The sequence below is a fragment of the Mycolicibacterium arcueilense genome (assembly GCF_058536225.1).
On record NZ_JBZTYL010000037.1, the window covers coordinates 57,672 to 113,462 of the forward strand.

Sequence of the window (55,791 nt, forward strand, 5' to 3'; positions counted from 1 at the left end):
GCGCGCCTCAGCCGAAGCGGCGCTGCGGCGCCGGTACGGGATCACCGACCTGGCACCGGATGCGGTGCTACCGGTGATCGGCACCAAGGAGCTGATCGCCTGGCTGCCGACGCTGCTGGCAATCGGCCCCGGCGATGCCGTCGTGGTCCCCGAGCTGGCCTACCCGACTTACGAGGTGGGTGCCCTGCTGGCCGGGGCGCAGGTGCTGCGCGCTGACTCACTGACCCAGCTGGGTCCGCAGCGTCCCGCGCTGATCTACCTGAACTCACCGAGCAATCCCACCGGGAAGGTGCTCCCGCTGGACCACCTGCGCAAGGTGGTGAACTGGGCCCGCGATCGCGGCGTGCTCATCGCTTCTGACGAGTGCTACCTGGGCCTGAGCTGGGAAGCCGAGCCGCTCAGTGTCCTGCACCCGTCGGTCTGCGACGGTGACCACACCGGTCTGCTCGCGGTGCACTCGCTGTCCAAGACCTCCTCGCTGGCCGGCTACCGTGCCGGGTTCGTCGCCGGTGACCCGGCTGTCGTCGCCGAACTGCTCGCGGTCCGCAAGCACGCCGGGATGATGGTGCCGACGGCGGTGCAGGCCGCGATGGTCGCCGCCCTCGACGACGACGAGCACGAAGCCCTGCAACGCGAGCGGTACGCGCAACGCCGAGCGGTGCTGCTGCCGGCACTGCAGGCGGCCGGATTCACCATCGAACATTCCGAGGCCGGCCTGTACCTGTGGGCCACCCGCGGCGAACCCTGCCGCGACACCGTCAAGTGGCTGGCCGAGCGCGGCATCCTGGTGGCGCCGGGCGAGTTCTACGGACCGGCCGGAGCGCAGTACGTGCGGGTCGCGCTGACCGCGACCGACGAGCGCATCGCCGCTGCCGTCGCACGCCTCGCCTAACCGCCGAGCAGTCCCAGCGACATCGCCTTGGTGACGGCCGCCGTGCGGTCGGACACCGCGAGTTTGTGGAACGCCCGCAGCAGATGCGTCTTCACGGTGGCCTCGCTGATGTGCAGGGCGCGGCCGATATCGGCGTTGGTGGCGCCGGTGGCCACCAGGGCCAGCACCTCGGCCTCCCGCACCGACAGTGTCACCGCCGGCGCCCGGACCGCGTTCACCAATCGGTCGGCGACGCCGGGGGCCAACACGGTCTTGCCGCGCGCCGCGTCGCGCACCGCACTGGCCAACTCGGCGCGCGACGCGTCCTTCAGGAGATAGCCTGTCGCGCCCGCCTCGACGGCGCGAAGGATGTCGGTGTCGCTTTCGTAGGTGGTGACCACGACGATGTGGACGGACGGATCGGCGGCCAGAATCTGGGCAGTGGCGGTGACGCCGTCGACTCCGGGCATCCGCAGATCCATCAGGATGACATCGGGGCGCAGTGCGCCGGCCAGCGCGATCGCCTCGGCCCCGGAACCGGCCTCACCGATCACCGCCAGGTCGTCCTCGGCGTCGATCATGCCGCGCAGCCCCTCTCGGACCACCGGATGGTCGTCGACCAGCAGGACTTTTGTCACGTTGCCGGTCATGCCGGCACCGCCACGATCACCCGCACGCCGCCACCGTCGGGCACCGACAAGGTCATGGTGCCGCCGACCTGATCCAGCCGGGCCTGCATACCGCGCAGGCCGAAACCGTCGACGTGGTCGGGCTGCAGACCGATACCGTTGTCGGACAGGGAAAGTCGTACCCCGTGCGGTACGGGCTCAAGGTGGACCCGGAGTTCACTGGCCTGCGAATGCCGGCGCACGTTCGTCATCGCCTCCTGCGCGCTGCGCAACAACACCACATCGGCGGCCACGCCGAGCGGGGGCAGGTCGTCGTCGATGTGGATGTCGACGGCGATGCCGGTCTCGGCGGCCAGTCGCTCGCACTGGCGGCGCAGGGCGGCAGGCAGCGAGCCCTCCTCCAACGCGGCCGGGGTCAGCCTGGTGACCATCGTGCGGGCCTCGGCCAGGTTGTCGCGCGCGGTGTTGCGGATCAACTCCACATGCCGGGCGGCGGCGGCCGGATCGGCGTCACTCTCGGCCTGCACCGCCTGGGCGAGCGCCACGATGCTGGTGAATCCTTGGGCCAGGGTGTCATGGATCTCGCGGGCCAACCGCTCCCGTTCAGCGGCCACCCCGGCCTCCCGTGACAGGCGGCCGGCTTCGGCCCGGCTGGCCGCCAACTCGGCGACCGTCTCCGCCAACCTCTGTCGCTGGCGCATCGTGGTCATGATGGTGGTACCGATGATCGGGGCGGCTACCGCGCCGACGAGGGTCACCGCCGCCACCGGCGGCAGGCTCGGCCATCCCAGCCCGTGGATGGCCACGGCGAGGCCCAACGGTGCCAGGGTTACCAGGAAGGTCAGCGTCAACGCCGCCGTCAGCGGCAACGTGGCGAAGATCAGCGGGAAGAGCGCCGGAATTGCCGCGACGGCCGGCGCCGCGGCCAGCAGCGCGAGCAGCCAGAGGCCGATCATCACTGCCAGGAACGCCGCCGTCCGTGCGCTCACCGGCCCGGCGATCGGATCCGCATCGTGAATCACGCTGCGCCCGAACGCCAGAACGATGACGACCATCGCGGCGAGTGCGCCGCACGCCACACCTACGTTGCCGCCGAGGGTGTGTCGCAGCAACACCACCGCGACGATCGCCGCGACGCACAACCCGCAGACGTAGGTCTCCCACATCCAATGCCAGTCCGACGGCTCCCGCAGGACTGCTGTGGTGGACGGACCGGTTTCGGTCATCTGCCGATGTTAACGGCCGCCGGCGCCTTCGGTGGCCACCCAGTTTCCGTGGAATCCGTGCGGAACCCTGACCGGAATGTGCACGGTGGCAACGGGTGCCAGACTCTGCCCGTCGAGCAACACCAGATCGCTGCGGTTCTCGGCCCGGTCGTAGACGAATCCCATCACCACGCCGTCGTTCTCGTCGGCGTCCGGTCCGGACGGGACGAAGACGAACTCGCCGGGTTCGCGCCCGGGCCCGAAGTCGATTCGGTCAGTCGTGCCCTCACGCAGGTCGTGGCGCAGGATGGCGCTCGCTGCCGCGTCCGGTTCCGGTGGCAGGCTGACGGTGTAGCCGTACCGGTGCTGCCGCCCGACCGTGCGCTCGTCGATGCGGGGGAATTCCTGGGTCTCGTCGTGGAGCCGCTGCTCGCGCACTGTGCCGGTGCGAAGGTCAACGGTCCAGCGGTCCAACGTGATCGAGTCGGTGAACAGCCGGTCCCCGGTGGTGAACACCGCCGGATGGCGGACGACGTCGAGCACGATCTGCTCGCCGTCGGGTCCGGTCTGGTCGAACCCGTTGAGCGTGTGGAACACGTAGCACGGCGGTATGTCGAACCACCGGATGTCGGCCGCCGATCCCTCGCGGGGCATCACCCCGACACGGGCACCGTGCTCCGGTGACCACCGATACGGCATCGCCGTTGTCGGTAGCGCGGCGCGTTCGGATCCGCGCATCGCGGCGCGCAGGACGAAGTCCGGTGCCGCATGCCGGGCCGCAAATCCGGTCAGCAACCGTGCAGCAGCGCGCGCCGGGGCGCTCTTGACCATCGTCGTAAGATCGAGCAGCACCGGCAGGTCGTAGAGCACCACATACTTCTCGGTCAGGGTGAAGTCGTGCATCATCGTCTGTGCGCGTAAGGCGATGTCGACGGTGCGCCGGACCCTGCCGTCCACCCCGGTGACGGTGTAGCTGACCAGGTTGCCACGGAACGGGTTGTACGAGACGGCATGCAGTTCACCGGTTTTCGGATCGTGTTTGGGGTGTGCGGTGAACCCGCCGAACAGAGTGCCGCAGAAGTCGGACGGACCTACCGTGTCGAGCTCGTCGGTGAGTTCGTAGGGCCGCACCCCGGCCTCCGTGACCACCAACGTCCGGCCGGCGTGGCCGATGATGTTGGTGTTCGACGGGAAGTCGAAACCACCGGCGTGCGCGCCACCGGCCCATTTTTCGCCGAGTTCGCGCGCCACCGAACTCGACCGGACCCACCGGTTCCGGTACCAGGTCGCGCTGCCGTCACGCAGCCGGATCCCGTGCGCCATGCCGTCGCCCAGAAACCAGTGGTGGTGCCGCGGGTTGGGGGCCCGCAGCGGGTTGGGGCCGGTGCGCAGATAGCGCCCGTCGAGATAGTCCGGAATGGTCCCCGTGACCGTCAGGTCGGTGACGGTGACCTCGTCATGTACCGGGGCGTAGTTCCCGCTCAGATACGGATGCTCGGATTCCTGCTGAACCGCTTGGGTCGTCATAACCCCACGGTGCCCCACCAGGCGTGTACACGCGACGACTTCACGGCTGATTCGGCTGTCAACCGAACGATGGACAGGCAGTTGTCGATCAGCTTGGCGGGCGAGCCATGGAGCATTCGGTGAGCTGTTGAGATTTCCCGAGAGACTGTAAACCGCCGTGGTAGTACAGCAGCATGTCGTGGTACTTCGGCAGCGTGCGGTCGCGAACCCACATGTTCTCCGTCGGAGTGTTGGACTGGCTACCGGACCTATAAACACCGTCCTTGATGAACTCGATCTCGACCTCGAGCTCGTCGGCAAGTGCCTGTACTTCTTGGTGATTGGCGATCGCCCCGTCGTCCCACTTGATGGTCTCGTTGAACCGTGGGCGGACCTGCGATTCGCACCGCTGCTTAGCCGCAGCGTAGAGGTCGGTTTGCTCCTGCTTGGCGCGCGCTTCGTTCTTGTCACTGAAGTGCTGCCCGATGCAGGCGATGCCCACCACCACCGCGACGACGGCGCCGATGATCCGCCCCACCCCGTTGACCGCGACGTAGGTGTCCGACGGCTCGGTTCGGTCGCGGAACTTCCATCCTTCGTCGAGATAGAAGGCGAGCTTCGGACGCACCGCGAAGAACACCAGCACGGCTGCCAGAAGAAAAGACAGGATGCCCAGCGCCAGCATGATGACCCCCCGTCGAAACCCGTCGCGTCAAACCTCAGGTGTCATTCTGGGGGATGAGCCCCGTGGTCGAGCGCACCAATTTCGACAGACCTCATGCTGTGGCCCGCAGGCTCAACGCGAGCAGCAGCCGGACATCGGCGTCGTTGAGGGAGGCCGCGATCAGCTGCTCCACGCGGCGGATCCGGTAGCGGACAGTGTTGGGGTGTACGTGCAGATGCTGCGCGGCCGCGGCCACGTCGCCGAAGCAGTCCAGATACACACCGAGGGTTTCCGCGAGCACCGGTTCGTCGGCCCGCAGCATCCGCACCCGCGGATCGATCAGCCGCTCATCGGCGGCGATGGCGGTGACGATCTCGTCGAGTAACACCGTGGTACGCGCCTCGGCCAGCGAGGTGACCGCCGCCAGCGTTCCGGGATGGCGTTGGGCCGTGTCGAGCACCCGGTCGACATCGGTGCGGGCCGCCGCCGCGCCGGTCAACCCGGCCACCGGGCTGGCGATCACCGCGTGCAGCTCCAGTCCCAACTCACTGCGCAACGATGCCACGGTCCCACGCACCCACGACGTTACCGCCTTACCCGTGCTGGGGAACAACACATAGACCCGCGGTCCCACCGAGGCCATCTGCGCGTCATGGCGAAAAGCGCTGGCGCTCAACGCCAGAACATCAGCCAGTCGGCTCGCCTGATTGCCACCGGCGCAGCTGTCGAAGCCGATCACCGCAGCCCGGCCGTCAACGGCCACACCGAGTTCCCGGGCGATCAACTCCACCTCGACGGGGGCCTCCGCCTCGCCCAAACCCAGCAGTTCCTGTACCCGCACGGCATGGGTGGAGGGTGCGGCAGCCAGGCGCGCCATGATCCGCGCGGCCAGCACTGCGGCGCCGCGCATCACCTCCTCGGCGTCCTCGGCCAGCGGGCGACTGCCCTGCTGCACCCAGATGGTGCCGACGAACGCGGCGGCCCGGCGCTCGTCGACGGCGGGCGCGAAGATGCCGATCGCCAGCCTGGGTCGCAGCCCGAGCTCGGGGCGCTCGGCCACCCGCACCGCCTCCGGTCGGGAACGCAACGCATCGAAGATGCCCCACTGGGCGATCCACGCCAGATGCTCCGGTGGACCCGCCCGGCCGAGAATCGACAGGCGACGCAACTCGTCGGCTTCGTCGCTGGACGCGGAATAGGCCAACACGTGTGACTGGGCGTCCTCGATGCTGACCATGCCGTGCGTGCGTTCGGCCACCGACTGGGCCAGGCCGAACAGGTCGGTACCCGAATCGTGCAGTGCGCCGTCACCATGGTGCTCGAAGACATGGTTGACCAATCGGTACAGCCGCTCCCAGCGGGCTCGCGGATCTACGGCAACCACCGCGGTGCCTGCGGCCACCGCCCGTTCGATGACCGCATCGGACGGCTTTTTGATGAAGATCGCCGCGGGCGGCCGGCGTGCGGTCTGCTGCTCGACCCAACCCAGCGCGTCGGCCTCGGACACGCCGAGCAGGAAGAACACGTCCGCGGCGCCTGCGGACGGGGCCAGGCCCAGGCGCACGTCGTCGGAATCGATGAGCGCGGCCGAGGCCACTGCCAGATCCAGGCCCCGGGGCGCCTGAACCAGTCTGACCAGGGTGGCATCCAGCGCCAACAACAGTTGGCCCAGGCTGACGCCGGTGGTGGGCATGTTGTCCGATTCTACTTATCTTGGCGGTGAGGCTTGGCGAAACAGACAAGTGTTGCGTGGGTCACGTCGGGGATTCTGGACTCATGGATGCCATCACCGACGTGCCCTCGCCGGCCAACGAGCCGGTTCACGACTACGCACCGGGCTCGGGGGAACGCGCCCGGCTCGCCACTGCGCTCGGCGAACTCACCGGCGCCCCGATCGACCTGCCGCACGTGATCGGCGGCAAACACACCATGGGCGGCGGTGCACGCATTGATGTCGTGCAACCGCATCGCCACCGCGCGACGCTGGGCACCCTGACCAACGCCGAACACGCCGACGCCAGTGCCGCCATCGAGGCCGCGCTGGCCGCCAAGGCCGATTGGGCCCGGATGCCGTTCGACGAGCGCGCCGCGGTGTTCCTGCGGGCGGCCGATCTGCTGTCCGGACCGTGGCGCGAGAAGATCGCCGCCGCCACCATGCTCGGCCAGTCCAAGACCGCCTACCAGGCCGAGATCGACGCGCCCTGTGAGCTGATCGACTTCTGGCGGTTCAACGTCGAGTTCGCCCGTCAGATCCTGGCCCAACAGCCCATCAGCAGCCCCGGCGTCTGGAACCGCACCGACCACCGGCCACTCGAGGGCTTCGTCTACGCCATCACCCCCTTCAACTTCACCGCGATCGCAGGCAACCTGCCCACCGCACCCGCCCTGATGGGCAACACCGTGGTGTGGAAACCCTCGCCCACCCAGACCTTCGCGGCCTACCTGACGATGCAGCTGCTCGAGGCCGCCGGACTGCCGCCCGGAGTGATCAACCTGGTGACCGGCGACGGGATCGCGGTTTCCGATGTGGCCCTGGCGGATCCGCGACTGGCCGGCATCCACTTCACCGGATCGACCGCCACGTTCCAGCACCTGTGGCGTGAGGTTGGTGCGAACATCGGCAACTACCACACCTATCCGCGACTGGTCGGCGAGACCGGCGGCAAGGACTTCGTCGTCGCACATTCCTCGGCCCGCCCGGATGTGCTGCGCACCGCGCTGATCCGCGGTGCTTTCGACTACCAGGGACAGAAGTGCTCGGCAGCCTCCCGGGCCTTCATCCCGCGCTCGGTATGGCACCGGATGGGCGACGACTTCCTCTCGGCCACATCGGACCTCAAGTACGGCGACGTCACCGACCTGGCCAACTACGGCGGTGCCGTGATCGACGAACGCGCCTACGCCAAGAACGTCGCGGCGATCGAGCGGGCCAAGGGTGCGGCGGGCGTCACCATCGCCGCGGGCGGTGAATATGACGACAGTGAAGGCTATTTCGTGCGGCCCACGGTTCTGCTCTCCGATGACCCGACCGACGAGGCCTTCTCCACGGAGTACTTCGGCCCCATCCTGGCGGTCCACGTCTACCCAGACGCGGAGTACGAGCGCATGCTCGACGTCGTCGACACCGGTGCCCGCTACGCGCTGACCGGCGCGGTGATCGCCGACGATCGCAGTGCGGTGCTGACCGCCGCCGACCGGCTCCGGAACGCGGCGGGCAACTTCTACGTCAACGACAAGCCGACCGGCGCGGTCGTCGGCCAGCAGCCCTTCGGCGGATCGCGGGCCTCGGGCACCAACGACAAGGCGGGCTCCGCGCTGAACCTGTTGCGCTGGACCTCGGCCCGCTCCATCAAGGAGACGTTCGTGCCGCCCACCAACCACACCTACCCCCACATGGAGGTCTGACATGGGCGTCTTCCAGCGGGTCGCCCGCCCGGCGATCCTGGCCGCGTCGCACTCGCCGCGGCTGCGCCACACGGCTGAACGCCTCCCGATCACCCGCAAGGTGGTGGACCGCTTTGTGGCGGGGGAGACCGTGCCCGAGGCGCTCGACACTGTTGGTGCACTGCGGGATTCGGGCCGGTTCGTCACCGTCGACTACCTCGGCGAGGACACGACGAGCAGCGACGACGCCGAACGCACCGTGCAGGCCTACCTGACTCTGCTCGACGGGCTGGCGCGACGCGGCGACATCGACGCCGCCGTGCGACCGCTGGAGGTGTCACTCAAACTCTCGGCGCTCGGTCAGGCGCTGCCGCGCGACGGCGAGAAGATCGCCTACGAGAACGCGCACACCATCTGTGCCAAGGCCCGCGCGGTGGGAGCCTGGGTCACCGTGGATGCCGAGGACCACACCACGACCGACTCGACCCTGTCCATCGTGCGTGATCTGCGCACCGAATTCGACTGGCTGGGAACGGTTCTGCAGGCCTATCTGCACCGGACCGAGGCGGACTGCCGTGAGTTCGCCGCATCCGGAGCCCGGATCAGGCTGTGCAAGGGTGCCTACGACGAGCCCGCCACGGTTGCCTACCGCGACGCACAGGAGGTCACCGACTCCTACCTGCGCTGCCTGCGGGTTCTGATGGCCGGATCGGGCTACCCGATGGTGGCCTCACACGACCCGGAGATCATCGACGCGGTACCCGGCCTTGTCGATGAATTCAGCCGGGGTGTGGACGGTTTCGAGTACCAGATGCTCTACAACATCCGTGACGCCGAACAACGCCGGCTTGCCGACGCGGGCAACCACGTCAGGGTGTACGTACCGTTCGGCAACGAGTGGTACGGCTATTTCGTACGGCGACTGGCGGAGCGCCCGGCCAACCTGACATTCTTCCTGCGGGCACTGGCCGAGCGCCACTGAGCCAGGACCTCAGCTGGGACTCAGGTCGTAGGCGACCTTGAACTTGTCGAGCAGGTACGGTCCCGACACCACCGGTTCATACCGCGCCGGGTTGTCCACGGTCGCACATGTGGGGATGCACTCGATCACGGCGTCGAAGTTGGGCTGGTGGAAGAACGGGAGGCTGAACCGTTCGGCGGTGGGTGCTCCGGTGCCAACTACCCGGTGCACCGTGCTGACCCACCGGTCGTTGGTCCACCGCGCCAACAGGTCGCCGATGTTGATGACGAACGAGCCCGGTACCACCGGCACATCAAGCCAGTCGCCGCGATCGCCCCGAACCTGTAGCCCACTCTGGGATTCGTCTTGCAGCAGGATCGTGAGGTTGCCCCAGTCGCTGTGTTGGCTGAGCCGGATATGGCCGGCCGGCTGCTCATCGGCCGGGTAGTAGTTGGCCATCAGATTGGAGTTGTGCCGATCGATCAGCGTGTCGAACCAGTCTTCGCGCAGGCCCAGCGCCAAGGCGAACAGCCGAGACAACTCGGTCGCAAGCGACGCCATCTCGTCGTAATAGCGTTGGTAGGCCGCGCGGAATCCCGGTACCTCTGGCCATCGTTCGGCGACCGCCACGCGTTCATCGGTCCATCCGGGCCCGTCGAACCCCTCCGGATTGCCCAGCGGGAAGTACACGAATTTCTCAACCTGGTCCGGTGATTCGCGCTCGGCCATCGGGTCGGCTCCGTCGTTGGTCGCCGCGAGGTTGCCCGCGCTGCTGAACCCGCGGGCCAGCGGGTCGGCAGGATCGGCCCCGACCTGTTCCTTGAGGGCCCGTGGCAGCGAGAAGAATTCGCGCAACGCGCGGTTGACGTCCTCGATCACTACATCGGGCACCCCATGGCCGACGAGCAGCAGAAAACCGCTGCTTTCACAGCATCGGCCGATGGCGTCGGCGACTGCTTGGCGTTGACGCTGGTCGCCGTTTCGGGCGCTGCTGATGTCGATCAACGGGACGAAGCCGTCGCGCAGGACAACTTGGTCGACTATCACCTCTGGTTGGCTCACGCGCTCGACGGTAGAACCTCAACCTAAGTTGATGTCAACGCTGAATTTCCCTCTCGCGCAACAGCAGAAAAGTCAAAGCCGCCAGGCTCTGGGCGTCGGTGATCGCGCCGGCCCGGATCATGTCGTTCAGCTCTGCTCGGGAGAACCACGCGCTGTGCATGTCCTGCTCCTCATGCTCGCGTTCGTGATCGCCCGCGGTGAGGCCGGTCGCCAGGAACACCCAGCCGCGCTGGCTGCTCATTCCCGCCGCCACATCGAGTTGGCCGAGTCGTTCCATGGTCTCGGCGCGCAGACCGGTCTCCTCACGGAGCTCGCGGTGGGCGAGCGCGGTGGCCTCCAGATGCTGATTCTCTGGCGCTGTGCCCTGAGGGAACTCCCAGCGTCGCAACCCCAACGGATAGCGGAACTGCTCGACGAGGTGAAACCGATCGCCGTCGGGGTCGTACGGAATCACGAGGGCGTAGGTCTGCTTGTCCACGACGGCGTAGATGCCGGTGCTGCCGTCACACCGGACGACGTCGTCTTCGCGCAGCGTCAACCAGTTGTTCCGGTACACCTCGCGCGTCGCGGTCCGGCGGATGGCGGCCGTCAGACCGATGCGTAGCCGATCCGGCGGGATGTCGCCGGCGCTCTCGATGTCGTCGGCGAGGGTGGCGGCGAAGTCGACGAGGTGGGCCACGTCGATGTCGTAGGGCGCGGGCTGGTCGACGAGGGCGAGCCGCGCCGACGCACGTCTCAAGAGCGCAGCGGCACCGGTGCGGTTGCCGCGCTGCACATGCGTGATGCCCACAGCCAGTTGCGCCAGGCCCTGCCAGAGCGCACGTTCGTGGTCCGGGCCGTTCTTCCACGCCGCTTCGAGCACTTCGTGGGCGCTGAACGCCTGACCACGGTCGAGCAGATCCTGGGCGTAGGCGAGAGTTTCGGCCGGCGCGAGCTCCAGGTCATCGGGAATGCGTGCGACGCCGTCACTGCCGTACGGCAACGGTCGGCCGAGTGCGTCACGCGGGCGGGTGCTGCGCGGCCGCCCGGAGTCGTCGCGGTCGCGTCCAGCTGCTGTGCCCATACCACCCGACGGTAGCCTCACAAGGGTGTTGCTGGCCTCCTTGAACCCCGCAGCTGTCGCCGCGGGCGCCGAACTTGACGATGCCGTTTCCATCGATGGGGCCGTGCTGAGCCGCAGCGACCTCGTCGGCGCCGCCACTTCGGTGGCCGAGCGCGTCGCTGTCGCCCGCCGCGTCGCCGTCCTGGCGACCCCGACCCCGACGACGGTCCTCGCCATCATCGGGTGCCTGATTGCCGGCGTGCCGGTGGTCCCGGTACCCGCCGACGTCGGCACGGCCGAGCGGCGGCACATCCTCGCCGACTCGGGCGCCCAGGCCTGGCTGGGGGAGCGGCCCGACGAGACTGAGGGATTGCCGCACATCCCGGTGCGGCTGCACGCCCGGTCCTGGCACCGCTATCCCGAGCCGGCAGCTGATTCGACCGCGATCATCATGTACACCTCGGGAACCACCGGAGCGCCCAAGGGCGTGCCGATCAGTCGTCAGGCCATCGCCGACGACATCGACGCGCTGGCCGAGGCGTGGCAGTGGACCGCCGCCGACACCCTGGTGCACGGGCTGCCGCTGTTCCATGTGCACGGGCTGGTGCTGGGCCTGCTCGGCTCGCTGCGGATCGGAAACCGCTTTGTACACACCGGGAAACCGACGCCGGCCGCGTATGCGGAGGCGCAGGGCACGCTGTACTTCGGGGTGCCGACGGTGTGGTCGCGGGTGGTCAAGCACCTCGACTCTGCCCTGGCGCTGTCCACGGCACGGCTACTGGTCTCCGGTAGTGCGCCGCTGCCGGTGCCCGTGTTCGACGAGTTGGTGCGGCTGACCGGGCACGCTCCCGTGGAGCGCTACGGCAGCACCGAATCGCTGATCACGCTGAGCACCCGGGTGGACGGTGAACGCAGGCCCGGCTGGGTCGGGTTGCCGCTGGCCGGTGTCCAGACCCGGCTGGTCGACGACGACGGTGCACCGGTGCCCCACGATGGTGAAACCATCGGACGGCTACAGATCAAGGGCCCCATGGTGTTCGACGGTTACCTCAACCGGCCCGAGGCCACGGCCGAGGCCTTCGACCCCGACGGCTGGTACCGCACCGGCGATGTCGCGGTGATCGACGCCGACGGGATGCATCGCATCGTCGGACGCGAATCGGTGGACCTGATCAAGTCCGGCGGCTACCGCATCGGTGCAGGAGAGATCGAGACGGTGCTGCTGGGCCACGACGGCGTCGACGAGGCGGCGGTAGTCGGGGTGCCCGACGAGGATCTCGGGCAGCGCATCGTCGCGTTCGTCGTCGGCACCGCTGCGCCTGAGACGCTCATCGAGTTTGTCGCTCAACAACTTTCAGCACACAAACGCCCCCGCGAAGTGCGGCTGGTGGACAGCCTGCCCCGCAACGCGATGGGAAAGGTGATGAAAAAGGAACTGGTGCAATGGGACTGACGTTCGCCGAGATCTGCAACGATGCACACGACCCCGAAACGTTGGGGGCCTGGTAGACCGACTGATCGGCCTGGGCGCCTGCCACGTCGACATCGGGCAGGGCGAGCAGACCTGGGTGGCGCTGGCCGACCCCGAGGGCAACGAGTTCTGTGTGCTCGCTGCCGAGTAGGGCCGGCTCCGCCGACGTGTTAACAAAAGGCGTAGCTTGGTCGATAGAGAGGTTGGAAAGCGCACGTCAACCTGCCGATGTTTGGAGGCCACACGTGAATCTCAAGAAGATCGTGGGAACGGCAATGATCGCCGGTGCACTGGGCGCCGGATCCCTCGGGTTGGGCGCGGCTTCAGCACAGGCTGACCCCGGCCCCCGTATTCCGTGGGTTCCCGGTCCGGGCTGGGTTGATTGGAATCCAGGCCCGAACTTGCCACCAGGCCAGATCAAAAAGTGGTGCCCGTGGCAATCCCCGCCTGGTCACTGGGTCGGTGGCCCGCACGGGATTCCTTGCACCTAGCTGCACCTGAGCCAGCTCGAACGTCGGCTTGTGTGTCAGGTTTTCGCGAATTTTGACACACAAGCCAACGTTCGGCGTCGAAATCTAGTTGGCGTGCAGCGCGTCGTTGAGCGTGATGCCCGTGCCGTCGCGCTTGACCACCTCGACCGCGCCGGAGAGTGAGTTGCGGCGGAACAGCAGGTTGTTGGCTCCGGACAGCTCGACCGCCTTGGTGGTCTGGCCGTCGGCCGTGCTCACCTTGGTGCCGCCGGTGACGTACAGCCCGGCCTCGATCACGCAATCATCGCCCAGCGAGATGCCCAGGCCCGCGTTGGCGCCCAGCAGGCAGCGCTTGCCCACCTTGATGACCTCTTTGCCACCACCGGACAGGGTGCCCATGATCGACGCGCCGCCACCGATGTCGGAGCCGTCGTCCACCACGACACCGGCCGAGATCCGGCCCTCCACCATCGAGGTGCCCAGCGTGCCGGCGTTGAAGTTCACGAAGCCCTCGTGCATGACCGTCGTCCCCGAGGCCAGGTGCGCACCGAGGCGGACGCGGTCGGCGTCGGCGATCCGCACACCCGACGGCAGCACGTAGTCGACCATCCGCGGGAACTTGTCGACGCCGTAGACCGCGACGGCCCCGCGGCGGCGCAGCTTGGCGCGCACGGTTTCGAAGCCCTCCACTGCGCACGGCCCGAAGCTGGTCCACACCACGTTGGCCAGCAGGCCGAAGATGCCGTCCATGTTGGCGCCGTGCGGCGCCACGAGCCGGTGTGAGAGCAGGTGCAGCCGCAGGTAGGCGTCATGCGCGTCGGCCGGCTTGTGGGCGAGGTCGGTGATCGTGGTGCGCACCGCCACCACCTCGACACCGCGGTCGGCATCGGGGCCGGTCAGGCCCGCGAACTCGGCGGGGACATCGTCACCCGTCAGCTTCACCGTGCCGGCGTCGCCGGAGGCGCTCAGCTCAGGGGCGGGAAACCAGGTGTCCAGGACGGTCCCGTCGGCGGTGATGGTGGCCAGGCCGACGCCAGATGCTGCAGTCACGTTGGCCTAGGTTACTGGACTACCGTGGACGGCCATGGGGCTAGACCTGCGTGCCGATCCGATCGCGCTGACTGCTGCACTTGTGGACATCCCCAGCGAATCGCGCCATGAACGACTCATCGCCGATGAGATCGAGGCCGCGCTGCGAACGCAGGCGCCGTGGTTCGAGGTGATCCGCAACGGTGACGCGGTGCTGGCCCGCACCAACCTGGGCCGTCCGTCACGGGTGATGCTGGCCGGGCACATCGACACCGTGCCCGTGGCCGACAACCTGCCGAGCCACATCAAGAACGGGGAGATGTGGGGCTGCGGTACCTCGGACATGAAGTCGGGTGACGCGGTGTTCCTGCACCTGGCCGCCACGATCACCGAGCCCAGCCACGACATCACCCTGGTGATGTACGACTGCGAAGAGATCGAGTCCAGCGCCAACGGGCTGGGCCGTATCGAACGCGAGCTGCCGGACTGGCTACAGGCCGACGTCGCGATCCTCGGCGAACCGTCCGGCGGTTACATCGAGGCTGGTTGTCAGGGCACGATCCGCGTCGTCGTCGGGGCGACCGGCACCCGCGCACATTCCGCGCGTTCCTGGCTGGGGGACAACGCGATTCACAAACTCGGCGGGGTGCTCGACCGGCTCACCGCCTATCAGCCCCGCAGCGTCGACATCGATGGTTGCGTGTACCGCGAAGGGCTGTCCGCGGTCCGGATCGACGGCGGCATCGCCGGCAACGTGATCCCGGACGCCGCCTCGGTGACCGTCAACTTCCGTTTCGCCCCCGACCGCAGTGTCGATCAGGCCGTCGCCCACGTCCATGAGGTGCTCGACGGCCTCGACGTCGACATCGAATTGACCGACGCCGCCGCGGGTGCACTGCCTGGCCTGGCCAAGCCGGCTGCTGCTGCGCTGGTGGCCGCGGCTGGGGGAGCCGTGCGCGCCAAGTACGGCTGGACCGATGTGTCGCGGTTCGCCGCGCTGGGGATCCCGGCCGTGAACTACGGGCCGGGCGATCCCAATCTGGCGCACAAGGTCGACGAACGCGTCGAGGTCGCCCAGATCACCGCGGTCACCGACATGCTGAGGCGCTATCTGTCGTGAGCACGGTTCGTGTCGACAGCTGGATCTGGGCGGTGCGTATCACCAAGACCCGGTCCGCGGCGGCGGCCGCCTGTCGCGGCGGTCATGTGCGGGTCAACAACGTGCCGGCCAAACCGGCGCAGCACGTCAGTCCGGGCGACGAGGTGCGGGTCCGGTTGGACGGACGAGAGCGGATCGTGGAGGTCATCCGCCCGATCGCCAAGCGGGTCGGTCCCGCCATCGCAGCTGAGTGCCTGATCGACCGCAGCCCGCCACCGCCGCCCAAGGAGATCGTGCCGGCCGTGCCGGTCCGCGATCGGGGTGCCGGTCGCCCGACGAAACGTGAACGGCGCCAACTGGATCGGCTGCGCGGAACCTTTTGAAGTTAAATCGGTTGCACGCGTGCGTACTATGGGTAACGCATCTGCTGTCAACCGAGGTGGGCCGAAAACATGCTGGGAACTGACGATATCTCCGGGTGATCCCGAGAGTCGATTCGTCTTCCTGTCCCTCTGTGCGGTGCCTTTCTGCCCGCATCACCTTGGAGTACCAGCATGTCTATCGTCTGTTCCCATTTGTCGTTCTCCTGGCCCGATGACATCGAGCTGTTCTCGGACCTGTCGTTTTCCGTCGGCCCCGGCCGCACCGGACTGGTCGCACCCAACGGTGCCGGAAAGAGCACGCTGCTCAAGCTGATCGCCGGCGAGTACCTGCCCTCGGCGGGCTCGGTGACGTCTGACGGCGCCGTCGGCTACCTGCCCCAAAGCTTGCCGTTCACTGCTGATCTCACCGTGGCTGCGGTGCTGGGGATCGCCCCGGTGCTCGACGCACTGGCCGCCTTGGCCGCCGGTGACGCCAGTGACGAGGTGTTCACGACCATCGGCGATGACTGGGACATCGAGGAACGCTCGCGGGCCCAGTTGGACCGGCTCGGCCTGGGCGGCTTGGCGTTGGACCGCGAGTTGGGCACGCTGTCCGGCGGGGAAGTGGTGTCGCTGGGACTGGCGGCTCAACTGTTGAAGCGGCCGGGTGTTCTGCTGCTCGACGAGCCGACGAACAATCTGGACAGTGCGGCCCGGCATCGCCTCTACGACGCGCTCGACAGCTACACCGGCTGTCTGTTGGTGGTCAGTCATGACCGGGTGTTGCTGGACCGGATGGATCAGATCGCCGAGCTGTACCGCGGTGAAATCATCTTCTACGGAGGCAATTTCACCGCCTATCAGGAAACGGTAGAGGCGGCGCAGTCGGTGGCCGAGGGCAACATCCGCAATGCCGAACAACAGCTCAAGCGTGAGAAGCGGCAGATGCAGGAGGCGCGCGAGCGCGCTGCCCGACGCTCCTCGAACGCGGCACGCAACGTCAAGGACGCCGGGTTGCCGAAGATCGTGGCGGGCAAGCTCAAGCGCGATGCGCAGGAATCGGCGGCCCGCGCCGACGATGTACACGCCAAGCGGGTCGACGACGCGCGGACCCGACTCGACGAAGCGGAACGAATGCTGCGGGATGACAAGGTGATCGCGCTGGATCTGCCTGACACCGTGGTGCCTGCCGGGCGTACGGTCTTCGCCGGGGAGGATCTGCAGATCAGCCGTGGCGGGCAGAAACTGTTCGGCGGCAGCGGTATTGGTTTGTCGATCCGCGGCCCGGAGCGCATCGCCCTGACCGGTCCCAACGGCGCGGGCAAGTCGACCCTGCTCCGGGTCATCGACGGCGCGCTGGAACCCGACTCGGGGACGGTGCAACGGGCCGAAGGGCGCATCGCCTCGCTATCGCAACGCCTGGACCTGCTGGCCGAGGTCCGCACAGTGGCCGAGAGTCTGGCGGCTGCTGCGCCGAGTCTCTCGCACACTCGGCGCATGCATCTGTTGGCGCAGTTCCTGTTTCGCGGTGACCGCATCCACCTGCCGGTGGCGGCATTGTCGGGCGGGGAGCGGCTGCGGGCGACGCTGGCCTGCGTGCTCTATGCCGAGCCCGCACCCCAACTACTGCTGCTGGACGAGCCGACCAACAATCTGGACCTGGTCAGCGTCGGTCAGCTGGAATCGGCGCTGAACGCCTACGAGGGGGCTTTCGTGGTGGTCAGCCACGACGAACGGTTTCTGGAGGCCATCGGCATCGACCGCTGGCTGCGGCTGGACGGCGGCGAGCTGAGCGCTACTGCCGGCGCTGGCTGATGTTGTGGGCCTGGGCCGGTAGCGTGCTGACGCCATAGCCGTCCTCAGGCCGCACACCCGCCGAGGCGCGGTCGCCCAGCTGCTCGTTGTACCCGAGGGCGCTGGCGCCGGCCTCGGCCCGATGGCCGGCTTCACCGTCGTGTTTGCGGTGCTCGGCCGTGTCTTCTCGGTCTTTGCCGTCATTCTTGCCGTCGTGCTTGCCGTCCTGCGGATCCGCCGGTCCGCCGTCGGAGCCGTCGCCCTGGCCGTCCCCGGGGCCCTGATGGCCGGCGGCGTTGGCCTTGATGGCGTCCTCCGCTCCGGTACCGCCGACATCGGCGGCCGTGGCCGCCGCATCGCCGCCGCCTCCGGCTGCCTGCGTAGCGCCCTCGACGATGCTCTGCACTCCCTGCATGACCTGCTGCGGTACCTGCGTCACGGCCTGGGTCAGGCCCTGCAGCGGCTGGGTGACCGACTGCATCATCTGTCCGGCCATCTGGCTGAATTGGCCCATCATCTGGCCCGCGCCGTCGGCGCCGCCACCGCCCGCCCCGGTTGCCCCGCCGCCCGCGGCCGCCGAGGAGTTGCCGCTGAGCGCATCGGCCTGTGCCTTGAGTCGCTCGGCGGCGGCCTGATCGCCCCGTGCGTAGGCCTGCGACGCCTGGCCGAGCAAATCGGACATCCTGCCGGCAGCGACCTGGGTGGCACCGAGGGCGCCGTCCCGGGATGACATCGCGCCACCGTGAGCGGTCAGAGCCTGGGAGGCGATGGGGCCGAGGCTGGTTGCGAGGTCAGACGGCCCCGAGAACGCATTCTTGAAGTTGTTCATGTCTTCACTGACATTGCCGACGATCCCGCCCAAGTTGCTGATGGCGGCCGTGTCGGCGACGAACTGGTTCATCGAGCCCCCTCGAGATCGTGTGGTCTAAGTGGGCATTCTACGGTCGGTCCGGGTGGGCGTCAGACGAAGAATTGCTCAAGCCGATGCCTGGCGTTCGGCGTCCCCGGCAGCGGCGAGCATCCCGATGTCGCGGTATCGCGCCGAGACATCCCGTAGCGCCGCGCCATCTCCAGCGGCAAGCGCCCGCGCATGGTCCGACGTCAGCTGCCCGAACAGGCAATCCAGATCCACCCGGGCCAGCGCGTCGACCGCGCGCGTATCGCCGAGTCGCACGCCGTCGTGCAACGCGCGCAGCATCACCGAGGATTGTTCGCCGCGCTCAGCGGCCCGGGCTGCCTCGCGCGCCGCGGTCACCGCACCCACCGAATCCTTGCGGGCAAAGCACGTCCAGGCGCGGGCCAGGGACAATTCCGGCGCGAACAGCATCGACTTGAGCCCGTGCCGAGACTCTGCGCGCGACAATGCTTTCCCGGCTTCGACCGGCATGCCCCGTTGTCCGAGGGTCTGGGCCAACAGCATCCACGCCAGCGGACCCCAGGAATACCCGGTCGGTGCCAACGCGGCAGTCGCCTTGCGTAACAAGGCAATCGCCTCATCGAGCTGACCGCGCACCAGCAACACGTCGGCCATCAGCACCTCGCCCACCGCGCGACCGGGCTGCAGCAGCTGGGTGAAATCGGTGATCGTCTGAGCCAGTTCCTCGGCGCGGTCCAGCCGGCCGGTCATCAGTAGCGCCGTGGTCTGACCGAACCCGCTGGTGAACCGCAAGAGGCCCGGATGCCCTGCCGTCAATGCGCGCTCGGCCATCGCGTCCACCCGGTCGAAGGCGCCCAGGCGCGCGCAACTGAGCGCCGCCGTCGACCCCGCCCAGCCGACCGCGGTGTCATCAGCGGCAGGGGAGGCCAGCACCTCCAGGGCCAGCCCCAAAGCCCGTTGTGGCGCACCGGCATTCATCGCAAAGGTGGCTGCGAGCGCGTCGAGCGTGGTCTGTGCCCTCGGTGTCGACACCCGTCGGCGGGTGGCCTTCAGGAACGCGGTGGCGCGTTCGGGTTCGGACAACATCCAGAACTGATTGGCCGCCTGCGGCAGCGCCCACGCCATCAGTTGATCCTCGGACAGGCCGGCCGGGTCGATCTGTCCCAACACGGCATCGGCCTCACGGCCGCGGCCCTGCCAGGCCAACGCGTACGCCAGGGTCAGCAGACCCGTGAATTCGCCCCCGCCCGCAGTCGCGGCCCGTGCCAGCCGTTCGCTCAGCTCCAGGTCGCCCAACCGCAGCGCCTCACCGGCCGCGCCGACGAGTTCCCCGGCGGGAAGAGGCACATCGCTGTCGAGGGCCAGTACCGCCACCCGCAGCCGGTCGACGACACCGGGCCGTGGCGCCGCGGACAATCTCTCGACCACCGCGTTGCGCAACCGCCGCAGGTCGGGCCCGCCGACAGTGGCGCGCATGGCACTCAGGAACAGCGGATGCACACAGTGCACCATCTCGTCGACGACGCGAACCACGCCACCGTCCTGTGCCGCCTGCACGGCACCGGTGCTGGTCAGTGCCGTCAGATCGGCAAGTGGCAGCGGATCGTGCACCGCCAGCTGTCGCAAGACCCCGGCCACGTCGTCGGGCAGGTCGGCGAGAAACGTGTCCACCTGGTCGGCCAGCCGGGCATCATCGTGGCCCGGCGGCGACATCTCGACGCGGTTCACCAGCCGGTCACCCCACAACGCCGCGACGTCGTCGGGCGCCCCCGCAGACGCGGTCACGATGAGTTTGGCCGCACCGGTCACGGCGAGTTGGTAGACGAGCGCCGCCGACAACCGGTCCAGCAGATGCGCGTCGTCGACGACCACCAGCAACTCGGACCCGAGCGCCTCCCGCGCCGCGCGCATCACCTCGGCGGTCTTGCCTGTCGAGGGGATGTCGATCAGGTGCGCGACCGCTGCAAAGGGAACTGCCGCAGCCGATTCCGTGCCGGTGATCCACAGGACGCGACGGAAATCCGCCGTGAGATGTTCGGCTGCGGTGCGGGCCACCGACGACTTGCCCACCCCGGCGGGGCCGAGTAACGCCGCGCCGCAGCGTTCGTGCAGGCCGGCTTCCAGGCCGTCGAGCACACGGTCACGCGGTGCGATCACCCAGTCGACAGCCATCCACCGAATCCTATGGTGGGCTGCCGCCGTTCAACGCTGATTCGACATCCGGGTGCGCCGAGATCGCGTCGTCCATACCGCACTCTGCGATGACCCGTCGGATGCTCGGCATCGTGATGACGAGTCGGACCGTGACCCCCTGCTGCCGGCTGTCGACGGCCTGTTTGGCCAGGGCGACCAGCGCCCCGCAGCTCATGAAATCCAGGGATCCGCCGTCGACGACGAGGATCGAACCCTCGGGAGCGGCGGCCGCCGACTCGCCGAGCATGCGTTCCCACGTGGACTCGTTGTGGGCATCGACCTGTCCGAAGACCTGAACGACGAGGCCTTCGGGTACGGGGTGAGCCATCCAGTGCAGCTCGTGATCCTGCGGGTTCGATTCCACGATGGAACCGAGCATACCGATCTTGGTTTACGTTGTAAACGAGCCTGCTCAGCGGCCGTCGAGCCAGGTTTCGATGCGATCGAGGAGGGCTTCCAGCGCTTCTTCGAACTCGTCGGTGCTGTGGTCCTCGGCCAGCATCGGTTGCAGCCGCCGCAGGTTCGGATAGTCGGCCAGCGAGGTATCGGGCCGCGGCTCGTCGTCGAGAGCCGCCTCGTCCGCGCTGAGCGCGACACCGCGTGCAGACACCTCCAGCAGCAACTGGCCGACCAGGAACGTGGTGTACGTCCGGTAGGCGGCCACGGCGGCGTCATCGTCGAACCCGTAGGAGATCAGCGTCTCCAGAAAGGTCTCCATCCAGCGCAGGCTGCGTAGCGGCGGCCGCACCCACGGAGCCTCCGGCGCCTCGGTCGCCACCAGAGGGAACACCTCGGGATGGTCAAGAGCGATCTGGCGTACCCCGTGCCCCAGCCGCAGCAGGAAGTCCTGCCAGCCGTCCTCCTGTCGCCGCGCGGCGAGCTGATCGGCGTAGAGGCGGTCCACGATGTGGTTGACCACACCGGTCAGCAGGTCGCCCCGGCTGTGCACATAGCGGTACAACGCCATGGCTTCGACGCCGCAGGCCGTGCCCAGCCGTCGCATGGTCAATTTCGTCAGACCTCCGCGGTCGATCAGATCGATCGCGGTGTCCAAGATGAACTCGCGATTCAACCTTGCCGGTTGATCGACATCGTCAGTCACCAGGTTCGTCCCTCCGCGTTCAGCCCAGTCTCCCTGTGAGCCGGGGTCGAGTCCATCACCCGACGGACATCGCCCACCCGACATCGACGGTTCACCACCACCCTCTAGGTTGTGTGCGTGTCCGGTGAAACTGACCGCGAGTTTGCGGTGTGTGTCTATTGCGCCTCGGGTCCCACCCATCCCGAGCTGCTGGCCCTGGCCAGTGAGGTCGGGGTGGCGATCGCCAAGCGCGGATGGACGCTGGTCTCCGGGGGCGGCAACGTGTCGGCGATGGGGGCGGTTGCCCGGGCGGCGCGATCGAGCAACGGTCGCACGGTCGGCGTGATTCCCAAGGCGCTCGTTCACCGCGAGCTCGCTGACGTGGACGCCGCTGAACTGGTGGTCACCGACACCATGCGGGAACGCAAGAAGGAGATGGAGGACCGCTCCGACGCGTTCATCGCGCTGCCCGGTGGCATCGGCACGCTGGAGGAGTTCTTCGAGGCCTGGACGGCGGGCTATCTCGGGATGCACGAGAAGCCGGTGGTGCTGCTCGACCCGTTCGGTCACTACGACGGCTTGTTGAAGTGGCTGCGCGGGCTCGTCGCCTCGGGTTACGTGAGTGATGCAGCGCTCGAGCGGTTGATCGTCGTCGACGAGGTCTCCGCCGCGCTCGAGGCGTGCGAGTCGGTTACCTAGAACCGGCGGTAACGGCGGTTACCAGCGCGGCTATGGTGTTGGCCACACGAGAGCCACTTCGAGACCCATAACAACGCGCAGGGGGAGACCGCATGACCGACCAGAAATCGGGCACCAGGAGCAGCGTCGGCCTACTCGACCTCGCCAGCCAGGTACCCGGTCTGCTGATGGATGCGCCGGTCATCGCACGGGGCGTGCTCACCGGGATGATGGCCCGGCCGACCGCCAAGACCTCGATCGGCAAGGTGTTCCAGGAGCGGGCCGCCCAGTACGCCGACCGGGATTTCCTCAAGTTCGGCGACGAGCGCATCACCTACCGCGAAGCCAACGAGACCGTCAACCGGTATGCGGCCGTCCTCGCGGCCAAGGGCGTCGGCCACGGCGACGTCGTCGGCGTGATGCTGCGCAACTCGCCCGATGCCGTGCTGCTGATGCTGGCGATCGTCAAGTGCGGCGCAGTCGCAGGCATGCTCAACTACCACCAGCGGGGCAAGGTGCTGGCCCACAGCTTCGGGCTGCTCGACGCCACCGCCGTGGTGGCCGAGTCCGATCTGATCGAGCACGTCACCGACTGCGGGGCCGAGGTCAACGGCCTCATCACGGTCGAGGAGCTGCGCAGGCTGGCGGCCACCGCGCCGACCACCAACCCGGCCAGCGCGTCCGCCGTCCTGGCCAAGGACAAGGCGTTCTACATCTTCACCTCGGGCACCACCGGCATGCCCAAGGCCAGCGTCATGACGCACTACCGCTGGCTGCGCGCCCTGGCCGGATTCGGTGGCCTCGGGCTGCGGCTGCACAGCGACGACACCCTGTACTGCTGCCTGCCGCTCTATCACAACAACGCACTGACCGTCTCGGTCGGTTCGGCACTGAACTCGGGTGCCGCCCTGGCCCTGGGCAAGTCGTTCTCGGCGTCCCGGTTCTGGGACGAGGTCATCGCCTACGACGCGACCGCCTTCGTCTACATCGGCGAGATCTGCGGCTATCTGCTCAACCAGCCGCCCAAGCCGACCGACCGCGCACACAAGGTCCGCGTGATCGTCGGAAACGGGCTGCGCCCGGCCATCTGGGACGAGTTCACCCAGCGCTTCGGCATCCCGCGCGTCTGCGAGTTCTATGCCGCCAGCGAGGGCAACACCGCCTTCGTCAACGTCTTCAACGTCTCGAAGTCCACCGGCATCTGCCCGAGCCCCGTCGCCTTCGTCGAATATGACGCCGACAGTGGCGAACCGGCCCGCGGCGCCGACGGCCGGCTGCGCAAGGTCAAGCGCGGCGAGCCCGGCCTGATGCTGTCCAAGATCAACGCATTGCAGCCGTTCGACGGCTACACCGACAAGGCTGCCAGCGAGAAGAAGCTGGTGCGCAACGCCTTCAAGGAAGGCGACGTCTGGTTCAACACCGGCGACCTGATGCGCTCTCAGGGGCTGGGTCACGCCGCGTTCGCCGACCGGCTCGGCGACACGTTCCGGTGGAAGGGCGAGAACGTGGCCACCACCGAGGTGGAGGCGGCTGTTGCCAGCCATCCGCTGATCGAGGAGTGCACCGTGTTCGGCGTCGAGGTGCCCGGCGCCGGCGGTCGCGCCGGGATGGCCGCCGTGCAGCTCAAGGGCGGCAAGGAGTTCGCCGGCAAGGAGCTGGCCGACGCGTTCTACGAGCACCTGCCGGCCTACGCCGTGCCGCTGTTCGTCCGCGTCGTCACCGAACTGGCGCACACCTCGACGTTCAAGAGTCAGAAGGTCGACCTGCGCAAGCAGGGCTACGGCGACGACGTCAAGGATCCGCTGTACGTGCTGGCCGGTCGCGACGAGGGCTACGTGCCCTTCTACCCGGAATACCCCGACGAAGTGACGGCGGGTAAGCGGCCGAAGTAGGCGGGGCCGTACAGCTCCGCGCCGATTTCCACGCCTGGGTCGTCGACCGCGTCCGGCGACGACCAACAGGTAGAAAAACGGCGCGGAAGCTGGCGCGAATACTGCGGTGGTTGAGCCACCGGGCACTATGGAGGCGTGTTGACGACGTTCTGCGGGCGCCCGGTCGCGGCTGACCGTGCGCTGATCATGGCGATCGTCAACCGGACGCCGGACTCGTTCTACGACCGCGGCGCCACCTTCACCGACGACGCGGCCAAGGCTGCTGCCCAGCGCGCGATCGACGAGGGTGCCGACGTGATCGACGTGGGCGGCGTCAAGGCAGGCCCCGGCAGCATGGTCGACGCCGAAGAAGAGATCGCCCGCGTCGTGCCGTTCATCGAATGGCTACGCACCACCTACCCCGACCAGTTGATCAGCGTCGACACCTGGCGCGCCGCCGTGGCCAAGCAGGCCTGCGCGGCCGGGGCCGACCTGATCAACGACACCTGGGCGGGTGCTGATCCGGGTCTGCCCGAGGTGGCCGCCGAGTTCGGCGCCGGCCTGGTGTGCTCACACACCGGTGGCGCGGTGCCGCGCACCCGGCCGTTCCGGGTGAACTACGGGATCACCGAACGCGGCGTCGTCGACGACGTCATCGCCGAGGTGACCGCGGCCGCCGAGCGGGCGGTAGCAACGGGTGTGCCACGCGACCGGATCCTGATCGACCCCACCCATGATTTCGGTAAAAACACTCATCACGGTCTTAGTTTGTTGCGTCACGTAAAAGATCTTGTTAAGACCGGATGGCCAGTCCTGATGGCGCTGAGCAACAAGGATTTTGTCGGGGAGACTCTGGGTGTGGATCTGACCGAACGCCTGGAGGGCACCCTGGCCGCGACGGCACTGGCCGCCGCGGATGGAGCCGCGATGTTCCGGGTACACGAGGTCGGACCCACACGGCGCGTGCTGGAGATGGTCGCGTCGATCCAGGGAGTGCGGGCACCCGCACGAACAGTGAGGGGGTTGGCATGACTTTCAGCGAGGAGCCGAAGGCGGATCGCGCATGACTACAGCGCCTGATCTCAATACCCTCGACGGCGTCGTGGGCCACCGCTGGCTGACCGACCACAGCTGGAACCGGCCGAGCTGGACCATCGCCGAGCTGGAGGCCGCCAAGGCCGGCCGCACGGTCTCGGTGGTTCTGCCTGCCCTCAATGAGGAAGAAACCGTTGCGTCCGTCGTCGAGACCATCACCCCGCTGCTGGGCGGGCTGGTCGACGAGCTGATCGTGCTCGATTCGGGCTCAACCGACGACACCGAGATCCGTGCCGTCGCCGCCGGGGCCCGGGTGGTCAGCCGCGAGGTGGCGCTGCCCGAGATCGCGCCGCAACCGGGCAAGGGCGAGGTGCTGTGGCGGTCGCTGGCCGCGACGACAGGCGACATCATCGCCTTCGTCGACTCCGACCTGATCGATCCCGACCCGATGTTCGTCCCGAAGCTGCTCGGCCCCCTGCTCACCGCCGACGGGGTGCACCTGGTCAAGGGGTTCTACCGGCGGCCGCTCAAGGTCAGCGGGGCCGAGGATGCGAACGGTGGCGGCCGGGTCACCGAGCTGGTGGCGCGCCCGCTGCTGGCCTCGCTGCGCCCTGAACTGAACTGCGTATTGCAGCCGCTGGGCGGTGAATACGCGGGCACCCGCGAGCTGCTGACCTCGGTGCCGTTCGCGCCCGGCTACGGCGTGGAGATCGGCCTGCTGGTCGACACCTACGACCGGCTCGGCCTCGACGCCATCGCCCAGGTGAACCTCGGCGTCCGGGCGCACCGCAACCGGCCGTTGACCGAGCTGGCCTCGATGAGCCGGCAGGTCATCGCGACCCTGCTGTCGCGGTGCGGGATCGCCGATTCGGGGATGGGGCTGACGCAGTTCTACGCCGACGGTGACGACTTCACCCCGCGGGTGTCGTCGGTGTCCCTGGCCGACCGCCCGCCCATGGTCACACTGCGGCCGCGCTGACGGTCATTTCCGGGCGACGACGTCACCTGTTGCGGCGTCGACGCTGACCTCGTGGAGAGCGTTCGCGGAGTCGATGACGTCGGCTTCCCACACCACGGTGCCGCCGTCGCGGTCATCCAGATTCAACTCGGTGATCCGTCCGTCGACGGCCTTGGTGATCGCGTCGACGGCCGCGCGGTGGTCGAGCTTGGCCGCCTGGAGACGGCTCCGGTGTTTGGCGACGTCATTGGCGTCTTCCGGTTTGGCGACCGGGCTGCCCAGGACGGTGGCACCATCCGCGGAGACCTCCGCCTCGTGCTCGATGCCATCGGGTGTGACGACCTGAACCTCCCACTGCGTGTTGTTGTGCTCGCTTTCGACCGAGATCACGGTGCTGCCGGGAACGGTGCCGCGGACCGTGTCCGCGGCGGCCAGCAGCGCGGTGTTGTCGGCGGGGGCGGCCGCGCCGGTGCCGCGCGGTTCTACCGGGCTCGAAGCGGTCGGGGACTGGCCGCCGCCACAAGCGACGACTGCTGCCATCACCGTCGCGGCTCCGGCGATGCGCACGGTGTACGACCGTGTGTTGTTGCCGAGCATGGGTTCCACCTTTCGTCGGGACGAACTTGACGACTCTTGGCGGCGTATACCCAGATAACCCGTCAACCGGTCGGCGAGGTCGTGCCGGATCTCGTCGGTGGTGTCGTGGATAGTGGACCCTGTGACACTGATACTGCTGTACCTCGTGGTGCTGGTTCTGGTGGCCACGGTGCTGTTCGGGCTGGGCAGCGTCATCTTCGGCCGCGGTGAGACGCTGCCGCCGCTGCCACGGGGCACCACCGCCACGGTCCTGCCGGCCTCCGGCGTGACGGGTGCGGATGTGGATGGGATCAAGTTCGCCCAGGTCGTCCGCGGATACAAGACCAGCGAAGTGGACTGGGTGCTCGATCGGCTGGGTCGCGAACTCGACGCGGTGCGCGGGGAGTTGGCAGCGGTGCGCGCTGCGTACGGTGTGCCCGACGACTTCGACGAGGCCGCCGACGACGAGGAAGAAGTATCGGCCACCGCAGGCGAGGTCCGGACCTCGGAGGAGCCATGACCGAGGACGGCACCGACGACGGCCGGACCCGCTGCGGCTGGGCGGTCTCAGCCAGCAGCTCAGCCACGGGCGACACCCTCTACCGCGACTATCACGACACCGAGTGGGGTCGCCCGCTGCGGGATTCCGGTGCGCTGTTCGAGCGGATCAGCCTGGAGGCCTTCCAGAGCGGGTTGAGCTGGTTGACCATCCTGCGCAAGCGGGAGAATTTCCGGGCCGCGTTCGACGGGTTCGACGCGAACGTCGTCGCCAAGTACACCGACGAGGACGTGGAGCGGTTGATGGCCGACGCGGGCATCGTGCGCAACCGGGCCAAGGTCCTCGCGACCATCGCCAACGCCAGGGCGGTCACCGACCTCGACGTAGACCTCGGCGAGCTGTTGTGGTCGTTCGCGCCGCCGGCCCGGCCGCGGCCCGCTGACCTGGCACAAGTTCCTGCCGTGACCCCGGAATCGACCGCGATGGCCAAGGAACTCAAGCGGCGGGGCTTCAAATTCGTCGGTCCGACGACGGCATATGCGTTGATGCAGGCCACCGGGATGGTCGACGACCATGTCGCGACCTGCTGGGTTCCGGCGCGGTAATTGTGACCGGTAAAACATGCCTTCGGTCGGTATCCGACGGGTCTTTGCACAAGCACAGCCGCGGATAAGGAACAATAGGGCTAGTTCAGTAGCAGTTCAACGCCGGGTGCCGCCAACGAGTGGGCGGCTTCGGCCCCAACCTGGCCCGCTGACACGGGTCGGCACTGTTGGAGGGAGCACTCGATGGCGGCGATGAAGCCCCGGACCGGTGACGGTCCACTGGAAGCAACCAAAGAGGGGCGAGGAATCGTTATGCGAGTACCGCTGGAAGGCGGTGGGCGCCTCGTTGTCGAACTGACTCCCGACGAGGCAGCTGCGCTGGGCGACGAACTCAAGGCCGTCACCAGCTGATCGGCTCGCAAGGTGTCCGCTCAGGCGGACACCTTGCGGTATATCTCCAGGGTCTGTTCAGCGATGTGCGCCCAGGAGAACTCGGCGATGCAGCGCTGGCGTCCGGCCTCGCCGTACTTTCGGGCGGTTTCCGGCTCCGCCACGAGTGAGTTGACCGCATCGGCCAGACGCATCTCGAAGAAGCGCGGATCGTTGGCGTCGTAATGCACGAGCAGCCCGGTCTGCCGGTCGGCGACCACCTCGGGGATGCCTCCGACGTCGGACGCGACCACCGGCGTCGAACAGGCCATCGCTTCCAGGTTCACGATACCCAACGGCTCATACACCGAAGGGCATACGAAAACTGTTGCAGCGGAGAGTATTTCGCGAATCTTGTTGATCGGCAGCATTTCGCGTACCCAGAACACGCCGGTGCGGGCCCGGGCCAGCTCGGCCACCGCCGAGGACACCTCGGCGGCGATCTCGGGGGTGTCCGGGGCGCCGGCACACAGCACCAGCTGCACCTCGGGGCTGAACCGATGGGCCGCGGCCACCAGGTGGGCCACCCCCTTCTGACGGGTGATGCGCCCGACGAAAGCCACGATGGGTCGGCTCAGGTCGACCCCGAGCTCGGCGAGCACCGAGTCGGTGTCGGCAGGCGGAGTCGGGTACCAGACGTCGGTGTCGATCCCGTTGCGCACCACGTGGACCCGGCCGGGGTCGAGTGCCGGATAGGTGCGCAGCACGTCGTGGCGCATGCCGGAACTCACCGCGATCACCGCGTCGGCGGCCTCGATCGCGGTGCGCTCCACCCAGGAGGACACCCGGTAGCCGCCGCCGAGTTGCTCGGCCTTCCACGGGCGCAGCGGCTCGAGGGAGTGGGCGGTCAGTACATGGGGGATGCCGTAGAGCAGGCCGGTCAGGTGCCCGGCCATTCCGGCGTACCAGGTGTGCGAGTGCACCACCGTGGCGGCGGCCGCCGAGTTGACCATGTTGAGATCCGCGGACAGGGTCGACAGGGCCGGGTTGGCACCGCGCAGCGCGGGATCGGGCTGCGCCACGAAGGCGCTGTCGCGCGGGGCGCCCATGCAGTGCACGTCGACGTCGCAAAGCTGACGCAACTGTGCGACGAGTTCGGTCACATGCACACCGGCACCGCCGTACACCTCGGGTGGATATTCCCGAGTCATCATGGCCACCCGCATATCCGAGACGGTAGTAGGTCTTGGCGGGTCTAGCTACGCGCCGCAGACTTCTGTTGCCATTGGCTGGCCGCGTTGCTGGTTGGCGGATAGGTTTGGACCCATGAGGGAGTTGCCACATGTGCTGGGCATCGTTCTGGCCGGGGGAGAGGGAAAACGGCTGTACCCGTTGACCGCCGATCGCGCCAAGCCGGCAGTTCCCTTCGGCGGTGCCTACCGGCTGATCGACTTCGTGCTGTCCAATCTCGTCAACGCCCGCTACCTACGGATCTGTGTTCTGACGCAATACAAGTCGCATTCACTCGACCGTCACATCAGCCAGAACTGGCGCCTGTCGGGTCTGGCCGGTGAATACATCACCCCGGTGCCCGCTCAGCAGCGGCTCGGCCCGCGTTGGTACACCGGCTCGGCGGATGCGATCTACCAGTCGCTCAACCTCATCTACGACGAAGATCCCGACTACATCATCATCTTCGGCGCCGACCACGTGTACCGCATGGACCCCGAGCAGATGCTTCGGTTCCACATCGACAGCGGGGCCGGGGCGACGGTGGCCGGCATCCGGGTGCCCCGCGCGGAGGCCAGTGCGTTCGGGTGCATCGACGCCGACGACTCCGGGCGCATCAAGGATTTCGTCGAGAAGCCCGCGGACCCACCGGGCACGCCCGATGATCCCGAGCAGACCTTCGTGTCGATGGGCAACTACATCTTCACCACCAAGGTGCTCATCGACGCGATCCGCGCCGACGCCGACGACGACCACTCCGACCACGACATGGGCGGCGACATCATTCCGCGACTGGTGTCCGACGGGATGGCGGCGGTCTACGACTTCAACAACAACGAGGTACCCGGGGCCACCGAACGCGACCACGGCTATTGGCGCGACGTCGGAACCCTCGACGCCTTCTACGACGCACACATGGACCTGGTGTCGGTACACCCGGTGTTCAACCTGTACAACAAGCGCTGGCCGATCCGAGGCGAGATGGAGATGCTGGCACCGGCCAAGTTCGTCAACGGCGGCTCGGCACAGGAGTCGGTCGTCGGCGCGGGCAGCATCATTTCCGCGGCGTCCGTACGCAATTCGGTGCTGTCCTCCAATGTGGTGATCGACGACGGCGCCATCGTGGAGGGCAGCGTGCTGATGCCGGGGGTGCGAATCGGCCGCGGAGCGGTGGTGCGCCACGCGATCCTGGACAAGAACGTGGTGGTGGGCCCGGGCGAGATGGTGGGCGTGGACCTCGACAAGGACCGGGAACGTTTTGCGATCAGCGCGGGCGGCGTGGTCGCCGTCGGCAAGGGTGTGTGGATCTGACGCGTCCGACGCAACGCCGAATCGGATTCACTCCCAGGGATCTACCGCGGCGGGGCGGGGAGCTGCACTGCTGCGTGCGTTGACGCCGATCTTGGCTTCACTGCGTCGTCGGCGCCACCGCCACAGCCGGAAGGCACCCCAGATCAGCGCCAGCAGCGCGACGAGCACCAGGATCGGCAGCAGGATCGCCACGAAGACCAGTCCGACACTCGTGACGTCCTCGACGGTGGACAGCACCGGGGCCGCGACCCCGGCGGTGGCGACGTTGGCGGCCGGTCTGACCGTCGACTTGGTCAGCGACACCACGAGTGCGGTGACCGCGCCGATCGCCACCGGAATCCATTGGCCGGACTGGGCGAACGCGCCAGGGTCGGCGACCGCGGCGGTCTGGGACGCGGTGCCCGAGCCGAACACGATGCCGCCCGCGGTCGGGCGCACGAAGGTCTGGATGGTGTCGTTGATGGAATCGAGGGCAGGGATCTTGTCGGCGACCACTTCGACCACCAGCAGCACCGCGACGATCGCCATCACCCAGCCGTTCTCCAGCCAGGACCACCCCGCCGGCAATGACACCAGATGGGTGAAGCGTGACAGCAGGCCAAGGGCCAGCAACGGGATGTAGGCGTTGAGACCCGCCGCAGTGGCCAGGCCAAAGCCGGTCAACAGTTCCATTACTGCAGTATGCGGCGAACTCGGCCCGGGTCCCGGCAGTTCGCCGTTATCCGCTCTGGGTCGCGTTGCGCCAGGCCAGCGGGTTCAGTTCGCGGTAGGGGTCCTCGGCGCGGAGGGCCAGCAGATCGCCCAGACTCCGCTCCAACGATTCCTGGGTGCGCTGCTTGACGGTCTCGACCCATTTCGCGTCGGATGTCCGAGCCGGCTTCGTGGTGCCGATCGGCTCCTCGAAGCGCAGATACATGCGTTGGGGTCGCGGAATCAGGGTGGGGCCGATGCCCCGGACCAGCGGTACGGCCATATCGCGCTGACCGGTCAGTTTCTCGCCGACGGTCTGGCTGAGCCGACCGAGCCAGTGGTCGCGGGTCGTGACGCCCACGTACACGTCGTCGCCGCCGACGAGCGCGACCGGGACGATGGGGTAGCCGTGTTCGATCGCGACGCGGGCGAATCCAGCTCGGCCCTCCCAGCGCAGCTGGTACTGCTCGCCCTTGAACTTGCCGATCTCGCGGCCGCCACCGGGAAACACCATGACGGGCTCGTCGTGCGCCATCAGCTCGCCGGCGCCCTCGGGGGATCCGACGACGGCCCCGCAGGCCGCCATGACGTCGGAGACCGGGCGGGGCATGTCACCGAATCGGCGGTCGGTCAGCGGTCGCACCCGCATCCCGATCTCGCGGCGCACCGCGTACGGGATCATCAGGGTCTCGGTGCCGAACTGGGTGTGGTTGCCCACCAACAGAAATCGGCCGTCGCGGGGTAGGTTCTCCAGGCCGTCGACGTAGGGGCGGTAGAGGTTGACCAGCGGGTCGATTCCGTCGGCGACGGTTTCCACCGCGCGGCGCAGGGTCTGGACGCGGCTGGGTTGATTCATGATCTCGTCGATCTTGGTGACGGACATGGACGACTCCTCGGGTACGTGCTGGGGCTGGTGCCGGCTGGTCGGAGTCCCCGACATGTTCGGACCTGTCGTCGATCGTACCGAACGAACTAGTTCGTCTGGCTATGATTCAGCTGTGAGAAGTACGACGGAACTGCGCGGGGAGATCCTCGCCGCGGCACGAGCCGAATTCGCTCAGTACGGGCTGGCCGGCGCGCGCGTCGACCGAATTGCTCGCGCTGCACACGCGAGCAAGGAGCGGCTATATGCCCACTTCGGCGACAAGGAGACCTTGTTCCGCGAAGTTTTCGCCGCCGACGGAGCCGAGTTCTTCCGATCGGTCACGCTGCGGCCGGAGGCCGTGCCCGAGTTCGTCGGCGACATCTTTGATCTGGCCTACCACCGGCCCGAGCATCTCCGCATGATCAGTTGGGCCCAACTGGAGGGGTTCACTCTCGACGAACCGCAGACCGATGGTCCGTCACCACACGCTCAGGCGGTCGCCGCGATCGAAGCCGCGCAGGCCGGCGGACATGTCGACCCGGTCTGGGAGTCGACCGAGCTGATCGCGTTGCTGTTCGGCATCGGACTGGCTTGGGCCCACTTGCCGAGCCGCGAAGCGGTCACCGATGACCCGGCCGTGCTGGCCTCGCGCCGGGCGGCCGCCGTCGAAGCCGCCGCTCGCGTCGTGGCTCACCAGACGTAGGGCAGCAGCCGGTAACGGACCTTTCGGGTGTAGTCGTCATAGCCGGCGAGTTCGGCGTGTAGGAGTTTCTCCTCGTCGACGATGCGCATGGCGAGTATCGCGACACCCGGGAGCATGAGCAGCAATCCCCAGTACGAGCCGAGAGCCGGCGGGACGCCGATCATCATGATCACGTTCCCGGCGTACATCGGGTGCCGGACGAGCCCGTACAGGCCGGTGGTCACCACGGTCTGGCCCGACTCCACGATCACGTTGGCCGCGGCGTAGCTGTTCTGGCTCACCACGAGCATCGCGACGCCGAGCCCCACGGCCACCAACGCGTCGCCCACCACCGACACCCAGGCGGGGACGGCCGACCAGCCGAACCGGTGGTCCAGGACGCTCACGATGACCATCGCGGCCAGGAAGGTGAACGCCAACGTGCTGGCGACCTTCTGTAATGGCCTGGTCTCGGCGACCGGTCCGGCGCGCATCCGGCGCCGCAGCGCATCCGGATCGTGCACCGCCAGATATCTGCTTGGAAGAAGAGTGGTCAGCGCGAACACCGCGATGAATGCCCATCCCTGCCAGTAGCCGAACGTCCCGGCCGGACCGAACACCAGCGCACCGAATACGACCAGCCCGATGACGGCCGACACGGCTGTGAGTAGACCGGTCTTCACGTCGCAGTCCTCACCAGACGTAGGGCAGCAGCCGGTAGGGGACCTTCTGCATGTACTCGTCGTAGCCGTCGAGCTCGGAGCGCAGCATCTTCTCCTCGTCGGCGATCCGTGCGCCGAAAATCGGTATCGAGGCGATCGAAACGAGCAGGGCCCAGTACGAACCCAGGGCCAGTGGAGTGCCGAACATCATCAACACCGCGCCGAAATACATCGGGTGCCGGACCAGCCCGTAGAGCCCCGTCGAGACGAGTGGCTGGTCGTCCTCCACTTGGATGCTGGCACCGGCGAAGCTGTTCTGAAAGACCACCGTCTGGGCGAGGATGAGCCCGACCGCCACCAGGGCGTTGCCGAGGATGACCACCGCGGTCGGCACACTCGACCAGCCGAACCGGTGGTCGAGCGCACTGAGGACGAACGCCGCGAAGGCCGAGCCCGTGACCGCCCAGATGATGATCTTCTGCACGATCCGCGTTTCCGCGGTCGGCCCACCGTGGAGGCGTCGTTGCAGGGCGGCTGGGTCTCTGACCGCGAGATAGATGCTCGGGACCATGGTGGTCGCCATGAACACGGCAACGAAAACCCAGGCCTGCCAATAGTGGAACGTGCCGGCCGGCCAGAACAGCGCAACGGCGAAGAGTGCCAGGCCGAACACACCCGATGCGATCGTCTGAAGTGCGAGTTTCATCAACTGTCTCCTCTTCGGTTTCACACCGCGTCGCGGTTGCGATAGATCCAGCCCGCGACGGTCGCCAGAACCGTTGCGGTGACGAGCATTACCGCCAGAGCCAGGGCCGGGAAGTGGCTCGGTACGGTGGTCTGGCCCACCGGGGACAGCTCGATCAGCCAGCGCGGCAATCGCAGAAGTGCCCCGAGGTACAACGCGGTGATCACGAATGTGACTGCCAGCCAGGCGATCCAGGGTGACCGCAGGGCCACGGCCAGGGCCGCGATAGCGGCCACCACCGCCAGCGCGGGGAGATACGCCAGCGCCGCCAGGGTGAGCCGGATGATGGTGCCCGGTTCACCCAGCGTCAGCCCGGCACCGAGACCGTTGCCCAGGCCGGCGCAGAACATCAGGATCGCCGACCCCGCCAACGCGCAGCCGACCGCGCCCAGTAGCCAGCGCCACCGGGACACCGCTCCGGCCAGCACCGGTTCGCCCAGGCCGTTCTGCTCGTCGGTGTACACCCGCAGCACCACCGAGGACACATACGCCGTGGCCGCCGCAGCGAGGAACTGGGTCATGGTGGTGTAGATGCCGTCATTGCCCGTCGCGGACAGCAATCGGGCGATCAGCTCGTTGGTCTCGGCCGCGTCCAACAGTGCTTTAGTCATCGAGCCGAATACCAGCCCGGCCACGAACAGTCCCACCGCCCAGCCGATCGTCTGCCCGCGTTGCAGCGTCAGGTGCAGCCGCAGCGGGCCGGTGATGGCGGGGGCGTCAGGGCGCTCACCCGTCGATGCGATGGTGCCCGCGTCGTACTGGCGGCGGCTCTCCAGCACCGCGGCCCCGGCCATCAATCCGACCGCCAGGATGACCAACAACCCGAACGGCCACCAGCGCAGATCCACAAACGGACGCATCTGCTGTGCACAGGCGATGGGGGAGAACCAGCTCAGGGTGCTGCCGGAGTTGTCGATGACGTCTCCGGCCCCACGGACCAGCGCCGCTACCGCCAACGTTGCCATCGCCGCGCCCGATGCGGTGCGGGACTGGCGCCAGAGTTGGGCGGTCACCGCGGCGACCGCGCCGAACACCATCGCGACGCCGGTGATGCCCAGGCTCATGGCGGCGGTGTCGACGAACGCGAAGCCGGTGGAGGCCATCGCCAGCGTCATCGTGAGTGCCAGCACCGCGTTGAGTCCGCCGACCAGGGCCAGTGCGGCAGCCGTTCGGGCGTAGCGGCCCACCACCGAGGACAGCACCAGCTCGGCGCTGCCGTTCTCCTCTTCGGCCCGGGTATGACGAATCACGGTGAGAATGGCCAGGATCGAGGTGGCGATGGTGAGGGTGAGAGTCAGCTCGTTGGCCATCATCACGCCGAGGTCGGTTTCGTTGACGCCGAACATCGGGCCGCCCAGCATCATCCCGGCAGGTGTCTTGAGCAGGTTGACCCGGGCCAGGCGTTGTTCCTCCCCGGGGTAGGCCATCCGAATTGCGTTGGGGGCGTACACCATCATCAAGCTGAGTGCGGCAACCCACACGCTCAGCCGCACCCGGTCGCGGCGTAGCGCCAACCTGAGCAGCGTGTCGATGCCGGTGAACGGTGACGTGTCCGTGCTCGGCCGTCGGGCGGGCCGGGTCGGGGCGATGGCGGTGGTCATCGGGTCGTCCCCTGGTACTCGCGCAGGAACATGTCCTCCAGCGATGCCGGTGTGACCGTCAGATCCTCGATGCCGAGGTCGGTCAGGTGCTCGAGGGTGAACTCCAGGTCGGCCCGGTCCACCGAGAAGCTCACGGTGCCATCGTTGCTCGCGAAGTCGTGCACGTAGGGAGTGTTCTGCAGCGCCCGTCCGTCGGAGCGGGTGCGGGCGGTGACCTTGGTGCGCATCAGGTGCCGCAGTTCGGCGAGGGTGCCGGAACGTACCGTGCGTCCGGACCGGATGATCGTGACGTTGTCACAGAGCTTTTCGACCTCGGCCAGGATATGGCTGGACAGCAGGACCGCGGCACCCTGGCCGGCCACCTCGGCCACACATTGCTGAAATGCCCGTTCCATCAACGGGTCCAGCCCGGACGTCGGCTCGTCGAGAATGTACAGCTCGGAGTGGCAACTGAACGCCGCCACGATGGCGACCTTCTGCCTGTTGCCCTTGGAGTAGGTGCGGGCCTTCTTGTGCGGGTCGAGTTCGAACAGGTCTATGAGGTCATCGCGTCTCCGGATGTATGGCTGGGCGTCGACGCCGTTGCCGCGCAGCCGGCACAGGAAATCGATGGCCTGCATGCCGGTCAGGTTGGGCCACAGGGTGACATCGCCGGGGACGTAGGCGATGCGGCGGTGCAGGGCGACCGCGTCCCGCCACGGGTCGCCGCCCAGGAGTCGCACGGTGCCCCCGTCGGCGCGGAGCAGGCCCAACAACACCCGAATGGTGGTGGACTTACCGGCCCCGTTGGGCCCGAGGAAACCGGTGACGTCGCCAGGGGACACGCTCAGGCTCAGCCCATCGAGCGCTTTTGTGTGCCCGAAAGACTTTGACAGTCCGCGGATTTCGACGGAATGGTTCACGCTGGCTCCTTGGTTTCGGTGCTCTGGTTGTCGGTCTCGGAGGCTGAGCTGAACGGGATGCCTTGTTCGCGCTGGTTCAGGAACGCGTCGTACATCGTCGAGTCGGTCATGAGTCCGTCGGTGTAGAGCTCGAGGGCCGGCAGCATCATGTCCTCGCCGTAATCGCGCAGCACCCGGCGCAGATCCGTCGGGTCGTCGTGCATCTGCAGGTACAGCAGAAATCCACCGCCGCTGCAGATCGCCATGAACCGGGCCCGCGCTTTGGGGTCGCGGCTGGGTTTGAGCACGCCGGTCCGCACGCCTTCTTCGAGGTACTGCTCGGCGTTGTCGACCATGGTGCGCCAGAACGTCTTCGCCAGATCGCTCCCGGACTGCATGCTGCGCACCAGGTACGCCATCAGGGGCGCGTAGGACTCGATCTCGGACATCTGGGCGATCCAGCTCGCGGGATCGCTGTTCTGTATCGACTCGGTCTTGGCCTCGCGCACCACCTCCGCCACGTAGGCGTCGCACGCCTTGCGGAGCCCTTCCTTGGAACCGAAGTGGTGGATCACCAGGGCGGCGCTGACGCCCGCGGCCTCGGCGATGGTGCGCAGCCCCACGCTGAATCCGTGTTGGCCGTACTGCTCGATCGCGGCGTCGCGGATCCGGGCCACTGCTGTTCGATCATCGACTGAACGCATGTTCAATACGCTAAACGCGCGTTCAGTGCTCGGTCAAGGGGGTGGCCCGTCAGGAATCCGTAAAGAAAAAGTTCGGCCCCACCCCTACAGGTGAGGGGTGGGGCCGGGAAGGGTTGGGGAGAGTCAGTCGCGGGCGGCGGCCAACAGACCGTCGCCCAAAGGGATCAGCACCGGGGTGAGCCGCTCGTCCTCGGCGATCAACCGGGCTGCCTCCCGCACGGCACCGACCTCGGCGTCGTTCGCCGAGGCGTCGCCGGCCCGGCCGCCCAGCGCGGCCCGGTGCAGCACGATCGCGCCGCCGGAACGTAGTAGGCGCACCCCTTCGGCCACGAACTGCGGCTGATCGATCGGCTCGGCGTCGATGAACACCAGGTCATAGGATTCGTCGGCCAGGCGGGTCAGCACCTCCTGGGCGCGTCCGCTGATCAGCCGGGTGCGTCCGGGGCCGACTCCGGCCTCGTTGAACCCCTGTTTGGCGATTCGTTGGTGCTCGGGTTCGACGTCGATGGTGGTCAGCACGCCGTCGTCGCTCATGCCGGACAACAGCCACAACCCGCTGACGCCGGCGCCGGTGCCGACCTCGACGACCGCCCGGCCCCCGGTGAGCCGCGCGAGCACGCTCAGCAACGCTCCGACGGCAGGCGTCACCGCACCCGCGCCGAGTTCTTCGGCCCGCTCACGCGCGGCCGCGACGATCTCGTCTTCGGAGATCGATCGTTCGGCATGCGTGACGATCGCTTCGGCGCGACCGGGGTTGGAGCTGACCATGCCCGCAGCGTAGGCCAGAGGTCGGGGGCGTCGTCGCGACACGCCCGTGGGTGGTAGGTATCACCCCTGAAAATTCGCTGGTCTGCGCAGGTAACCGGACGTATCGTCGGCTTTCTCAGGGAAAGTTCAGATTGCTCATATGCCTGCCACACCGGGATCAGGAACGGTATCCGCATGGAACACGGCGCCCGCTGGCGCACTGCCCAGCACAACCAGGACAGCAATCGGAATAGCGAAGTCATCAGTCGTGTTGAGCTGAGTGAAAACTGTGATCAGGAGGATCCGACGAGCACGAACGCTGTTACCTCGAACCCCGCCACCCAGGCCGCCCCGGTGACCATGGCTCATCTTGAGCAATTCACCGCAGGTGAATGGGTGGAGCCGTCCGATGAGTTGACCGGCACCGCCGTGTTCGACGCCACCGGCGATCAGGCTGCCATGCCGTCATGGGACGAGCTGGTGCGTCAACACGCGGACCGGGTGTACCGGCTGGCCTATCGACTCTCGGGTAACCAGCACGATGCCGAGGACCTGACCCAGGAGACCTTCATCCGGGTGTTCCGCTCCGTGCAGAACTACCAGCCGGGAACATTCGAGGGGTGGTTGCACCGCATCACCACCAACCTGTTCCTGGACATGGTCCGTCGCCGCGGCCGCATCCGCATGGAAGCGCTGCCAGAGGACTACGACCGGGTGCCGGCCGACGACCCGAACCCTGAGCAGATCTACCACGACTCGCGGTTGGGAGCCGATCTTCAGGCCGCTCTGGACTCGCTGGCGCCGGAGTTCCGCGCCGCCGTGGTCCTGTGCGACATCGAGGGTCTGTCCTACGAAGAAATCGGCGCCACGCTGGGCGTGAAGCTCGGTACCGTCCGCAGCCGCATTCACCGCGGTCGGCAGGCCTTGCGCGAGTACCTGGCGAAGCACTCGCCGGAAACCGCCAAATCCGCCTAGTGGTGGTTGATGTTCGGCGCGCCAGGTCGCGCTACATTCGGGTCAGGACATTTGGTCATGGCGGGAGGAGCTGGGCGATGGTCGACCCGGGACACGTGTTCCGTCGCGCATTCTCCTGGTTGCCTGCGCAGTTCGCTTCGCAGAGCGACGCACCGGTAGGCGCACCTCGACAGTTCGGTTCCACCGAGCACCTGTCGACCGAGGCCATCGCGGCCTTCGTCGACGGTGAGCTGCGGATGAGCGCGCATCTGCGAGCGGCGCACCACCTGTCCCTCTGCCCGGACTGCGCGGCCGAGGTCGATGCCCAGGGTCAGGCCCGGGCCGCATTGCGGGATTCCTGTCCGATAGCCATTCCGAATTCCCTGTTGGGACTGTTGTCGCAGATACCGCACCACAGTCCGCAGCCCCCGGCTGACGTCGATGAACAGCCTCAGTTTGCTGACGACCCGACGCGGAGTCGGCGTAAGCGCCGGTAGGCTGGACCCCAAGGCGATCAGTGACCGGCGTCGGCCTATCTGGCTGGGGCGGGCGCTCCGATAGAGAGTGATACACCGGTGACCAATCAGGACCAGTCCGACGAGAGCGGCCGTCTGGAACCGCGCCCTGTCGAGCGGCCACCCGTCGACCAGTTGTCGCAGCGTACGTTCGGCCGGCCCGCTGGTGTGGACGGCTCTTTCCTCGGTGCAGAGAAGTACCAGGACCAGGGCGAGTACGCCCCCAAGGACCTTCCTCCGGATCCTGTGTTGGCCGAGGCGTTCAGCCGTCCCTCCGTCGGCGGTGACTCGCTGCAGCGGCACCCCACCGACGCCGGGGCACTCGAGGCCGAGCGGACCGCAGGCGAAGACGACTTCGACGACCCATGGCGCAACCCGGGTGCCGTCCCGGCGCTGGGCACACCCGCGCAGGCGCCGGCCGCTCCGGTGATCGTGCCTGCCCCGATCGGCAAGCTGGGTGCCCGCGAGGTGCTGTTCGGTGGTCGGGTGTCGTGGCTCGCGCTCGTCGTGTTGCTCCTGATCACGCTCGTGGTCGGCGCGATCGGTGGCTGGGTCGGGCAGAAGACCGCAGGTACCGTGCAGGCCTTCACCACCTCGAAGGTGACGCTGGAGACCGGCGACCTCCCGTCTCCGGACGCCGGCCGGTTCGCCACCGTCGCCTCGGCGGTCGAGGATTCCGTGGTGACCATCGAGGCCAAGAGCAAGACCGAGGGCTCGCAGGGCTCCGGCGTCGTCGTCGACGGCAAGGGCTACATCGTCACCAACAACCACGTGATCTCCGATGCCGCGAGCAAGCCCGCGGACTACCAGATCACCGTCGTGTTCAACGACGGCAAGGAAGTGCCGGCCAACCTGGTCGGCCGTGACCCGAAGACCGACCTGGCGGTGCTCAAGGTCGACAACGTCGACAATCTCGTCGTGGCACGGATGGGTGATTCCGAGAAGGTGCGCGTCGGCGAGGAAGTCATCGCGGCCGGCGCCCCGCTGGGGCTGCGCAGCACGGTCACCCACGGCATCATCAGCGCGCTGCACCGGCCGGTGCCGCTGTCGGGCGAAGGTTCGGACACCGACACCGTGATCGACGGGCTCCAGACCGACGCCTCGATCAACCACGGCAACTCCGGTGGCCCGCTGATCAACATGTCCTCCGAGGTGATCGGGATCAACACGGCCGGAAAGTCCTTGTCGGACAGCGCCAGTGGCCTCGGTTTCGCCATCCCGGTCAACGAGGTCAAGCAGGTCGTCGAGAACCTGATCAAGGACGGCAAGGTCGCGCATCCGACGTTGCTGCTCAGCGCCGTCACGGTCAGCAACAGCGTGGCCTCCGGTGCGCAGGTCCGTAATGTCAATGCGGGCGGCCCGGCCGACAAGGCCGGCATTCTGGAGAACGACGTGGTGGTCAAGGTCGGGGACCGCAAGGTTGCCGACGCCGACGAGATGGTGGTCGCGGTGCGTCAGCTCCACATCGGACAGGAAGCCCCGATCGAGGTGCTCCGCGACGGTCGGCCCATGACCTTCATGGTCACGCCCATCGGCGACGATCAAAAAGCGCAGTAGCGATGTTCGCGAACATCGGGTGGGGGGAGATGCTGGTCCTGGTGATCGCCGGTCTGGTGATCCTGGGGCCCGAGCGCCTGCCCGGTGCCATCCGATGGACCTCCGGCGCCCTGCGTCAGGCACGTGACTACGTCAGCGGCGCCACCAGCCAGCTGCGCGAGGACCTGGGCCCGGAGTTCGATGATCTGCGGCAGCCTCTGGCCGAGCTGCAGAAGCTGCGCGGCATGACGCCGCGGGCCGCCATCACCAAGCACCTGCTCGAGGGCGACGATTCGTTCCTGACGGGTGCGTTCGACGACCGCAAGGATCAGCAGCCGTCGGTACCGGGCGACAAGCCGGCCGGCGAGATCGGCAGCAAGCCGACGGACAAGGCGGCAGGCACGTCGTTCGACCCCGACGCGACCTAGCGGCGCGCGGTATCCAGACCCAGAGACATCCCGGCCAGGCCCCGCTTGCGGGCCGACAATCCCTCAGCGATCTTGCGCAGCTCGGCACCGGCCGCTGATTCGGGCGCCGACAGGACGAGCGGAACCCCGGAGTCACCGGCGGCCACGAGCGCCGGGTCCAGCGGGACCTGGCCCAGCAGCGGCACCTCGGCGCCCACCGATCGGGTGAGCGACTCTGCGACCTGACGGCCGCCGCCCTCGCCGAACAGCTGCATGACGGTGCCGTCGGGCATCTGCAGGCCCGACATGTTCTCCACCACGCCGGCGATGCGCTGACGGGTCTGCAGGGCGATCGCCCCGGCCCGCTCGGCCACCTCGGCGGCGGCCATCTGCGGAGTGGTCACCACGAGGATCTCCGCGCCGGGGATCAACTGAGCCACCGAGATGGCGATATCGCCGGTGCCGGGCGGCAGATCGAGCAGCAGTACGTCCAGATCGCCCCAGTACACGTCGGCCAGGAACTGTTGCAGCGCACGGTGCAGCATCGGCCCGCGCCACACCACGGGCGTGTTGCCCTGGGTGAACATGGCGATCGAGATGACCTTCACGTCATGTGCGATCGGCGGCAGGATCATCGAGTCGACCTGGGTGGGCCGGTCGCTGGTGCCCATCATGCGCGGCACCGAATGGCCGTAGATGTCGGCGTCCAGCAGGCCGACGGACAGCCCGCGGGCGGCCATCGCCGCGGCCAGGTTGACCGTCACGCTGGACTTGCCGACGCCGCCCTTCCCTGAGGCGACCGCGTAGACCCGGGTCAGGGAGTTGGGCTGGGCGAAGGGGATCACCGGTTCGCGGGAATCGCCACGCAGCAGCGTGCGCAATTCGGCGCGTTGCTCGTCGTTCATCACGTCCAGGCTCACCTTGACGGCGCCGGTGCCCGGCACATCGGTGGCGGCGGCCGTCACGAGGTCGGCGATCTCGGTCTTCTTCGGGCAGGCCGCGGTGGTCAGGTAGATCTCGACATGGACGCCGTGGTCGGCATCGATCGAGATGTTCTTGACCATGCCGAGTTCGGTGATCGGCTTCCGCAATTCGGGGTCGATCACCTTGGCCAGCGCAGCGCGAACTGCGGATTGCAGCTCAGTGGCAGATTCGGACATCACCGCCGAGTCTACGGCGGCGGCACCGCGAGCTGGATTCAGGCCAGCATCAGGCCGGACCCGGTGCCGGTCCCGGCGCGGGTCCGGGTGCCGGCCCGACAAGTGCCGGGGAGGCAGGCGCGGCCTCGATCGGCGGGCCGACCGGGGCGGCAGGCAGCGGTCCCGGCGGGGGAGCCTGCTGCAGTGCGGGGACCGGGCCCGGACCCGGAGCGGGCGGCGGTCCCAGGGGCGGCGCCGGAGCGGGCGGGGGAGTCTGCTCGCCCAGGCAAAACACGACGCATGCAGGCTGGCGCGGCTGCTCCCAGGGCGGGACCCACGGCGGCGGGGCGGCGGGCGTCTCGGACGGGATGGCCTGGGCCGGACCGGGCAGCGGGCCGAGCACCTGCCCGGGCGCGAATCCCGGGACGTTCTGTGTGCCGGTCTCATTGCGGTTGAGCAGCGGGATCAGGGCCAGCGGATCGCCCGCGGGCAGCCCGGTGGCATCGGCCGGCAGGCCCGGGCCGAGGCCCTCGGGATTGTCCAGATGCGAATCGCCGATCGGCGGAATGGACCCGGTGATCTCAGGCAGGTCGACCGGCACCACACCGGTGGCGTATGCCGCGGCCCAGCCCAGCACGTTGCGGGCATAGGCCACCGAGTTGTTGTACCGGAGGATGGCGGTCATGACCTGGGACTGGTCCCGCAGGTTGAGCCCACCGCTGCACAGGTAGCGGGCGGCGGCCAGGGCCGAGTCGTACACGTTCTGCACGTCGGCCTTGCCGTCGCCGTCGCCGTCGGAGGCATACCGGGCCCAGGTTCCGGGTAGGAACTGCATCGGCCCCATGGCCCGGACATAGGAAACCCGTCCGGCTTGCGCGCTCTGGATGATGATCTCGTTGCCCGGCAGGGTGCCGTCGAGGGCGGGACCGTAGATCGGGCGCACCGCGGTGCCGCGGGCATCGGTGGCGCCGCCGTTGGCGTGCCCCGACTCGATCCGTCCGATGCCGGCCAGCAGGTTCCAGCTGATACCGCAGCCGGGGTAGGCCGCGGCCATCATCCGTTCGGCGTTGCGGTATGCCTTCAGTGACGTTCCCGGAATGCCAAGGGCGCCAGGGGTATTGACGACGAAAGCGGGCGGGGGAGCCGAGATCGTGGTCATCGACTTGATACGGAAGTTCGTCGGCGGCCGGGCCGCGGCGACCACCGCAGGGCCCGAGCGGTCGATCTGGGGTGCCACGGCGGCCAGCGGCGTGACCGCGGTGTTGGACATGTCGACGTCCGACGCGGAAGACCCGGCACCGGCGACCAGAACGATGGGAGCCAGGACGGCGACACCGAGCACAGGTGAGCGCATGAGCTGGCTCATACGGCGCCGAGCGGTCTCGAACACCGCTCCTCCCCCTACGCGCAATTGCCTGTCCTTAGGTCAGCTTTGGCCAAATACCATGTTGTGAACCAAGTCACCATACATAGTCCCGGTTTCCGTTGTTACGACAATGGTCGACAGCGAGATCAACCACCGCGTTTGGACCGGCGCTCCCCGCCGTCGGATTTGCTCGGGTTTGCCCGGTCGGCGTCGGCAGGCAAGGTGATCTCGGTGATCAGGTCACGCAGTTCTTCCAACTCGCGACGCAGGTAGTCGCGGGTGGCAACCTCGCCGACGGCCAGTCGCAGCGACGCCAGTTCCCTGGCCAGGTACTCGGTGTCGGCCTTGGTCTGTTCGGCCCGGCGCCGGTCTTCCTCGAGGGAGACGCGGTCCCGGTTCTCCTGCCGGTTCTGGGCCAGCAGGATGAGCGGGGCGGCATACGCAGCCTGAGTCGAGAAAGCCAGGTTGAGCAGGATGAACGGGTACGGATCCCACTGGAAGGTGAAGACACCGATGTTCAGCGCGATCCAGACCAACACGACGATGGTCTGAATGGCCAGGTAGCGCCCGGTGCCGAGGAAACGCGCGATCGACTCGCTGAACGCGCCCACCGCCTCGATGTCGACGTGCAGCCCGAAGCCCCGGGTCGCGCGCGGGGTGTCCAGCCGCTGACGCGCAGACGTTTCGCTCATGAGCCCGCCACCGGGAGCTCGGGCTCGTCACGTTCACGCCAGTCGTCGGGCAGCATGTGGTCGAGCACGTCGTCGACCGACACCGCCCCCAGCAGGTGGTTCTCTTCATCGACCACCGGGCCGCACACCAGGTTGTACGCGGCGAAGTAGCGGGTCACCGCGGCCAGTGAGTCGGCCGGGCTCAGGCTGGGCAGATCGGTATCGGCGATGCCGCTGACCAGGGCTGCGGGCGGTTCGCGCAGCAACCGCTGCAGATGGACACAGCCCAGGTACTGCCCGGTCGGGGTGGCGCTGGGGGGCCTGGTGACGAAGACCATCGACGCCAGGGCCGGCGTGAGATCGGGATCGCGGATCCGCGCCAACGCCTCGGCAACGGTGGTGTCGGGCGCCAGGACCACCGGTTCGCTGGTCATCAGACCACCTGCGGTGTCGGGCGAGTGGGCCAGCAGCCGTCGCACATCCTCGGAATCCTCCGGGTCCATCTTGCGCAGCAGGGTCTCGGCATCGGCCGGGGTCATCGAACCCAGCACGTCGGCGGCGTCGTCCGGGTCCATCGCCTCCAGGACGTCGGCGGCGCGTTCGGTGTTCAGCTGGCGCAGCACCGCGGCCTGCTCATCCTCGGGGAGCTCCTGCAACACGTCGGCCAGCCGCTCGTCGTCGAACGCCCGGTACAGCTCGTAGCGCCGTTTGGTCGGCAGTTCGCGGAGGGCCTCGGCCACCTCGATCGGTCGTTGCCCCTCGAACTGCTCGAGCAGCGAAGCCACGCCCTGGTCGGGCATCGCCAGGCCGGACGGGGTCAGGCCGTGAACGTTCTGCCACTCGACGACGTGGATGTTGGTGCGCCGCCCCAGGCGTCGTTGCGGCCGCACCGCGACCCGGGTCACCACCCAGTCGCGGGTGCGGGTCTGCTCGATGCCCAGATCGACTACCACGACGTCGATTCCGGCCAGTTGCTCCAGATCGGGATCGTCGACCCGTACCCGGGTCTCGAGCACCTGGCCCAGAACCAGCACCTCGCCGGGTCGCTGGGCGAACCGGCGCAGCGACACGCTACCGGTGGCCAGCGTCACCGAACCGGGTTCGATCGCCGTGACCCGCAGAATCGGAACGAAAATCCTTCGTCGGGTGAGCAATTCGACCACCAGGCCGAGAACGCGCGGCTGCTGGCGGACGATGCTGATGCTGATCACCACGTCGCGGACACGGCCGATGGACTCCCCGTCGGGGCCCAGCACGACCATCCCCGCCAGCCGGGCCGCGTAGACCCTGTTCACCGCCGCCATGAGTGAAAGGGTAGCCAACTGCTGCTGGTGGAGTGCATTTGAGTGTGCACGGGTACGTGGGGGCTGTGCGTCTGGCCGATTGGTCGGGATCGCATACGAAAAAGGGTTGCGTCGAGGTTGGTGGATGCCCCGATCCCGGCGGCCTGAACTCCCCGGGTTTAGTTCCTACGATGAGCCGAGCCGCGCGTTTTTGTCGGAGCGTGGTGGCAGGGTGATCGACATGCGGCATGGTGCCTGGTTGATCGGACAGCGAAGGTCGGCGCCTGCCCTGATGGTCGCGACGACGGCCGCTGCTGGATCGGGTCGGGCGTCATGATTGTCGGGATGCGTACGCGTCAGCAGGCCGCGACGGTGGCCGGGATCACTGGTGGTGCGCATCTGGCGGGTAGACCGAACCGTGATGGGACACCGACGTTGTCTCGGTACGTGGATGTTGGCGCTGATTTCGAATCGCACCGGGCTGGGGTGGAGTCCGTCTCGGTACTTTTCAAGCTTTTCAACGGCGACGCCGACGGCTACGCGGCCACGGGTTCACCGGGTGAGGCGGTGCCGACCGGGTGGGTGATGACCGGGGCGAAATTCGAAGTGGAATGGCCAACCGATCCTGAGCGGGCTGGGCTGGTGCGCTCGCATTTCGGGGCCCGGCGATTCGCGTTCAACTGGGGCCTGGCCCAGGTGAAAGCCGATCTGGACGCCAAAACAGTTGACCCCGACCATGTATCGCTTGGGTGGGATCTGGGTTCGCTGCGCAAGGCCTGGAACCGTGTGAAGGACGGGGTGGCGCCGTGGTGGGCGGAAAATTCGAAAGAGGCATACTCGTCGGGGCTGGCGGATTTGGCCCGGGCGCTGGGTAATTGGGACGCCGGCCGTAAGGGGAAACGTCACGGCAAGCGGGTGGGTTTCCCCCGGTTCAAGTCCGTGCGGCGGGATAGGGATCGAGTGCGGTTCAGCACCGGCACCATGCGGGTCGAGGCTGATCGGCGCACGATCACGGTGCCGGTGATTGGTGGGTTCCGATCGAAGGAGAACACCCGCCGCGTGCAGCGCCCTCTCGCCTCGGGGCGGGCCCGGATCGTGAACATGACTGTGTCGCAGCGGTGGGGGCGGTTGTACGTGTCGATCAGCTACGCCCTGCGCACCCCCACCACGCCACGTACGGTGTCCCACCCAACGGTTGTCGCCGGGGTGGATCTCGGCGTGCGCACCCTGGCCACCGTGGCCACGATCGACAGCGTCACCGGCGCCGAAACACTGATCGAGTATGAGAATCCGGCCCCGCTCAAAGCCACGCTGTCACAGCGGCGGCGGGTGGGGCGTGAACTTTCCCGCCGTATCCCCGGATCGCGCGGTCACCGGGCAGCGAAAGCCAAGCTGTCCCGTCTAGACCGGCGATGCGTGCATCTGCGGCGGGAAGCTGCCCATCAGCTCACGACGGAGCTGGCGAGCAGCTACGGCCACCTCGTGATCGAGGATCTTGATGTGGCCGCGATGAAACGCAGCATGGGCCGACGCGCCTTCCGGCGCGCCGTGTCTGATGCGGCGATGGGGGCGGTCGCGCCGATGCTGACCTACAAAACCACCAAAAATGGCAGCACCCTGACCAAGGCGGACCGCTGGTTTCCCTCGAGCCAGCTCCACCACGGTCATATCGCACCCGACGGCAGCCCGTGCCGCCTGGTCGGCATGGGGCGTATCAACAAGTTGTTGGTGTGCCCGCACACCGGCGAGGTGGTTGATCGGGATCGCAACGCTGCCTTGAATCTCCGTGACTGGCCGGAATTTGCCAGTTGTGGTCCAGTCGGGACCACGGCCCCATCGGTACCCGGGCCGACCACCCCGGTGGTTGGTACAGGCCATGGCGCGGACGCCGGATCATCCGGCGCCGGCGGAGCATCCATAAGACCCCACCCTGGTGAGGCCGGACGCGGCGAGGCCAGAACCCAAACCCCGCAAGGGGACGCCGCATGAGCGTGTCGCCAAAACACACTCAACGGCAAACGGTAGAGACTGTGGTCGTGGAGAACACGTATCGACCCCGCAGAACGTGCCTCTCGGTTCCGGGCAGCAGCCTGAAGATGATCGAGAAGGCCAAGGCTCTGCCTGCTGACGAGGTGTTCCTCGATCTTGAGGACGCGGTGGCCCCCGAGGCCAAGGCGTCGGCCCGCACACAGGTGGCGGCGGCGTTGGCCGGTGACGGCTGGGCCGGACAGCTGCGTGGGGTACGGGTCAACGACTGGACCACCCCGTGGACCTACGCCGACGTGATCGAGGTGGTGTCCACGGCAGGCGCGGTGCTGGACCTGATCGTGTTGCCCAAGGTGACCGAGGTGGCCCATGTTCAGGCGCTGGACCTGCTGCTGTCGCAGCTGGAGGTCACCCACGGGCTCGAACCCGGCCGGATCGGGATCGAGGCGCAGATCGAGAACGCGCAGGGACTGACCAATGTCGACGCGATCGCCGCAGGCCCGCGGGTGCGGGCGCTGGTGCTCGGCCCCGGTGACATGGCGGCCAGCCTCAACATGCGCACTCTGGAGGTCGGCGGGCAACCCGACGGGTACGACATCGGCGACGCCCACCACCATGTCCTGATGCGGATCCTGATCGCGGCGCGCAGTCGCGGGATCAACGCGATCGACGGGCCGTATGTGAAGGTGCGTGACGTCGACGGGTTCCGCCGGGTGGCCGGGCGCTCAGCGGCCCTGGGTTACGACGGCAAGTGGGTGCTGCACCCGGACCAGATCGAGGCGGGCAACGAGATCTTCAGCCCGCGCCAGGCCGATTACGATCACGCCGAGCTGATCCTGGACGCCTACGAGTGGCACACCTCGCAGGCCGGCGGGTCCAGGGGTGCGGTGATGCTCGGCGACGAGATGATCGACGAGGCCAGCCGCAAGATGGCGCTGGTGATCGCGGGCAAGGGGCGGGCGGCGGGGATGAACCGGCTGGCCGACCCGTTCCGTCCGCCGCGTTAGGCCGGATCTTGCTGTGCTGTACCGGATTTGGCGCAGCAAGCCGGGCTACGAGCCGAAGGCGGTGCCGATGAAGAACAGCAGCCAGAGGCCGTTGAACAGGGCGCCGAGGGCGCCGACAGCGATGCCGGCGATCGCCAGGCCGCGGCCCGGTTGCTCGACCTGCGGACCGTAGCCCGACTGGGCACTCTGCTTGATCTGATTGAGCGCGACGACCCCGAGACCGATACCGACCAGGGCGGCGAGCAGTCCGACCCCGCAAGCGAAGAACATGATCAGCGACAAGGCCGAGGCGACCAGTGATCCGATCGCCATGCTGTTGGTGGGGTTGGCCGGTGGCATCCCGTAACCGCCCGGGTATCCGGGGTAGCCGGACACGCCGACGGGGTAGCCACCCGGTGTTGCGTAACCCGGCGGCGGTGGCGGATATCCGGGCAGCGGCGGGGGATAGCTGGAGCCACCGGGCAATGACGGCGGCAGACCCGGCGGTGGCGGGTAGTCGTACGGAATGTCGGCGGGGTAGTCGATCGCAGGCGGGTAAGGCGTGCCGGGACCGGGGGGCGGGGGCGCGAACTCGTACGACGGTTGCGCCGCGCCGGTATCCGGCCGATCCTGAGAGTGCTCGATCGAAGGTGCTTCGTAGCCGCTGGACGACAGTTCAGACGGCTGGGAGCCGGAGTCGGATGGCGGCGTTTCGCCCGCGTTGCCGTCCGCGTTTGTCATGCTGATCAACCTAGCGCACGGACAATGACGCCAAGGGGGGCGTGACTCCGGCACCAATTCCGGTGCGAGGGCGTTGCTGTAACGAGAGCAGCCGCCGAGCAGGCGGTGCGGAGGAGAGTGAAGTTCGATGACGAGCCCATTTCAGTCCGGTCAGACACCCGGCGCCGCGCCCACGGCGCGCGGCGCGTTGCCGACGCCGCCCAAAGGCTGGCCGATCGGCTCCTACCCGACATACGCGGAGGCCCAGCGTGCCGTCGACTACCTGTCCGACCAACAGTTCCCCGTGCAGCAGGTGACGATCGTCGGGGTGGATCTCATGCAGGTTGAGCGGGTCACGGGCCGGCTGAACTGGCCCAAGGTGCTCGGCGGCGGTGTGTTGTCCGGCGCCTGGCTCGGCCTGTTCATCGGCCTGATCCTCGGTTTCTTCAGCCCCAACCCGTGGAGCGCGCTGCTCACCGGTCTGGTCGCCGGCGTCTTCTTCGGCTTGATCACCTCGGCGATCCCGTACGCGATGGCTCGCGGCACAAGAGATTTCAGTTCGACGATGCAGCTGGTCGCCGGCCGCTATGACGTGCTGTGCGACCCGCAGGGCGCCGAGCAGGGTCGAGATCTGCTGGCCCGCTTGACGATCTGACCCGCGACGCCTCAAGGGCGGGGGTGCGGTGGCAAAGTTCCGCAGGTCACGATTGTGACGCGGCGCGCCCGGCACTGTTGCACATATGCGGGCATGGCTCTACGGTTTGCGCGCGGGAGCCGCTCCGGCGTCGTGGGGGCCGCTCCGGCGGCGAGAGATGACTCGGACGGGAGGCAGAGCGGTGCGCGCTCGGCGGCTATGTGCTGCGGCAGTGGCCGCGTTGACGACGGCCTCGGTGGTGTCGGCTTGTGGTAAAGGCGATGACGGGATCGTCATCAACTACTACACCCCGGCCAACGAGATGGCGACTTTCACCGCCGTGGCCAAACGCTGCAATGCCGAACTCGGCGACCGTTTCACCATCAAGCAGGTGAGTTTGCCGAAAGGCGCTGACGACCAACGGTTGCAGCTTGCCCGGCGGCTGACCGGTAACGACAAGACCCTCGACATCATGGCGCTCGACGTGGTCTGGACGGCCGAGTTCGCCGAGGCCGGCTGGGCCGTGCCACTGTCCGAGGACCCGGCCGGTGAAGCCGAGTCCGACGCGGAATCGAACACCCTGCCCGGACCGCTGGAGACGGCCCGGTGGCAAGGCAAGTTGTACGCCTCACCGATCACCACCAATACCCAATTACTTTGGTACCGCGCCGATTTGATGGACGGGCCGCCGTCCACCTGGGACGGCATGGTCGCCGAGGCTTCGCGACTGCACGCGGCGGGCAAGCCCAGTTGGATTGCGGTGCAGGCCAAGCAGTACGAGGGCCTGGTGGTGTGGTTCAACACCCTGCTGGCCAGTGCCGGCGGCCAGGTGCTCTCCGAGGACGGCAAGACCGTCACACTGACCGACACCCCGGAACATCGCGCGGCGACGGTCAAGGCGCTGCAGATCATCAAATCGGTTGCCACCGCGCCCGGCGCCGATCCCTCGGTGACCCAGACCGATGAGGGGACTGCCCGACTTGCCCTCGAACAGGGCAAGGCCGCGCTCGAAGTCAACTGGCCGTTCGTGCTGCCCTCACTGCTGGAGAACGCCGTCAAGGGTGGGGTGAACTTCCTTCCCCTCGACAAACGTGCCGACCTGACCGGCGCCATCAACGATCTCGGCACCTTCTCGCCGACCGACGAACAGTTCGAGTCGGCCTATGAGGCCAGCAAAGACGTGTTCGGCTTCGCGAACTACCCGGGGGTGTCCGAGGGCGCGCCGGCAAAGGTGACCATCGGCGGGCTGAACCTCGCAGTGGCCAAGACCAGCAGGCACAAGGCCGAGGCCTTCGAAGCCATCCGCTGCCTGCGCAATGTCGAGAACCAGCGCTACACCTCGGTCGAAGGCGGTCTGCCCGCGGTGCGGGAGTCGCTCTACGACGACCCGGCGTTCCAGGCCAAGTACCCGCAGTACGCCGTCATCCGCGAGCAGTTGACCAACGCCGCGGTGCGGCCCGCCACCCCGGTCTATCAGGCTGTGTCCACCCGCATTTCGGCCACCCTGGCCCCGATCACCGACATCGATCCGGAGCGCACCGCCGATGAGCTGACTGAACAGGTGCAGAAGGCCATCGACGGCAAGGGGCTGATCCCGTGACCACCCGCACCGACAACCGCGCCTCCGAACGCAAGCTGGCGTTCGCGCTGATCGCGCCCGCGGTGATCCTGATGATCGCGGTCACCGCGTATCCGATCGGTTACGCGGTGTGGCTGAGCCTGCAGCGCTACAACCTGGCCGCCCCCGACGACACCGCCTTTGTCGGGTTCGCCAACTATCAGACCATCCTGACCGACCGGTACTGGTGGACCGCGTTCGTGGTGACCCTGGCGATCACCATCGTCTCGGTGACGATCGAGTTCGTCCTCGGCATGGCGCTGGCACTGGTCATGCACCGCACCATCTTCGGCAAGGGCGTGGTCCGCACCGCGGTGTTGATTCCCTACGGGATCGTGACGGTGGCAGCCTCCTACAGCTGGTACTACGCCTGGACGCCCGGCACCGGGTATCTCGCCAACCTGCTGCCCGACGGCAGCGCACCGTTGACCGAACAGTTGCCCTCGCTGGCCATCATCGTGCTGGCCGAAGTGTGGAAGACCACGCCCTTCATGGCTCTGCTGCTGCTGGCCGGGCTGGCGCTGGTGCCGCAGGATCTGCTCAACGCCGCCGAGGTCGACGGGGCCGGAGCGTGGACGCGGTTGGTGAAAATTATTCTGCCGCTGATCAAACCGGCCATCCTGGTCGCCCTGTTGTTCCGCACCCTGGACGCCTTCCGGATCTTCGACAACATCTATGTGTTGACCGGAGGAGCCAACAGCACCGGGTCGGTGTCGATCCTGGGGTATGACAACCTGTTCAAGGCGTTCAACCTCGGATTGGGTTCGGCCATCAGCGTGTTGATCTTCCTGTCGGTGGCGGTCATCGCGTTCATCTTCATCAAGCTGTTCGGTGCGTCGGCTCCCGGTGCAGAGGCGGAGGGCCGATGAGCGCTTGCGCGAAGAGCGGAGGACACCGATGAGCGAGCGAGTGGGTGCGCGGCGCGCGACCGGGTGGACGGTCGTAAACATCCTGGTGGTGCTCTACGCGTTGATACCGGTCTTGTGGATTCTGTCGCTGTCGTTGAAGCCGACGTCGAGTGTCAAGGACGGCAAGCTGATTCCGTCGCAGATCACGTTCGACAACTACAAGGGCATCTTCACCGGGAACATCTTCACCTCGGCGTTGATCAACTCGATCGGCATCGGCCTGATCACCACGGTGATCGCGGTGACCATCGGCGGCATGGCGGCCTACGCGGTGGCCCGACTGGACTTCCCCGGCAAGAAGTTGTTGGTGGGGGTTGCGCTGCTGATCGCGATGTTCCCGCAGATCTCGCTGGTGACCCCGATCTTCAACCTGTGGCGCAGTATCGGCCTGTTCGACACCTGGCCGGGGCTGATCATTCCCTACATCACCTTCGCGCTGCCGTTGGCGATCTACACGCTCTCGGCGTTCTTCCGAGAGATCCCTTGGGATCTGGAGAAGGCCGCGAAGATGGATGGGGCCACCCCGGCGCAGGCCTTCCGCAAGGTGATCGCTCCGTTGGCGGCGCCGGGCATCGTCACAGCGGCCATCCTGGTGTTCATCTTCGCGTGGAACGACCTGCTCTTGGCGCTGTCGCTGACCGCGACCGAGCGGGCGATCACCGCGCCGGTGGCGATCGCGAACTTCACCGGCAGTTCCCAGTTCGAGGAACCCACCGGGTCGATCGCGGCGGGTGCGATGGTCATCACGATCCCGATCATTATCTTTGTTCTCATCTTCCAGCGGCGGATCGTCGCTGGCCTGACATCCGGTGCGGTAAAGGGGTAATTGGATGGCCGAAATTGTGTTGGACCGGGTCACCAAGAGTTACCCCGACGGTGCGGGCGGCACGAGAGAGGCCGTCAAAGAGTTCTCGATGACCATCGCCGACGGCGAGTTCATCATTCTGGTGGGGCCCTCAGGGTGCGGTAAGTCCACCACGCTGAACATGATTGCCGGGCTTGAGGACATCTCGTCGGGCGAGCTTCGCATCGGTGGCGAGCGGGTCAACGAGAAGGCGCCCAAGGACCGCGATATCGCGATGGTGTTCCAGTCCTATGCGCTCTACCCGCATATGACGGTGCGGCAGAACATCGCCTTCCCGCTGACCCTGGCCAAGCTCAAGAAGGATGAGATCGAGGCCAAGGTCGCCGAGACCGCCAAGATCCTCGACCTGACCGAACTGCTCGATCGCAAGCCTGCCCAGTTGTCGGGCGGACAGCGTCAGCGGGTGGCGATGGGGCGGGCAATCGTGCGTCGCCCCAAGGCATTCCTGATGGATGAGCCGCTGAGCAACCTGGACGCCAAGCTGCGTGTGCAGATGCGCGCCGAGATCTCGCGACTGCAGAGCCGGCTGGGCACGACCACGGTCTACGTCACGCACGACCAGACCGAGGCGATGACCCTGGGCGACCGGGTTGTGGTGTTGCTGGCGGGCGAGATTCAGCAGATCGGCACGCCCGACGAGTTGTACAACAACCCGGCGAATCTGTTTGTGGCCGGCTTCATCGGATCACCGGCGATGAATTTCTTCCCCGCCACGTTCACCGACGTCGGAGTGCGGCTGCCGTTCGGCGATGTCACCCTGACCCAGCAGGTGCACGATCAGGTGGCGCGCCATCCCAAGCCGGACAACATCATCGTCGGGATCCGGCCCGAGCACCTCGAGGATGCTTCGCTGCTCGACGGCTACGCGCGGATCCGGGCCCTGAGCTTCCCGGTGCGCGCCGACATCGTGGAGTCGCTCGGTGCCGACAAGTACGTGCACTTCACCATCGAGGGTGCGGGCGCCGAGGCGGCGCAGCTTGCCGAGTTGGCCGCGGATTCCGGCGCCGGTGCCAATGAGTTCGTGGCCCGGGTGTCTGCCGAGTCCACGGCTGCGGGCGGCCAGCAGATCCAATTGGCCTTCGACACCTCGAAGTTGGCGATCTTCGACGCCGCGACCGGGGTGAACCTGACCCGTACCGAGCCTGTCGAGGACACCGCGGAGGCTGAGACCGGGCCCGCCGAGACCGAGCCCGCCGAGACCGAGCCCGCCGAGGAATCCGAGGCACCCACATCCGCCGAGTCGGCCGAGCCGGCCGGAGAACCGACAGCAGAGTGATCGACGTCCTGGCTGCCGTCCGCGCCCACGTGGGCGAATACTTCGGTGCGGCAGGCATTACCGCGGAACCCGTCAGTGCCAGCGTCACCTTCCTGGGTACCGAGCGCATCGACGTCCTGCGGTTCGGCCCGGATCTGCGCGCTGGTGGTAGCGGACAGGATCTGTATCACTATGTGACGGTGGGCTGTTCGCGCCACCCGATGTTCGATCCGACCGAACTGGTCTCCGATCCGATCCACGGTCCCCGGGCCGAGGTGGTGCTCTCACTGCGGGGTCCGACCCCGGGCGGGCTGGCCCGGTCGCTGGCCGTGCTGGCTGCCGCGCCCGCGGTGGAAGGTCTGGTGCTGGAGGCCGACGCGCTCATCGACCTGGAGACGCAGTTGTTCGACTCCGCACCGTTCAGCGCATTCCTGCTGGGCCCCAGCGATATCGGCGAGGTGACCCTGGCCGATCCACTGTCGCCGGTGACCGTGCTCTCGGCCACCCCGATCACCGCCACCGAGGCAGCCTGGGTGCGCCTGAAGGGTGCGGACGCCATGCGGGAGGCGTGGCAGACCGATGGGGTGGACGTGCTGGAT

The 55,791-nt window shown here is 67.5% G+C and carries 56 protein-coding genes and 1 pseudogene (2 of these 57 running past the window's edge); 29 read left to right on the forward strand and 28 right to left on the reverse strand.

The annotated features are described in order from the left end of the window. Nucleotides 1-892 carry the 3' portion of a succinyldiaminopimelate transaminase gene (gene dapC / locus AC4LGL_RS31870; protein WP_491842244.1) on the forward strand. Its footprint begins 209 nt before the window's first position, so 892 of the gene's 1,101 nt are visible here — the last part of the coding sequence; the start codon falls outside the window, past its left edge; it ends in the stop codon at nucleotides 890-892. Here dapC and AC4LGL_RS31875 read toward each other — a convergent pair. The 5 genes from AC4LGL_RS31875 to AC4LGL_RS31895 all read right to left on the reverse strand — a co-directional run bounded on the left by AC4LGL_RS31875 (nucleotide 889) and on the right by AC4LGL_RS31895 (nucleotide 6,568). Then, the gene (locus AC4LGL_RS31875) at nucleotides 889-1,509 is read right to left on the reverse strand and encodes a response regulator (protein WP_491842475.1); all 621 of its coding nucleotides are present in this window, start codon (nucleotides 1,507-1,509) and stop codon (nucleotides 889-891) included. The genes dapC and AC4LGL_RS31875 overlap by 4 nt on opposite strands. Nucleotides 1,510-1,517: 8 nt before the next feature. Continuing rightward, entirely contained in the window at nucleotides 1,518-2,726 is a 1,209-nt protein-coding gene (locus AC4LGL_RS31880; RefSeq protein WP_491842245.1) for a sensor histidine kinase, read from the reverse strand. A 9-nt stretch (nucleotides 2,727-2,735) separates the two neighbouring features. Next, nucleotides 2,736-4,232, reverse strand: coding sequence for a carotenoid oxygenase family protein (locus AC4LGL_RS31885; protein WP_491842246.1), 1,497 nt, complete (start codon nucleotides 4,230-4,232; stop codon nucleotides 2,736-2,738). 88 nt (nucleotides 4,233-4,320) lie between these two features. Continuing rightward, nucleotides 4,321-4,896, reverse strand: a complete 576-nt coding sequence (locus tag AC4LGL_RS31890) for a DUF6199 family natural product biosynthesis protein (RefSeq protein WP_491842247.1) — start codon at nucleotides 4,894-4,896, stop codon at nucleotides 4,321-4,323. A 91-nt stretch (nucleotides 4,897-4,987) separates the two neighbouring features. Continuing rightward, nucleotides 4,988-6,568 carry a PucR family transcriptional regulator gene (locus AC4LGL_RS31895; protein ID WP_491842248.1) on the reverse strand — a complete coding sequence of 527 codons (1,581 nt, stop codon included), beginning with the start codon at nucleotides 6,566-6,568 and terminating at the stop codon, nucleotides 4,988-4,990. A gap of 83 nt (nucleotides 6,569-6,651) precedes the next feature. Here AC4LGL_RS31895 and pruA point away from each other — a divergent pair, with 83 nt between their 5' ends. Together pruA and AC4LGL_RS31905 are read left to right on the forward strand one after the other, a co-directional pair. Then, complete coding sequence (pruA, locus tag AC4LGL_RS31900; RefSeq protein WP_491842249.1) at nucleotides 6,652-8,280, forward strand: L-glutamate gamma-semialdehyde dehydrogenase; 1,629 nt, start codon at nucleotides 6,652-6,654, stop codon at nucleotides 8,278-8,280. A 1-nt stretch (nucleotide 8,281) separates the two neighbouring features. Continuing rightward, the gene (locus tag AC4LGL_RS31905) at nucleotides 8,282-9,241 is read left to right on the forward strand and encodes a proline dehydrogenase family protein (protein WP_491842250.1); all 960 of its coding nucleotides are present in this window, start codon (nucleotides 8,282-8,284) and stop codon (nucleotides 9,239-9,241) included. Between the two features lie 9 nt (nucleotides 9,242-9,250). Here AC4LGL_RS31905 and AC4LGL_RS31910 read toward each other — a convergent pair whose 3' ends face one another. The 3 genes and pseudogenes from AC4LGL_RS31910 to AC4LGL_RS31920 all read right to left on the reverse strand — a co-directional run. After that, the gene (locus tag AC4LGL_RS31910; RefSeq protein ID WP_491842251.1) at nucleotides 9,251-10,282 is read right to left on the reverse strand and encodes an isopenicillin N synthase family dioxygenase; all 1,032 of its coding nucleotides are present in this window, start codon (nucleotides 10,280-10,282) and stop codon (nucleotides 9,251-9,253) included. Between the two features lie 34 nt (nucleotides 10,283-10,316). After that, nucleotides 10,317-10,874: an NUDIX domain-containing protein gene (locus tag AC4LGL_RS31915; protein WP_491842476.1), complete on the reverse strand. Its 558-nt coding sequence runs from the start codon at nucleotides 10,872-10,874 to the stop codon at nucleotides 10,317-10,319. Continuing rightward, a pseudogene (locus AC4LGL_RS31920) lies at nucleotides 10,866-11,345 on the reverse strand (DUF309 domain-containing protein); the annotation flags it as partial. The gene AC4LGL_RS31915 and the pseudogene AC4LGL_RS31920, both read right to left, overlap by 9 nt. 25 nt (nucleotides 11,346-11,370) lie before the next feature. Between AC4LGL_RS31920 and AC4LGL_RS31925 the strand changes: the two are divergent. Together AC4LGL_RS31925 and AC4LGL_RS31930 are read left to right on the forward strand one after the other, a co-directional pair. After that, nucleotides 11,371-12,777: an acyl-CoA synthetase gene (locus AC4LGL_RS31925; protein ID WP_491842252.1), complete on the forward strand. Its 1,407-nt coding sequence runs from the start codon at nucleotides 11,371-11,373 to the stop codon at nucleotides 12,775-12,777. A gap of 13 nt (nucleotides 12,778-12,790) precedes the next feature. Beyond that, a complete protein-coding gene (locus AC4LGL_RS31930; protein ID WP_491842477.1) occupies nucleotides 12,791-12,946 on the forward strand; it encodes a VOC family protein in 156 nt (51 codons plus the stop codon). A gap of 424 nt (nucleotides 12,947-13,370) precedes the next feature. Here AC4LGL_RS31930 and dapD read toward each other — a convergent pair whose 3' ends face one another. Next, the gene (gene dapD / locus AC4LGL_RS31935) at nucleotides 13,371-14,315 is read right to left on the reverse strand and encodes a 2,3,4,5-tetrahydropyridine-2,6-dicarboxylate N-succinyltransferase (RefSeq protein WP_491842253.1); all 945 of its coding nucleotides are present in this window, start codon (nucleotides 14,313-14,315) and stop codon (nucleotides 13,371-13,373) included. Between the two features lie 34 nt (nucleotides 14,316-14,349). Here dapD and dapE point away from each other — a divergent pair, with 34 nt between their 5' ends. The 3 genes from dapE (at nucleotide 14,350) to AC4LGL_RS31950 (ending at nucleotide 17,570) form a co-directional block, all read left to right on the forward strand. Next, nucleotides 14,350-15,414: a succinyl-diaminopimelate desuccinylase gene (gene dapE, locus AC4LGL_RS31940; protein WP_491842254.1), complete on the forward strand. Its 1,065-nt coding sequence runs from the start codon at nucleotides 14,350-14,352 to the stop codon at nucleotides 15,412-15,414. Continuing rightward, nucleotides 15,411-15,776, forward strand: coding sequence for an Hsp15 family ribosome-associated heat shock protein (locus tag AC4LGL_RS31945; RefSeq protein WP_491842255.1), 366 nt, complete (start codon nucleotides 15,411-15,413; stop codon nucleotides 15,774-15,776). Before dapE ends, AC4LGL_RS31945 begins: the two co-directional genes overlap by 4 nt. Nucleotides 15,777-15,947: 171 nt before the next feature. After that, nucleotides 15,948-17,570, forward strand: coding sequence for an ABC-F family ATP-binding cassette domain-containing protein (locus AC4LGL_RS31950; protein ID WP_491842256.1), 1,623 nt, complete (start codon nucleotides 15,948-15,950; stop codon nucleotides 17,568-17,570). Here the strand turns inward: AC4LGL_RS31950 and AC4LGL_RS31955 are convergent. The 4 genes from AC4LGL_RS31955 to AC4LGL_RS31970 all read right to left on the reverse strand — a co-directional run bounded on the left by AC4LGL_RS31955 (nucleotide 17,551) and on the right by AC4LGL_RS31970 (nucleotide 21,691). Next, the gene (locus AC4LGL_RS31955; RefSeq protein ID WP_491842257.1) at nucleotides 17,551-18,450 is read right to left on the reverse strand and encodes a type VII secretion target; all 900 of its coding nucleotides are present in this window, start codon (nucleotides 18,448-18,450) and stop codon (nucleotides 17,551-17,553) included. The two genes, AC4LGL_RS31950 and AC4LGL_RS31955, sit on opposite strands and share 20 nt — an antisense overlap. Before the next feature lie 75 nt (nucleotides 18,451-18,525). Next, the gene (locus AC4LGL_RS31960) at nucleotides 18,526-20,598 is read right to left on the reverse strand and encodes an ATP-binding protein (protein ID WP_491842258.1); all 2,073 of its coding nucleotides are present in this window, start codon (nucleotides 20,596-20,598) and stop codon (nucleotides 18,526-18,528) included. Nucleotides 20,599-20,608: 10 nt separating this feature from the next. Then, entirely contained in the window at nucleotides 20,609-20,998 is a 390-nt protein-coding gene (locus tag AC4LGL_RS31965) for an anti-sigma factor antagonist (protein WP_491842259.1), read from the reverse strand. A gap of 33 nt (nucleotides 20,999-21,031) precedes the next feature. Next, a complete protein-coding gene (locus AC4LGL_RS31970) occupies nucleotides 21,032-21,691 on the reverse strand; it encodes a TetR/AcrR family transcriptional regulator (RefSeq protein WP_491842478.1) in 660 nt (219 codons plus the stop codon). Nucleotides 21,692-21,838: 147 nt separating this feature from the next. On the opposite strand from AC4LGL_RS31970, the gene log reads away from it, so the two are divergent. The 4 genes from log (at nucleotide 21,839) to AC4LGL_RS31990 (ending at nucleotide 26,263) form a co-directional block, all read left to right on the forward strand. Continuing rightward, nucleotides 21,839-22,399, forward strand: coding sequence for a cytokinin riboside 5'-monophosphate phosphoribohydrolase (gene log, locus AC4LGL_RS31975; protein ID WP_491842260.1), 561 nt, complete (start codon nucleotides 21,839-21,841; stop codon nucleotides 22,397-22,399). Nucleotides 22,400-22,491: 92 nt separating this feature from the next. Then, nucleotides 22,492-24,270: a long-chain-acyl-CoA synthetase FadD6 gene (fadD6, locus tag AC4LGL_RS31980; protein WP_491842261.1), complete on the forward strand. Its 1,779-nt coding sequence runs from the start codon at nucleotides 22,492-22,494 to the stop codon at nucleotides 24,268-24,270. A 135-nt stretch (nucleotides 24,271-24,405) separates the two neighbouring features. After that, complete coding sequence (gene folP, locus AC4LGL_RS31985) at nucleotides 24,406-25,281, forward strand: dihydropteroate synthase (protein ID WP_491842262.1); 876 nt, start codon at nucleotides 24,406-24,408, stop codon at nucleotides 25,279-25,281. A 70-nt stretch (nucleotides 25,282-25,351) separates the two neighbouring features. Further along, the gene (locus AC4LGL_RS31990) at nucleotides 25,352-26,263 is read left to right on the forward strand and encodes a glucosyl-3-phosphoglycerate synthase (RefSeq protein WP_491842479.1); all 912 of its coding nucleotides are present in this window, start codon (nucleotides 25,352-25,354) and stop codon (nucleotides 26,261-26,263) included. A 3-nt stretch (nucleotides 26,264-26,266) separates the two neighbouring features. Here AC4LGL_RS31990 and AC4LGL_RS31995 read toward each other — a convergent pair whose 3' ends face one another. Beyond that, nucleotides 26,267-26,839, reverse strand: a complete 573-nt coding sequence (locus AC4LGL_RS31995; RefSeq protein ID WP_491842263.1) for a PepSY domain-containing protein — start codon at nucleotides 26,837-26,839, stop codon at nucleotides 26,267-26,269. Nucleotides 26,840-26,960: 121 nt separating this feature from the next. Between AC4LGL_RS31995 and AC4LGL_RS32000 the strand changes: the two genes are divergently transcribed. The 3 genes from AC4LGL_RS32000 (at nucleotide 26,961) to AC4LGL_RS32010 (ending at nucleotide 28,273) form a co-directional block, all read left to right on the forward strand. After that, nucleotides 26,961-27,338 (forward strand): DivIVA domain-containing protein, encoded by a 378-nt coding sequence (locus tag AC4LGL_RS32000; protein ID WP_491842264.1) that lies wholly within the window; start codon nucleotides 26,961-26,963, stop codon nucleotides 27,336-27,338. Then, nucleotides 27,335-27,922 carry a DNA-3-methyladenine glycosylase I gene (locus AC4LGL_RS32005; protein ID WP_491842265.1) on the forward strand — a complete coding sequence of 196 codons (588 nt, stop codon included), beginning with the start codon at nucleotides 27,335-27,337 and terminating at the stop codon, nucleotides 27,920-27,922. Before AC4LGL_RS32000 ends, AC4LGL_RS32005 begins: the two co-directional genes overlap by 4 nt. Before the next feature lie 183 nt (nucleotides 27,923-28,105). Beyond that, nucleotides 28,106-28,273 carry a DUF3117 domain-containing protein gene (locus AC4LGL_RS32010; protein WP_003885506.1) on the forward strand — a complete coding sequence of 56 codons (168 nt, stop codon included), beginning with the start codon at nucleotides 28,106-28,108 and terminating at the stop codon, nucleotides 28,271-28,273. A gap of 20 nt (nucleotides 28,274-28,293) precedes the next feature. Here AC4LGL_RS32010 and glgA read toward each other — a convergent pair whose 3' ends face one another. Further along, complete coding sequence (gene glgA, locus AC4LGL_RS32015; protein WP_491842266.1) at nucleotides 28,294-29,457, reverse strand: glycogen synthase; 1,164 nt, start codon at nucleotides 29,455-29,457, stop codon at nucleotides 28,294-28,296. Nucleotides 29,458-29,557: 100 nt separating this feature from the next. Between glgA and glgC the strand changes: the two genes are divergently transcribed. Continuing rightward, nucleotides 29,558-30,772: a glucose-1-phosphate adenylyltransferase gene (gene glgC, locus AC4LGL_RS32020; protein ID WP_454791424.1), complete on the forward strand. Its 1,215-nt coding sequence runs from the start codon at nucleotides 29,558-29,560 to the stop codon at nucleotides 30,770-30,772. Nucleotides 30,773-30,799: 27 nt separating this feature from the next. Here the strand turns inward: glgC and AC4LGL_RS32025 are convergent, their stop codons facing one another. Continuing rightward, nucleotides 30,800-31,444 carry a DUF4126 domain-containing protein gene (locus AC4LGL_RS32025; RefSeq protein ID WP_491842267.1) on the reverse strand — a complete coding sequence of 215 codons (645 nt, stop codon included), beginning with the start codon at nucleotides 31,442-31,444 and terminating at the stop codon, nucleotides 30,800-30,802. A gap of 46 nt (nucleotides 31,445-31,490) precedes the next feature. Continuing rightward, nucleotides 31,491-32,345, reverse strand: coding sequence for a lysophospholipid acyltransferase family protein (locus AC4LGL_RS32030; protein ID WP_491842268.1), 855 nt, complete (start codon nucleotides 32,343-32,345; stop codon nucleotides 31,491-31,493). 115 nt (nucleotides 32,346-32,460) lie between these two features. Here AC4LGL_RS32030 and AC4LGL_RS32035 point away from each other — a divergent pair, with 115 nt between their 5' ends. Continuing rightward, nucleotides 32,461-33,030, forward strand: a complete 570-nt coding sequence (locus AC4LGL_RS32035) for a TetR/AcrR family transcriptional regulator (protein WP_491842269.1) — start codon at nucleotides 32,461-32,463, stop codon at nucleotides 33,028-33,030. Here the strand turns inward: AC4LGL_RS32035 and AC4LGL_RS32040 are convergent. The 6 genes from AC4LGL_RS32040 to AC4LGL_RS32065 form a co-directional block, all read right to left on the reverse strand. Then, nucleotides 33,018-33,692, reverse strand: coding sequence for a methyltransferase family protein (locus AC4LGL_RS32040; RefSeq protein ID WP_491842270.1), 675 nt, complete (start codon nucleotides 33,690-33,692; stop codon nucleotides 33,018-33,020). The two genes, AC4LGL_RS32035 and AC4LGL_RS32040, sit on opposite strands and share 13 nt — an antisense overlap. A gap of 10 nt (nucleotides 33,693-33,702) precedes the next feature. Then, nucleotides 33,703-34,377 carry a methyltransferase family protein gene (locus tag AC4LGL_RS32045; RefSeq protein ID WP_491842271.1) on the reverse strand — a complete coding sequence of 225 codons (675 nt, stop codon included), beginning with the start codon at nucleotides 34,375-34,377 and terminating at the stop codon, nucleotides 33,703-33,705. 20 nt (nucleotides 34,378-34,397) lie between these two features. Then, complete coding sequence (locus AC4LGL_RS32050; protein ID WP_491842272.1) at nucleotides 34,398-36,017, reverse strand: ABC transporter permease; 1,620 nt, start codon at nucleotides 36,015-36,017, stop codon at nucleotides 34,398-34,400. Continuing rightward, nucleotides 36,014-36,919, reverse strand: a complete 906-nt coding sequence (locus tag AC4LGL_RS32055) for an ABC transporter ATP-binding protein (protein WP_491842273.1) — start codon at nucleotides 36,917-36,919, stop codon at nucleotides 36,014-36,016. Before AC4LGL_RS32055 ends, AC4LGL_RS32050 begins: the two co-directional genes overlap by 4 nt. Next, a complete protein-coding gene (locus tag AC4LGL_RS32060; RefSeq protein WP_491842274.1) occupies nucleotides 36,916-37,602 on the reverse strand; it encodes a TetR/AcrR family transcriptional regulator in 687 nt (228 codons plus the stop codon). Before AC4LGL_RS32060 ends, AC4LGL_RS32055 begins: the two co-directional genes overlap by 4 nt. Nucleotides 37,603-37,725: 123 nt before the next feature. Then, nucleotides 37,726-38,370 (reverse strand): O-methyltransferase, encoded by a 645-nt coding sequence (locus AC4LGL_RS32065; protein ID WP_055116452.1) that lies wholly within the window; start codon nucleotides 38,368-38,370, stop codon nucleotides 37,726-37,728. A 174-nt stretch (nucleotides 38,371-38,544) separates the two neighbouring features. Between AC4LGL_RS32065 and sigE the strand changes: the two genes are divergently transcribed. The 4 genes from sigE to tatB all read left to right on the forward strand — a co-directional run bounded on the left by sigE (nucleotide 38,545) and on the right by tatB (nucleotide 41,782). Continuing rightward, on the forward strand, nucleotides 38,545-39,324 hold the full coding sequence (gene sigE, locus AC4LGL_RS32070) for an RNA polymerase sigma factor SigE (RefSeq protein ID WP_491842275.1): 780 nt from the start codon (nucleotides 38,545-38,547) through the stop codon (nucleotides 39,322-39,324). A gap of 77 nt (nucleotides 39,325-39,401) precedes the next feature. Then, nucleotides 39,402-39,800 (forward strand): anti-sigma E factor RseA, encoded by a 399-nt coding sequence (rseA, locus tag AC4LGL_RS32075; RefSeq protein ID WP_054602999.1) that lies wholly within the window; start codon nucleotides 39,402-39,404, stop codon nucleotides 39,798-39,800. Nucleotides 39,801-39,878: 78 nt separating this feature from the next. Next, entirely contained in the window at nucleotides 39,879-41,375 is a 1,497-nt protein-coding gene (gene htrA / locus AC4LGL_RS32080; RefSeq protein ID WP_491842276.1) for a serine protease HtrA, read from the forward strand. 2 nt (nucleotides 41,376-41,377) lie between these two features. Beyond that, a complete protein-coding gene (tatB, locus tag AC4LGL_RS32085; RefSeq protein WP_491842277.1) occupies nucleotides 41,378-41,782 on the forward strand; it encodes a Sec-independent protein translocase protein TatB in 405 nt (134 codons plus the stop codon). Here tatB and AC4LGL_RS32090 read toward each other — a convergent pair. From AC4LGL_RS32090 to AC4LGL_RS32105, 4 genes are all read right to left on the reverse strand, one after another. Further along, a complete protein-coding gene (locus AC4LGL_RS32090; protein WP_491842278.1) occupies nucleotides 41,779-42,921 on the reverse strand; it encodes an Mrp/NBP35 family ATP-binding protein in 1,143 nt (380 codons plus the stop codon). The two genes, tatB and AC4LGL_RS32090, sit on opposite strands and share 4 nt — an antisense overlap. A 49-nt stretch (nucleotides 42,922-42,970) precedes the next feature. Beyond that, nucleotides 42,971-44,254 (reverse strand): lytic transglycosylase domain-containing protein, encoded by a 1,284-nt coding sequence (locus AC4LGL_RS32095; protein ID WP_491842480.1) that lies wholly within the window; start codon nucleotides 44,252-44,254, stop codon nucleotides 42,971-42,973. A gap of 158 nt (nucleotides 44,255-44,412) precedes the next feature. Next, nucleotides 44,413-44,958 carry a DUF1003 domain-containing protein gene (locus AC4LGL_RS32100; protein ID WP_491842279.1) on the reverse strand — a complete coding sequence of 182 codons (546 nt, stop codon included), beginning with the start codon at nucleotides 44,956-44,958 and terminating at the stop codon, nucleotides 44,413-44,415. Next, on the reverse strand, nucleotides 44,955-46,241 hold the full coding sequence (locus tag AC4LGL_RS32105; RefSeq protein ID WP_055116441.1) for a magnesium transporter MgtE N-terminal domain-containing protein: 1,287 nt from the start codon (nucleotides 46,239-46,241) through the stop codon (nucleotides 44,955-44,957). The genes AC4LGL_RS32100 and AC4LGL_RS32105 overlap by 4 nt, the downstream gene beginning before the upstream one ends. A gap of 312 nt (nucleotides 46,242-46,553) precedes the next feature. Here AC4LGL_RS32105 and tnpB point away from each other — a divergent pair, with 312 nt between their 5' ends. Continuing rightward, the gene (gene tnpB, locus AC4LGL_RS32110) at nucleotides 46,554-48,209 is read left to right on the forward strand and encodes an IS607 family element RNA-guided endonuclease TnpB (RefSeq protein WP_491842280.1); all 1,656 of its coding nucleotides are present in this window, start codon (nucleotides 46,554-46,556) and stop codon (nucleotides 48,207-48,209) included. 47 nt (nucleotides 48,210-48,256) lie between these two features. Beyond that, nucleotides 48,257-49,213, forward strand: a complete 957-nt coding sequence (locus AC4LGL_RS32115) for an HpcH/HpaI aldolase/citrate lyase family protein (RefSeq protein ID WP_491842281.1) — start codon at nucleotides 48,257-48,259, stop codon at nucleotides 49,211-49,213. A 45-nt stretch (nucleotides 49,214-49,258) separates the two neighbouring features. Here AC4LGL_RS32115 and AC4LGL_RS32120 read toward each other — a convergent pair whose 3' ends face one another. Then, on the reverse strand, nucleotides 49,259-49,933 hold the full coding sequence (locus tag AC4LGL_RS32120; RefSeq protein WP_491842282.1) for a DUF4190 domain-containing protein: 675 nt from the start codon (nucleotides 49,931-49,933) through the stop codon (nucleotides 49,259-49,261). A gap of 127 nt (nucleotides 49,934-50,060) precedes the next feature. Between AC4LGL_RS32120 and AC4LGL_RS32125 the strand changes: the two genes are divergently transcribed. The 6 genes from AC4LGL_RS32125 to AC4LGL_RS32150 form a co-directional block, all read left to right on the forward strand. Beyond that, nucleotides 50,061-50,567, forward strand: coding sequence for a YflT domain-containing protein (locus AC4LGL_RS32125; protein WP_491842283.1), 507 nt, complete (start codon nucleotides 50,061-50,063; stop codon nucleotides 50,565-50,567). A gap of 181 nt (nucleotides 50,568-50,748) precedes the next feature. Further along, nucleotides 50,749-52,146 (forward strand): ABC transporter substrate-binding protein, encoded by a 1,398-nt coding sequence (locus AC4LGL_RS32130; RefSeq protein WP_491842284.1) that lies wholly within the window; start codon nucleotides 50,749-50,751, stop codon nucleotides 52,144-52,146. Then, nucleotides 52,143-53,033, forward strand: a complete 891-nt coding sequence (locus tag AC4LGL_RS32135; protein ID WP_491842285.1) for a carbohydrate ABC transporter permease — start codon at nucleotides 52,143-52,145, stop codon at nucleotides 53,031-53,033. The genes AC4LGL_RS32130 and AC4LGL_RS32135 overlap by 4 nt, the downstream gene beginning before the upstream one ends. A gap of 40 nt (nucleotides 53,034-53,073) precedes the next feature. Next, nucleotides 53,074-53,898, forward strand: a complete 825-nt coding sequence (locus AC4LGL_RS32140; protein WP_448448516.1) for an ABC transporter permease subunit — start codon at nucleotides 53,074-53,076, stop codon at nucleotides 53,896-53,898. 4 nt (nucleotides 53,899-53,902) lie between these two features. Next, nucleotides 53,903-55,213 carry an ABC transporter ATP-binding protein gene (locus tag AC4LGL_RS32145; protein WP_491842286.1) on the forward strand — a complete coding sequence of 437 codons (1,311 nt, stop codon included), beginning with the start codon at nucleotides 53,903-53,905 and terminating at the stop codon, nucleotides 55,211-55,213. After that, nucleotides 55,210-55,791 carry the 5' portion of a suppressor of fused domain protein gene (locus tag AC4LGL_RS32150; RefSeq protein WP_491842287.1) on the forward strand. The gene runs 30 nt beyond the window's last position, so only the first 582 of its 612 coding nucleotides appear in the window; the start codon lies at nucleotides 55,210-55,212; its stop codon lies beyond the right edge, outside the window. Before AC4LGL_RS32145 ends, AC4LGL_RS32150 begins: the two co-directional genes overlap by 4 nt.

Coding starts and splice junctions, on each gene's coding strand:
- tnpB (WP_491842280.1), top strand. CDS start 46,554: ATGATTGTCGGGATGCGTACGCGTCAGCAGGCCGCGACGGTGGCCGGG.
- AC4LGL_RS31950 (WP_491842256.1), top strand. CDS start 15,948: ATGTCTATCGTCTGTTCCCATTTGTCGTTCTCCTGGCCCGATGACATC.
- AC4LGL_RS32010 (WP_003885506.1), top strand. CDS start 28,106: ATGGCGGCGATGAAGCCCCGGACCGGTGACGGTCCACTGGAAGCAACC.
- AC4LGL_RS31895 (WP_491842248.1), bottom strand. CDS start 6,568: ATGCCCACCACCGGCGTCAGCCTGGGCCAACTGTTGTTGGCGCTGGAT.
- AC4LGL_RS32005 (WP_491842265.1), top strand. CDS start 27,335: ATGACCGAGGACGGCACCGACGACGGCCGGACCCGCTGCGGCTGGGCG.
- sigE (WP_491842275.1), top strand. CDS start 38,545: ATGGAACACGGCGCCCGCTGGCGCACTGCCCAGCACAACCAGGACAGC.
- glgC (WP_454791424.1), top strand. CDS start 29,558: ATGAGGGAGTTGCCACATGTGCTGGGCATCGTTCTGGCCGGGGGAGAG.
- rseA (WP_054602999.1), top strand. CDS start 39,402: ATGGTCGACCCGGGACACGTGTTCCGTCGCGCATTCTCCTGGTTGCCT.
- glgA (WP_491842266.1), bottom strand. CDS start 29,457: ATGCGGGTGGCCATGATGACTCGGGAATATCCACCCGAGGTGTACGGC.
- AC4LGL_RS31890 (WP_491842247.1), bottom strand. CDS start 4,896: ATGCTGGCGCTGGGCATCCTGTCTTTTCTTCTGGCAGCCGTGCTGGTG.
- AC4LGL_RS32100 (WP_491842279.1), bottom strand. CDS start 44,958: ATGAGCGAAACGTCTGCGCGTCAGCGGCTGGACACCCCGCGCGCGACC.
- pruA (WP_491842249.1), top strand. CDS start 6,652: ATGGATGCCATCACCGACGTGCCCTCGCCGGCCAACGAGCCGGTTCAC.
- AC4LGL_RS31955 (WP_491842257.1), bottom strand. CDS start 18,450: ATGAACCAGTTCGTCGCCGACACGGCCGCCATCAGCAACTTGGGCGGG.
- AC4LGL_RS31880 (WP_491842245.1), bottom strand. CDS start 2,726: ATGACCGAAACCGGTCCGTCCACCACAGCAGTCCTGCGGGAGCCGTCG.
- AC4LGL_RS32060 (WP_491842274.1), bottom strand. CDS start 37,602: ATGCGTTCAGTCGATGATCGAACAGCAGTGGCCCGGATCCGCGACGCC.
- AC4LGL_RS31995 (WP_491842263.1), bottom strand. CDS start 26,839: ATGCTCGGCAACAACACACGGTCGTACACCGTGCGCATCGCCGGAGCC.
- AC4LGL_RS32125 (WP_491842283.1), top strand. CDS start 50,061: ATGACGAGCCCATTTCAGTCCGGTCAGACACCCGGCGCCGCGCCCACG.
- AC4LGL_RS31965 (WP_491842259.1), bottom strand. CDS start 20,998: ATGCTCGGTTCCATCGTGGAATCGAACCCGCAGGATCACGAGCTGCAC.
- AC4LGL_RS31960 (WP_491842258.1), bottom strand. CDS start 20,598: ATGGCTGTCGACTGGGTGATCGCACCGCGTGACCGTGTGCTCGACGGC.
- AC4LGL_RS32105 (WP_055116441.1), bottom strand. CDS start 46,241: ATGGCGGCGGTGAACAGGGTCTACGCGGCCCGGCTGGCGGGGATGGTC.
- AC4LGL_RS32145 (WP_491842286.1), top strand. CDS start 53,903: ATGGCCGAAATTGTGTTGGACCGGGTCACCAAGAGTTACCCCGACGGT.
- AC4LGL_RS32050 (WP_491842272.1), bottom strand. CDS start 36,017: ATGACCACCGCCATCGCCCCGACCCGGCCCGCCCGACGGCCGAGCACG.
- AC4LGL_RS32090 (WP_491842278.1), bottom strand. CDS start 42,921: ATGTCCGAATCTGCCACTGAGCTGCAATCCGCAGTTCGCGCTGCGCTG.
- AC4LGL_RS32025 (WP_491842267.1), bottom strand. CDS start 31,444: ATGGAACTGTTGACCGGCTTTGGCCTGGCCACTGCGGCGGGTCTCAAC.
- AC4LGL_RS32045 (WP_491842271.1), bottom strand. CDS start 34,377: ATGAAACTCGCACTTCAGACGATCGCATCGGGTGTGTTCGGCCTGGCA.
- AC4LGL_RS31905 (WP_491842250.1), top strand. CDS start 8,282: ATGGGCGTCTTCCAGCGGGTCGCCCGCCCGGCGATCCTGGCCGCGTCG.
- dapE (WP_491842254.1), top strand. CDS start 14,350: ATGGGGCTAGACCTGCGTGCCGATCCGATCGCGCTGACTGCTGCACTT.
- fadD6 (WP_491842261.1), top strand. CDS start 22,492: ATGACCGACCAGAAATCGGGCACCAGGAGCAGCGTCGGCCTACTCGAC.
- AC4LGL_RS32030 (WP_491842268.1), bottom strand. CDS start 32,345: ATGTCCGTCACCAAGATCGACGAGATCATGAATCAACCCAGCCGCGTC.
- AC4LGL_RS32120 (WP_491842282.1), bottom strand. CDS start 49,933: ATGACAAACGCGGACGGCAACGCGGGCGAAACGCCGCCATCCGACTCC.
- AC4LGL_RS31885 (WP_491842246.1), bottom strand. CDS start 4,232: ATGACGACCCAAGCGGTTCAGCAGGAATCCGAGCATCCGTATCTGAGC.
- tatB (WP_491842277.1), top strand. CDS start 41,378: ATGTTCGCGAACATCGGGTGGGGGGAGATGCTGGTCCTGGTGATCGCC.
- AC4LGL_RS32095 (WP_491842480.1), bottom strand. CDS start 44,254: ATGCGCTCACCTGTGCTCGGTGTCGCCGTCCTGGCTCCCATCGTTCTG.
- AC4LGL_RS32065 (WP_055116452.1), bottom strand. CDS start 38,370: ATGGTCAGCTCCAACCCCGGTCGCGCCGAAGCGATCGTCACGCATGCC.